The organism is Desulfovibrio aminophilus DSM 12254 (assembly GCF_000422565.1).
Lineage (GTDB): Bacteria > Desulfobacterota > Desulfovibrionia > Desulfovibrionales > Desulfovibrionaceae > Aminidesulfovibrio > Aminidesulfovibrio aminophilus.
This window is the reverse complement of record NZ_AUMA01000006.1, coordinates 221,503-278,852: the sequence shown is the minus strand read 5'-3', so window position 1 is coordinate 278,852 and position 57,350 is coordinate 221,503. Positions and strand designations below refer to the sequence as shown.

General features: G+C 65.3%; 52 protein-coding genes (2 of these 52 only partly in view). 19 read left to right on the top strand and 33 right to left on the bottom strand.

What is annotated here, in order from left to right; genetic code table 11:
* The 7 genes from H587_RS0103330 to H587_RS17060 all read left to right on the top strand — a co-directional run.
* Positions 1-2,166: the 3' portion of an endonuclease MutS2 gene (locus H587_RS0103330; protein WP_027175061.1), read on the top strand. Its footprint begins 132 nt before the window's first position; only the last 2,166 of its 2,298 coding nucleotides appear in the window; its start codon lies beyond the left edge, outside the window; the stop codon is at positions 2,164-2,166.
* 10 nt (positions 2,167-2,176) lie between these two features.
* Positions 2,177-3,913, top strand: a complete 1,737-nt coding sequence (gene dnaG / locus H587_RS0103325; protein WP_027175060.1) for a DNA primase — start codon at positions 2,177-2,179, stop codon at positions 3,911-3,913.
* Positions 3,900-5,669 (top strand): RNA polymerase sigma factor RpoD, encoded by a 1,770-nt coding sequence (gene rpoD, locus H587_RS0103320; RefSeq protein ID WP_027175059.1) that lies wholly within the window; start codon positions 3,900-3,902, stop codon positions 5,667-5,669. The genes dnaG and rpoD overlap by 14 nt, the downstream gene beginning before the upstream one ends.
* A gap of 54 nt (positions 5,670-5,723) precedes the next feature.
* The gene (gene cbiB, locus H587_RS0103315; RefSeq protein WP_027175058.1) at positions 5,724-6,674 is read left to right on the top strand and encodes an adenosylcobinamide-phosphate synthase CbiB; all 951 of its coding nucleotides are present in this window, start codon (positions 5,724-5,726) and stop codon (positions 6,672-6,674) included.
* A gap of 11 nt (positions 6,675-6,685) precedes the next feature.
* Positions 6,686-7,168 (top strand): GNAT family N-acetyltransferase, encoded by a 483-nt coding sequence (locus H587_RS0103310; protein WP_027175057.1) that lies wholly within the window; start codon positions 6,686-6,688, stop codon positions 7,166-7,168.
* 312 nt (positions 7,169-7,480) lie between these two features.
* Complete coding sequence (locus tag H587_RS0103305) at positions 7,481-9,781, top strand: Orn/Lys/Arg family decarboxylase (RefSeq protein WP_027175056.1); 2,301 nt, start codon at positions 7,481-7,483, stop codon at positions 9,779-9,781.
* A 54-nt stretch (positions 9,782-9,835) separates the two neighbouring features.
* On the top strand, positions 9,836-11,191 hold the full coding sequence (locus H587_RS17060) for an amino acid permease (protein ID WP_051202399.1): 1,356 nt from the start codon (positions 9,836-9,838) through the stop codon (positions 11,189-11,191).
* Between the two features lie 74 nt (positions 11,192-11,265).
* Here the strand turns inward: H587_RS17060 and proC are convergent, their stop codons facing one another.
* The 15 genes from proC to dut form a co-directional block, all read right to left on the bottom strand.
* Positions 11,266-12,066, bottom strand: coding sequence for a pyrroline-5-carboxylate reductase (gene proC / locus H587_RS0103295; RefSeq protein WP_027175055.1), 801 nt, complete (start codon positions 12,064-12,066; stop codon positions 11,266-11,268).
* 1 nt (position 12,067) lies between these two features.
* Positions 12,068-12,487: a nucleoside-diphosphate kinase gene (gene ndk / locus H587_RS0103290; protein WP_027175054.1), complete on the bottom strand. Its 420-nt coding sequence runs from the start codon at positions 12,485-12,487 to the stop codon at positions 12,068-12,070.
* 65 nt (positions 12,488-12,552) lie between these two features.
* Positions 12,553-13,347 carry an ABC transporter ATP-binding protein gene (locus H587_RS0103285; RefSeq protein WP_027175053.1) on the bottom strand — a complete coding sequence of 265 codons (795 nt, stop codon included), beginning with the start codon at positions 13,345-13,347 and terminating at the stop codon, positions 12,553-12,555.
* Positions 13,347-14,234 (bottom strand): ABC transporter permease, encoded by an 888-nt coding sequence (locus H587_RS0103280; protein WP_027175052.1) that lies wholly within the window; start codon positions 14,232-14,234, stop codon positions 13,347-13,349. The genes H587_RS0103285 and H587_RS0103280 overlap by 1 nt, the downstream gene beginning before the upstream one ends.
* A 94-nt stretch (positions 14,235-14,328) precedes the next feature.
* Positions 14,329-15,279 carry an ABC transporter substrate-binding protein gene (locus H587_RS0103275; protein WP_027175051.1) on the bottom strand — a complete coding sequence of 317 codons (951 nt, stop codon included), beginning with the start codon at positions 15,277-15,279 and terminating at the stop codon, positions 14,329-14,331.
* Positions 15,280-15,379: 100 nt separating this feature from the next.
* Positions 15,380-16,357, bottom strand: coding sequence for a flagellar motor switch protein FliM (gene fliM, locus H587_RS0103270; protein ID WP_027175050.1), 978 nt, complete (start codon positions 16,355-16,357; stop codon positions 15,380-15,382).
* Positions 16,358-16,527: 170 nt separating this feature from the next.
* Entirely contained in the window at positions 16,528-17,751 is a 1,224-nt protein-coding gene (locus H587_RS0103265; protein WP_027175049.1) for a divergent polysaccharide deacetylase family protein, read from the bottom strand.
* A gap of 15 nt (positions 17,752-17,766) precedes the next feature.
* Positions 17,767-19,044, bottom strand: a complete 1,278-nt coding sequence (locus tag H587_RS0103260) for a S41 family peptidase (RefSeq protein WP_027175048.1) — start codon at positions 19,042-19,044, stop codon at positions 17,767-17,769.
* Positions 19,045-19,087: 43 nt separating this feature from the next.
* Positions 19,088-20,182, bottom strand: coding sequence for a murein hydrolase activator EnvC family protein (locus H587_RS0103255; RefSeq protein ID WP_027175047.1), 1,095 nt, complete (start codon positions 20,180-20,182; stop codon positions 19,088-19,090).
* Entirely contained in the window at positions 20,182-20,841 is a 660-nt protein-coding gene (locus H587_RS0103250) for an endonuclease III domain-containing protein (protein WP_027175046.1), read from the bottom strand. The genes H587_RS0103255 and H587_RS0103250 overlap by 1 nt, the downstream gene beginning before the upstream one ends.
* On the bottom strand, positions 20,838-21,701 hold the full coding sequence (locus H587_RS0103245; protein WP_027175045.1) for a 50S ribosomal protein L11 methyltransferase: 864 nt from the start codon (positions 21,699-21,701) through the stop codon (positions 20,838-20,840). Before H587_RS0103245 ends, H587_RS0103250 begins: the two co-directional genes overlap by 4 nt.
* Before the next feature lie 84 nt (positions 21,702-21,785).
* Positions 21,786-21,992, bottom strand: a complete 207-nt coding sequence (locus H587_RS0103240) for a hypothetical protein (RefSeq protein ID WP_027175044.1) — start codon at positions 21,990-21,992, stop codon at positions 21,786-21,788.
* A 43-nt stretch (positions 21,993-22,035) separates the two neighbouring features.
* Entirely contained in the window at positions 22,036-23,394 is a 1,359-nt protein-coding gene (locus H587_RS19485; RefSeq protein ID WP_051202398.1) for a class I SAM-dependent methyltransferase, read from the bottom strand.
* Positions 23,395-23,398: 4 nt separating this feature from the next.
* Positions 23,399-24,610, bottom strand: coding sequence for an aspartate aminotransferase family protein (locus H587_RS0103230; protein WP_027175043.1), 1,212 nt, complete (start codon positions 24,608-24,610; stop codon positions 23,399-23,401).
* An 8-nt stretch (positions 24,611-24,618) separates the two neighbouring features.
* The gene (dut, locus tag H587_RS0103225; RefSeq protein WP_027175042.1) at positions 24,619-25,089 is read right to left on the bottom strand and encodes a dUTP diphosphatase; all 471 of its coding nucleotides are present in this window, start codon (positions 25,087-25,089) and stop codon (positions 24,619-24,621) included.
* A 174-nt stretch (positions 25,090-25,263) separates the two neighbouring features.
* On the opposite strand from dut, the gene glgP reads away from it, so the two are divergent.
* From glgP to secF, 9 genes are all read left to right on the top strand, one after another.
* The gene (gene glgP / locus H587_RS0103220) at positions 25,264-27,837 is read left to right on the top strand and encodes an alpha-glucan family phosphorylase (RefSeq protein WP_027175041.1); all 2,574 of its coding nucleotides are present in this window, start codon (positions 25,264-25,266) and stop codon (positions 27,835-27,837) included.
* Positions 27,838-28,114: 277 nt separating this feature from the next.
* Positions 28,115-29,650, top strand: a complete 1,536-nt coding sequence (locus H587_RS0103215; protein ID WP_027175040.1) for a glutamate synthase-related protein — start codon at positions 28,115-28,117, stop codon at positions 29,648-29,650.
* A gap of 10 nt (positions 29,651-29,660) precedes the next feature.
* Positions 29,661-30,107: a 4Fe-4S dicluster domain-containing protein gene (locus H587_RS0103210; protein ID WP_027175039.1), complete on the top strand. Its 447-nt coding sequence runs from the start codon at positions 29,661-29,663 to the stop codon at positions 30,105-30,107.
* Positions 30,108-30,126: 19 nt separating this feature from the next.
* The gene (locus H587_RS0103205) at positions 30,127-31,407 is read left to right on the top strand and encodes an NAD(P)/FAD-dependent oxidoreductase (RefSeq protein ID WP_027175038.1); all 1,281 of its coding nucleotides are present in this window, start codon (positions 30,127-30,129) and stop codon (positions 31,405-31,407) included.
* Between the two features lie 17 nt (positions 31,408-31,424).
* Positions 31,425-32,525 carry a class II glutamine amidotransferase gene (locus H587_RS0103200; RefSeq protein ID WP_027175037.1) on the top strand — a complete coding sequence of 367 codons (1,101 nt, stop codon included), beginning with the start codon at positions 31,425-31,427 and terminating at the stop codon, positions 32,523-32,525.
* A 4-nt stretch (positions 32,526-32,529) separates the two neighbouring features.
* Complete coding sequence (locus H587_RS0103195) at positions 32,530-33,294, top strand: GltB/FmdC/FwdC-like GXGXG domain-containing protein (protein WP_027175036.1); 765 nt, start codon at positions 32,530-32,532, stop codon at positions 33,292-33,294.
* A gap of 27 nt (positions 33,295-33,321) precedes the next feature.
* On the top strand, positions 33,322-33,669 hold the full coding sequence (gene yajC, locus H587_RS0103190) for a preprotein translocase subunit YajC (protein ID WP_027175035.1): 348 nt from the start codon (positions 33,322-33,324) through the stop codon (positions 33,667-33,669).
* Between the two features lie 139 nt (positions 33,670-33,808).
* Positions 33,809-35,407: a protein translocase subunit SecD gene (gene secD, locus H587_RS0103185; protein WP_027175034.1), complete on the top strand. Its 1,599-nt coding sequence runs from the start codon at positions 33,809-33,811 to the stop codon at positions 35,405-35,407.
* A gap of 11 nt (positions 35,408-35,418) precedes the next feature.
* Complete coding sequence (secF, locus tag H587_RS0103180) at positions 35,419-36,489, top strand: protein translocase subunit SecF (RefSeq protein WP_027175033.1); 1,071 nt, start codon at positions 35,419-35,421, stop codon at positions 36,487-36,489.
* Between the two features lie 57 nt (positions 36,490-36,546).
* Here the strand turns inward: secF and H587_RS0103175 are convergent, their stop codons facing one another.
* Entirely contained in the window at positions 36,547-37,317 is a 771-nt protein-coding gene (locus H587_RS0103175) for a hypothetical protein (protein WP_027175032.1), read from the bottom strand.
* Positions 37,318-37,424: 107 nt separating this feature from the next.
* Here H587_RS0103175 and H587_RS0103170 point away from each other — a divergent pair, with 107 nt between their 5' ends.
* On the top strand, positions 37,425-38,318 hold the full coding sequence (locus H587_RS0103170) for a LysR family transcriptional regulator (RefSeq protein ID WP_027175031.1): 894 nt from the start codon (positions 37,425-37,427) through the stop codon (positions 38,316-38,318).
* Between the two features lie 53 nt (positions 38,319-38,371).
* Here H587_RS0103170 and H587_RS0103165 read toward each other — a convergent pair whose 3' ends face one another.
* The 6 genes from H587_RS0103165 to H587_RS0103140 form a co-directional block, all read right to left on the bottom strand.
* Positions 38,372-39,043, bottom strand: a complete 672-nt coding sequence (locus H587_RS0103165; protein WP_027175030.1) for an adenylate kinase — start codon at positions 39,041-39,043, stop codon at positions 38,372-38,374.
* Positions 39,044-39,270: 227 nt separating this feature from the next.
* Positions 39,271-40,302 (bottom strand): tRNA lysidine(34) synthetase TilS, encoded by a 1,032-nt coding sequence (gene tilS / locus H587_RS0103160; protein ID WP_051202412.1) that lies wholly within the window; start codon positions 40,300-40,302, stop codon positions 39,271-39,273.
* Positions 40,303-40,317: 15 nt separating this feature from the next.
* Positions 40,318-40,656: a hypothetical protein gene (locus H587_RS0103155; RefSeq protein ID WP_027175028.1), complete on the bottom strand. Its 339-nt coding sequence runs from the start codon at positions 40,654-40,656 to the stop codon at positions 40,318-40,320.
* An 8-nt stretch (positions 40,657-40,664) separates the two neighbouring features.
* On the bottom strand, positions 40,665-42,026 hold the full coding sequence (gene hemA / locus H587_RS0103150; protein ID WP_027175027.1) for a glutamyl-tRNA reductase: 1,362 nt from the start codon (positions 42,024-42,026) through the stop codon (positions 40,665-40,667).
* A gap of 3 nt (positions 42,027-42,029) precedes the next feature.
* Positions 42,030-42,836 (bottom strand): cytochrome c biogenesis protein CcsA, encoded by an 807-nt coding sequence (ccsA, locus tag H587_RS0103145; RefSeq protein WP_027175026.1) that lies wholly within the window; start codon positions 42,834-42,836, stop codon positions 42,030-42,032.
* Complete coding sequence (locus tag H587_RS0103140) at positions 42,823-43,500, bottom strand: precorrin-2 dehydrogenase/sirohydrochlorin ferrochelatase family protein (RefSeq protein WP_027175025.1); 678 nt, start codon at positions 43,498-43,500, stop codon at positions 42,823-42,825. Before H587_RS0103140 ends, ccsA begins: the two co-directional genes overlap by 14 nt.
* A 102-nt stretch (positions 43,501-43,602) precedes the next feature.
* Here H587_RS0103140 and H587_RS0103135 point away from each other — a divergent pair, with 102 nt between their 5' ends.
* The gene (locus H587_RS0103135) at positions 43,603-44,862 is read left to right on the top strand and encodes a glycosyltransferase family 9 protein (protein ID WP_027175024.1); all 1,260 of its coding nucleotides are present in this window, start codon (positions 43,603-43,605) and stop codon (positions 44,860-44,862) included.
* A 98-nt stretch (positions 44,863-44,960) separates the two neighbouring features.
* Complete coding sequence (locus H587_RS0103130; RefSeq protein WP_027175023.1) at positions 44,961-46,235, top strand: CgeB family protein; 1,275 nt, start codon at positions 44,961-44,963, stop codon at positions 46,233-46,235.
* A 23-nt stretch (positions 46,236-46,258) separates the two neighbouring features.
* Here H587_RS0103130 and H587_RS0103125 read toward each other — a convergent pair whose 3' ends face one another.
* The 11 genes from H587_RS0103125 to H587_RS17050 all read right to left on the bottom strand — a co-directional run.
* Complete coding sequence (locus H587_RS0103125; RefSeq protein ID WP_027175022.1) at positions 46,259-46,864, bottom strand: hypothetical protein; 606 nt, start codon at positions 46,862-46,864, stop codon at positions 46,259-46,261.
* Positions 46,865-47,065: 201 nt separating this feature from the next.
* On the bottom strand, positions 47,066-47,548 hold the full coding sequence (locus H587_RS0103120; RefSeq protein WP_027175021.1) for a hypothetical protein: 483 nt from the start codon (positions 47,546-47,548) through the stop codon (positions 47,066-47,068).
* Between the two features lie 47 nt (positions 47,549-47,595).
* Complete coding sequence (locus tag H587_RS0103115) at positions 47,596-48,822, bottom strand: replication-associated recombination protein A (protein WP_027175020.1); 1,227 nt, start codon at positions 48,820-48,822, stop codon at positions 47,596-47,598.
* Entirely contained in the window at positions 48,819-49,562 is a 744-nt protein-coding gene (locus H587_RS0103110; protein WP_027175019.1) for an RsmE family RNA methyltransferase, read from the bottom strand. The genes H587_RS0103115 and H587_RS0103110 overlap by 4 nt, the downstream gene beginning before the upstream one ends.
* 10 nt (positions 49,563-49,572) lie before the next feature.
* Entirely contained in the window at positions 49,573-50,811 is a 1,239-nt protein-coding gene (gene lysA, locus H587_RS0103105; RefSeq protein ID WP_027175018.1) for a diaminopimelate decarboxylase, read from the bottom strand.
* A 29-nt stretch (positions 50,812-50,840) separates the two neighbouring features.
* Positions 50,841-51,284 carry a hypothetical protein gene (locus H587_RS0103100; protein WP_027175017.1) on the bottom strand — a complete coding sequence of 148 codons (444 nt, stop codon included), beginning with the start codon at positions 51,282-51,284 and terminating at the stop codon, positions 50,841-50,843.
* Positions 51,281-53,881: a DNA mismatch repair protein MutS gene (gene mutS, locus H587_RS0103095; RefSeq protein ID WP_027175016.1), complete on the bottom strand. Its 2,601-nt coding sequence runs from the start codon at positions 53,879-53,881 to the stop codon at positions 51,281-51,283. The genes H587_RS0103100 and mutS overlap by 4 nt, the downstream gene beginning before the upstream one ends.
* A 40-nt stretch (positions 53,882-53,921) precedes the next feature.
* Complete coding sequence (locus tag H587_RS0103090) at positions 53,922-55,043, bottom strand: tetratricopeptide repeat protein (RefSeq protein ID WP_027175015.1); 1,122 nt, start codon at positions 55,041-55,043, stop codon at positions 53,922-53,924.
* A 10-nt stretch (positions 55,044-55,053) separates the two neighbouring features.
* Positions 55,054-55,404 carry a LapA family protein gene (locus H587_RS0103085; RefSeq protein WP_027175014.1) on the bottom strand — a complete coding sequence of 117 codons (351 nt, stop codon included), beginning with the start codon at positions 55,402-55,404 and terminating at the stop codon, positions 55,054-55,056.
* 13 nt (positions 55,405-55,417) lie between these two features.
* A complete protein-coding gene (locus H587_RS0103080) occupies positions 55,418-55,903 on the bottom strand; it encodes an HIT family protein (protein ID WP_027175013.1) in 486 nt (161 codons plus the stop codon).
* Between the two features lie 95 nt (positions 55,904-55,998).
* Positions 55,999-57,350: the final stretch of a CBS domain-containing protein gene (locus H587_RS17050; protein WP_051202411.1), read on the bottom strand. The gene runs 1,384 nt beyond the window's last position; 1,352 of the gene's 2,736 nt are visible here — the last part of the coding sequence; the start codon falls outside the window, past its right edge; its stop codon occupies positions 55,999-56,001.

The window sequence follows — 57,350 nt, the reverse complement described above, 5'->3', positions numbered from 1 at the left end:
CTGCAGAACCGCCTGCTGGAGCAGGCCATGTCCTGGCGCGCCGAAACCGGCTTCCGGCTGAATACCTTCGAACCCCTCGACGGCCTGGCGGCCATCCTTGAACGTCCTACGGCCATTCTGGATCAGGACGATCTGTTCGCCCTGCTGAAGACCCTGGAGCAGGCCAAGTCCGCCCGCGAAGCGCTGCAATCCTGCGGCGAACGGGAATGGGAGGAACTGCTCGACGCCGTGGCCCGAGCCCCCTGGCCCGCCACGGTCTGGTCCGCCGTCCGGCGCTGCCTGGACGACGAGGGCCGCCTGCGCGACGAAAGCTCTCCCGGCCTCTTGGCCGTGCGCGGCGAAATCCGCTCCATCCACCAGCGCTGCACCAAGAGGGTCAAAGACTTCATCCTGGGCGAGGATCTGTCCCGTTTTCTCCAGGACGAGTTCATGACCATCTCCTCGGACCGCTATGTCCTGCCGCTCAAGGCGAATTTCAAGGGCCGCTTCCCGGGCATCATTCACGACTATTCGCAGACCGGCGAAACCTGCTACTTCGAGCCCATGTTCCTGGTGGAGATGAACAATCAACTCCAGGAACTGAAGCAGGAAGAGCGCCGCGAGGAACGCAAGGTTCTGGAATTCCTCACCGGCATCGTGCGCCAGGAGCGAGACGCCGTCATCGGCTGTTACCGGGCCCTGGTGCGCCTGGACGTGCTTCTGGCCAAGGTGGGCCTGGGCTTGGCCCTGGGTGGCCGGACCCTGGACATCGAGCCGGATCTGCCGCCCCGCCTGCTGGAGGCCCGTCATCCGCTCCTGGCTCTGGACAGGGACCGGGCCGTCCCCCTGGACATCAAGCTGCAGCCCGGTCAGCACGCCCTGGTCATCAGCGGCGGCAACGCGGGCGGCAAGACCGTCTGCCTGAAGACCCTGGGGCTCATCGCGCTCATGGGACTCTCCGGCCTGCCCGTGCCCGTGGGCGTGGGCAGCAGCATCCCGGTCTGGCGCGACATCTTCGTGGTTCTGGGCGACGAACAGAGTCTGGAAGATCACGTGAGCACCTTCACGGCCCAGGTGCGCTACCTCTCCCGGGTCTGGGACCAAGTGGACGCGGAAACGCTCTTCCTTCTAGACGAATTCGGCGCCGGCACGGACCCCACCCAGGGCGCGGCGCTGGCTCAAGCGGTACTGGACAGCTTGCTGGAACGCCGCGCCACCGTGATGGTGGCCACCCATTTCCCGGCCCTCAAGGCGCACGCGCTGGCCGCCGAGGGCGTACGCGCGGCCAGTGTGCTCTTCGACCCGGACACCAAGCGGCCGCTGTTCCGCCTGGCCTACGACCAGGTCGGCGCGAGCATCGCTTTGGAGGTGGCCAGGGAGCACGGCCTGCCCGGCGCCATCCTGGACCGTGCGGCGCAGTATCTTCTGCTGGACGGCTCGGACACCACGGCGGTCCTGGACCGGCTCAACTCCCAGGCCGTGGCCCGGGACAAGGAACTCCGGTCCCTGGCCGATGAGCGGGAACGGCTGCGCCGCAAGCGCGCCACACTGGAGGCCGAGTTCGCCCGCGAACGCTCCGGCCTCATGGATGAGATCAAGGCCCAGGCGCAGGCAGTGCTGCACGAGTGGAAGAGCGGCAAGCTCGGTCGCAAGCAGGCCTTGAAGAAGCTCTCCGACGCGCGCGAACGGCTGGTGGACACCGGAACCCTCGCCGCGGAGACAGCGACTCCAGCCCTCGGCTGGGACGATCTGCGCTCCGGTCTGACCGTCCGCTATCTCCCCTGGGATCGTCAGGGCTCGGTGCAGGAGAAGGACGAACGCAAGCGCCAGGTCAAGGTGGACTTGGACGGCCTGTCCCTTTGGGTCAAGGAATCCGACCTGGGCCCGGCGGCTCAGACCGGCGCTTCCCAAAGCTTCACCGCAGCCGTGCCGTCGGCCTCCGGCCCCACACAGGTTCTGGACCTTCGCGGGCAACGCGCCGACGAGGCCCTGCGCCTTCTGGAACGCTTCCTGGACGACGCGCTGTTGCGCGGAACCGGCAGCGTGGAAATCATCCACGGCCGGGGCACCGGAGCGCTGCGCCGCGAAGTGCATGAATTTCTGCGGCAATCCCCCGCCGTGAACGCCTTTGCCCTGGCCCCCGAGGACCGGGGCGGCGACGGCATGACCGAAGCGACGCTCAAGTAGGGACGGACGCATGAATCCACAGGCCATCCAGGCCGTCAAATCCCGGCTCGTCCTTTCGGACGTGGTGCGGCGCTACGTGGATCTGCGGCCCGTTTCGGGGCGGTTCATGGGAGCCTGCCCCTTCCATCAGGAAACCAAGCCGTCCATGTCGGTGAACGATGAGGAGGGCTTCTTCTACTGTTTCGGCTGCCAAGCTTCCGGCGACGTGATCGACTTTTACAAGCGCATCAACGGGTTGGAGTTCCGCGAGGCCCTGGAGCAGTTGGCCGCCGAGGCCGGGGTCGATCTGGGCGACCAGCGCGAGGATCCCGAGGCCCAGGAGCGGCAACGGCGCAAGAAGATCCTCCTGGACATGCACGAACAGGCCCGGGATTTTTTCCGCGCCTTCCTGCGCAAGAACGAGGGCCGGGCCGCCCGCGCCTACCTCTCCCAGCGGGGCATCGAGCCGCGCATCGTGGAATCCTTCGGTCTGGGCTACTCTCCGGACGACTGGCACGCCCTGGACCAATTCCTCCAATCCAAACACCACACGCCGGAGCTGGGGGTCGAGGCCGGACTCCTGTCGAAAAATGATAAAGGCAACATTTACGATAGGTTCCGTGCAAGACTCATCTTTCCCATCCAGAATTTATCAGGTCGGGTTATTGCCTTTGGCGGCAGAATCATTAGTGAAGGGGAACCAAAGTATCTCAACAGCAGCGATACCCCCATCTATAAAAAGGGAGAGCATCTCTACGGATTGTACCAAGCCCGCCCGACCATGACCCGCAGCAAGCGGGCCCTGCTCACCGAAGGCTACATGGACGTGCTTTCCCTGCACCAGTTCGGTTACACCGACGCTTGCGGGGTTCTCGGCACGGCCCTCACCGGTGATCAGGTGCGCCGCCTTGCGGGCTTTTGTTCGCGCGTGGATCTGGTCTTCGACGGCGACAACGCGGGCCGCAAGGCCGCCCTGAAGTCCAGCGAAATGATCCTCCTGCAAGGGGTGGCCTGCAGGGTGATCCTGCTGCCTGAGGGCGAGGACGTGGACAGCGTGCTCCAGAAGGAGGGCCCCGAAGGTTTTGAAAAATGTCTCAAGGCCGCCAAGGATGGATTGACCTTCGCCCTGGACACCCTGCGCGACCAGTTCGCGCCCCGGGAGACCATGGCCTGGGCCAAGGATTTTTTTGAAAAGCTCGCGGACGACGGTCTGCGGGCCTATTATCTGCCTCGGCTGGTGTCGGGGCTGGGCGTCTCCGAGGTGGAGCTGCGCCAGGCGCTGGGAACCTCCCGGGCCGGACGCGATGCCCCCAGGGAGCGCGCGCCGCTGGCCGCCGTGCGGCCCGTGGGCAAGGACGACAAGAACGACCGCGAGTACCTGCGGTTCCCCATCCAGTACCCCGAATACGTTCGGGACTTGGCCGACCGGGGATTTGAACGCGTCCTGATCACGGACTGGGCCCGGGGCCTGTGGGAGAAGATCCGCTTGCACGATGGCCAGGAACTGGTGTCCTGGCTCGACGAAAGCGAGAAGAAATTTTGGGCTCGCTGCCGTCAGGAACGTGCGGAGCACACGCTCACCGGCGAGATGTTGAAGGACGAGTGGCTGTACATCTGCGACCGGGTGGCCGAGAGCCATGAAAAGCACGCCAGAAGGCAGCTGACGGAAGCCCTGCGGGAGGCTCTCAAGGAGGGCGATTCCCGCCAGGCCCAGGAGCATTTGCAGGCCCTGAACGTGTTCCTAGGGAGGGACGATGAACAACATTAAGGACATCCAGCAGATCAAGTCCCTGATCGCCAAGGGAAAAAAGAACGGCTTCCTGACCTTCGAAGAGGTCAGCAAGGCGCTGCCCTCGGAGATCAGTTCGCCCGATCAGCTGGAAGAGGTCCATAGCATTTTCGACCAGATGAACATCGTCATCGTGGACACGGAGGAAAGCGGCAAGAAGCTTTCCGCCGAGCCCTCCGAGTCCGAGTCCGACGAGTTGGACATCGAGCTCGTCAGCGACGGGGACGACGACGTTTCCGACTATTCCTCGCGCAGTACCGATCCGGTGCGCATGTACCTGCGCGAGATGGGCGCGGTGCCGTTGCTCGACCGCGAGGGCGAGGTGGTCATCGCCAAGAAGATCGAGAACGGCGAGATGGAGGTTCTGTACTCACTCGTCGAAGTGCCCGTCGCTCTTGAGGAACTCATCCAGGTGGGCGAGGATCTCAAGAACGGCAAAATCAAGCTCAAGGACGTGGTCAAGACCATCGAGGAGGACGACCCTTCCGAGGACGAGATGAACCAGCGCCAGCGGGTCATCTTCCTCCTGGACGAGATCAAGGGCATCTTCAAGAAAAAGAAGAAGGTCTACGACAAGCTGGACGCCTGCGCCGAGCTGAACCGCCGGGTCACGGGCGTGCAGAAGGAGATCCTGGGCTTCAAGGAAGAGGTGGTCCAGCGCCTGCGCGATATCAAGCTGGAGAAGACCCTCATCGACCGGATCATCGAGACCGTGGGCGACTACGTGCGGCAGATGCACAACTGCCAGCGCGACCTCTCGGCCTACGTGCTCTCCGTGGGCAAGACCAAGGCCGAGATCGAGACCCTGTTCCGCCAGGTGGACGCCCGGGACGTGAACCCCGTGGTGGCCGCCGACGTGCTCAACATGACCGTGGAGGAGTTCTTCTCCTTCAAGGAAATGCTGGCGGGCAAGCTGGAGATCATGAAGCGGCTCCAGGACAAGTGCTGCCACACGGTGAACGACCTGGAAGAGGTGCTCTGGCGCATCACCCGGGGCAACCAGGCGGCCATGCGGGCCAAGCAGGAACTCATCCGGGCCAACCTGCGCCTGGTGGTCTCCATCGCCAAAAAATACACGAACCGCGGCCTGCAATTCCTGGACCTGATCCAGGAAGGCAACATCGGCCTGATGAAGGCCGTGGACAAGTTCGAGTACCAGCGGGGCTACAAGTTCTCGACCTACGCCACCTGGTGGATTCGCCAGGCCATCACCCGGGCCATCGCGGACCAGGCGCGGACCATCCGCATTCCGGTGCACATGATCGAGACCATCAACAAACTCATCCGCACCTCCCGCTATCTGGTCCAGGAGCTGGGCCGCGACCCCTCGCCGGAGGAGATCGCCGAGCGCATGGACTACCCGGTGGAGAAGGTCAAGAAGGTTCTCAAGATCGCCAAGGAGCCCATCTCGCTGGAGACGCCCATCGGCGACGAGGAAGACTCGAGCCTGGGCGATTTCATCGAGGACAAGAAGGCCGCCGCTCCCGCCGAGGAGGTGGTGTCCACCAAGCTCCAGGAGCAGATCGCCAAGGTTCTCTCGGACCTCACTCCACGCGAGGAGCAGGTGCTCCGCAAGCGTTTCGGCATCGGCGAGAAGAGCGACCACACCCTGGAAGAGGTCGGCAAGCTCTTCAACGTCACCCGTGAGCGCATCCGCCAGATCGAGGCCAAGGCCCTGCGCAAGCTGCGCCATCCCATCCGCAGCGCCTTGCTCCGATCCTACTTCGAGAGCTAGACACCGGGAAGGGCGGCCTCGGCCGCCCTCCCTTTTCGTCCCCGGAGCCGCCACGTGACCACCGTTTTCCTTACGCTCCTGCCGTTGCTGGCCTTGGCCTTGGATCTGCTTTGGGGCGATCCGGCCCGCCTGCCTCATCCCGTGCGTGGACTCGGCTTGGTGGCCGACCGCCTGGAAATTTGGGGGCGGCGGCTCATGCCCGGCGGCCTGTTCTTCTGGGGCGGTCTGAGCACCCTGATCCTGGCCGGAGGCGCGGCCGCCCTGGCCCACGATCTTTCCCGCCTGCCCTGGGTCGGCTGGCTCGTCGCCCTCTATCTCGCCTGGAGCGGCTTGGCCCTGAGAGGACTTCTGGACTCCGGCCGCGCCGTGGCCCGTCAGCTGGAAAAGGGCGATCTGCCTGGGGCGCGCGTGACCCTTTCCGGACTGGTCAGCCGTGAGACGGCGCATCTCGACGCCGACGGCGTACGCCGGGCACTGGCCGAGACCGTGAGCGAAAACCTGAACGACGCCTTCGTCGCTCCATTCTTCTGGCTCTGCCTGCTAGGCCCTGGCGGCCTCTGGTTCCACAAAACCGTGAGCACTCTGGACTCCATGTGGGGCTACCGCGATGAGCGCTACGAGCGCCTGGGCAAGTTCCCGGCCCGGCTGGACGACCTGCTGGCCTACATCCCGGCCCGGATCACGGCCTTGGTCATGATCCTCACCGGCGCGCTCATGGACCTGGACTGGCGCGCGGCGAAGGCCCATGTCGCCGCCGCCGCGAGCGAGAGCGAAAGCCCCAACGCAGGCTGGCCCATGAGCGCGGCTGCCTGGCTCTGCGGAGCACGCGTGGGCGGCCCGGCGATCTACTTCGGTAGGACGAAGGACAAGCCCTGGATCGGCCCGGAAGGGGGCTTCTGGGACGGGGACAAGCTGGAGACCCTGTTCCAGCTCTGCCTGCTCACGGCCGCGCTCACGGCTCTGTTCCTGTTCCTCGGGCTCGGCCTGTTGCGCCTGTTCATCTAGGAGACTTTCTCATGCGCCTGCGCCCCGTCACAGACAGCGACCTCCCCGCCCTGGACCGGCTCAACCGCGCCGCCGTGCCCAACGTCAACGACGTGGGGGTCGCCGGACTTCGGCGACTGACCGCCCAGGCCGCCTTCTTCCACTTGGCCGAAGATGATTCCGGCCCGTTGGGCTTCCTCCTGGCCATGACCCCGGAAGCGGATTACGCCAGTCCGAACTTCCTCTGGTTCAAGAAACGCTATCCCGGATTCTGCTACATCGACCGTGTGGTGGTGGCCGAAAGCGCCCGCCGATTGGGCGTGGGCTCGGCCCTCTACCGCGCCGTCATCGATTTCTCAACCGGCCGCGCCCCGGTCCTGACCTGCGAAGTGAACCTTCAGCCCGCCAACCCCGGCTCCCTGGCCTTCCACGAGCGCTTCGGCTTCCGCCAAGCGGGCACACAGGACACGGAAAACGGGAAAAAGACCGTCTCGCTCATGATCCGCCCGCTCTGATCCCGCATTTTCCCGCTCGGTATTTTTTTCACCCACTCCGCATTGTCCATTTGACGCGCGACGCGCGCAACGCGTATAGACTCCAGTATCATCCATGCGAGTCGGCTCCTGGCTCGTATCGGATTCCGATTCCACGCTCCGCACCCTGTTTTCTGGCCTCACGGCTTTTTCGGCGCGGCTGGACGCATGCAACGTCTCAGGAGAAGATCACGAACGCACTGTACAACGGATTCAGACCGTCCGTCCGGACGGATAACGCGTCCGCAACGGCATGCGACGGCACGGCGCGAAACCTCACCAAGGAGATGCTGGATGAAGATCACCAAGCACAGCTGGCCGGTCCTGATCGTTTCCAAACAGTTCGACGCGCCAACGGACGAGGGATTGCGGCTGCGCGCCCTGGAGGAAGAACTGGAGCAGGTGCAGGAGTGCTCCGTCCTGACCTCCCAAAGCTACGAGGACGCGCTGGAGATGTTCGCCTCGCGCGCCGACCTCGGGGTGGTGGTCATCGACTGGGACATCCAGAAGGAGGATATTGGAGAAAAAATGCCACCGGAGGAACTGCTGGACGGCATCCGCCGCCGCAACCGCGGCGTGCCGGTGGTTCTGCTCACCGAACGCCGGGAGATCGAGAACATCCCCACGGACGTGCTCGGCCGCATCGACGACTGCATCTGGAAGACCGCCGACACCATCGAATTCCTGGCCGGACGCATCGAAAAGCTCCTGGTTGACTACATCCTCAGCGTGTACCCGAGCTTCTTCGGCATGCTCGTGGAGTATTCCCGGGAATACAAGTACGCTTGGCACACCCCGGGCCACATGGGCGGGGAGGGCTTCCTGAAGAGCCCGGCCGGGGTGGCCATGCACAAGTTCTTCGGCGAGAACGTGTTCCGCTCCGATCTCTCCATCTCCGTGCCCGAGCTGGGCTCCCTGCTGGACCACAGTGGGGTGGTGGGCGACGCAGAGCGCAATTCCGCCCGGGTCTTCGGGGCGGACCTGACCTTCTACGTGCTCAACGGCACCTCCAACGTGAACCAGATCATCTGGCGCAGCCAGCTCATCCGGGACGACATCGCCTTTGTGGACCGCAACTGCCACAAGTCCCTGAACTACGCCATGGTCATCACCGAGGCCTATCCGGTCTACATGGTGCCCCGACGCAACAAGCGCGGCATCATCGGCCCCTGCCGACTCTCCGAGTTCTCGGCCAAGACCATCCGCAAGAAGATCCAGGACAACAAGCTCATCCCGGCCGGGCTGAAGAAGAACGCCGTGAAGATGTCGGCCCTGACCAACTCCACCTACGACGGCATCTGCTACAACGTCATCAACATCAAGAAGGAGCTCAAGAAGAGCGTAGAGAACCTGCACTTCGACGAGGCCTGGTACGCGTACGCCCGCTTCCATCCCATGTACAAGGACCACTACGGCATGGCTGACGACGAGGTGAACACGGAGCATCCGCCCATCTTCTGTTCCCAGTCCACACACAAGCTGCTCATGGCCTTTTCCCAGGCCTCCATGCTGCACGTGAAGAACGGCAGCCACGTCTCGGTCAACCGGGACGAACTGAACGAGTCCTACATGATGCACGGCTCGACCTCGCCGCAATACAGCATGATCGCCTCCCTGGACGTGGCCACCAAGATGATGGACGACAGCGGCGAGATCATCATCAGCGACACCATCCTGGAAGCCGTGCACATCCGCCGCAAGGTGGCCCGGATCGCCAAGGAGATGCGCAAGGCGGGCGAGTGGTTCTTCGACATGTGGCAGCCGCGCAAGGTCATCTACAACGGCAAGCCCTGCGACTTCGAGAACGTCCCGGCGGAGTACCTGGCCGGGAACCAGCAGCCCTGGATCTTCAGCCCCAAGGACGACTGGCACGGGTTCGAGGACATGGAGGAGAACTACGCCATGCTCGACCCCATCAAGCTCACCTTCACCACGCCCGGCCTGGATGAGAAGGGCGGCATGAGCGAGGAGGGCATTCCCGCGGCCATCGTCACCAACTATCTGATCCGCCACCGCATCGTCTGCGAAAAGACGGACTACTATTCCTTCCTGCTGCTGAACTCCATGGGCACCACCAAGGCCAAGCAGGGGGCCCTCCTATCTGGGTTGCTCAAGTTCAAGGACCTCTATGACGACAACGCCCCCCTGGAGCTGGTCCTGCCCGAGTTGACGCGCGACAATCCCTGCTACCGGGGCGTCGGGCTCAGGGACCACTGCAACGCCATCCACCGCCACATCCGCGACCACAATCTGCTGGACAAGATGCAGGCCGCCTTCCAGGTCATCCCGGACCAGGCCATGAAGCCCGCCGACGCCTACCACGCGGTGGTGCGCAAGAACGTGGAGTACGTGGAGCTCAAGGACATGCGTGACCGCGTCCCGGCGGTCATGACCGTGCCCTATCCCCCGGGCATCCCGGTCATGATGGGCGGCGAGATCATGAACAAGAAGGCCGCGCCCATCTTCGACTACCTCCTGGCCCGGCAGGACTTCGAGAACCTCTTCCCGGGATACGAGAGCGACATCCACGGGGTGGAACGGATCAAACGCGGCGGCAAGAAGTACTTCACCATCATGTGCGTGAAGCAGGGCTGATTCCCCGGATCGCCGGGCTTCTCAACATCCCAAGCGCTGAAAGGGGAGTGACGCATGGCCGCCGACAGCAGCCACAAGATGGGCCTCATCGCCTGTATCGCCGTGGTGGCGGGCAACATGATGGGTTCCGGCATCGCCTTGCTGCCCGCGAACCTCGCCGCCATCGGCAGCATCACCGTGGTCGGCTGGGCCGTCGCCCTGGTGGGGGCCCTGGCCCTGGCCTACGTGTTTTCCCGCCTGGGCATGGAGGATCCCCAGGAAGGCGGCCCCATCGCCTATTCCGGCGAGGTCTCGCCGGTGCTCGGCTACCAGGCGGGCCTGCTCTATTACCACGCCAACTGGATCGGCAACCTGGCCATCGCCATCACCGGGGTGGACTACCTTTCAGTGTTCTTCCCGGCCCTGGAGCATCCGCTGACGGCCGGAGTCACCTCCATCGCCCTCATCTGGCTCTTCACCGGCATCAACATCCTGGGCGCGGCCTGGATCGGCCGCCTCGTCTCCATCGGGGTGGTGCTGCTCCTCATCCCGGTGGTGCTCACCGGAACCCTGGGCTGGCTCTCCTTCGACCCGGCCCTGTTCCAGGCCAACTGGATCGTGGGCGGCAAGCCCCCGGGCGAGGCGGTCATGGCCGCTGTGCTGCTCTGCATCTGGAGCTTCATCGGCATCGAAAGCGCCTCGGTGAACACCGCCGTGGTGGACAACCCCAAGCGCAACATCCCGCTCTCGACCATGATCGGCGCGGCCCTGGCCGGGCTGGTCTACCTCCTCTCCTGCTCGGCCATCTCGGGCATGTTCCCGGCGGCGGAAATGGCTGCCTCGGGCGCGCCGTTCTCCCTGGCCATGGGCCACATCTGCGCCAAGTTGCCCTTCGCGGGTCTGATCTCCAAGGCCGTCTCGGCGGTCACGGCCTTCGCCTGCCTCGCCTCCCTGGGCTCCTGGATGATGCTCGTCTCCCAGGCGGGCTGCCGCGCGGCCCAGGACGGCACGCTCCCGGCGATCTTCGGCCGCCGGAACCACAAGAACGTGCCCGTGGCCGGGCTGATCCTGGCCTCGGTCATGATGACCATCCTGCTCGCGCTGCTCATGCTCGTGTCCAAGGACGGAGACACCCAGACCCTGTTCGGCGAGATCTGCGACATCGCGGTGCTCCTGACCCTGCCGCCATACTTCTACTCCTCCCTCAACCTGCTGCGGCGCTACGGCCTGGCCAACACCCGGGCTCTGCTCCAGGTGGGCTCGGCCCTGATCGCCTGCGTCTTCTGCCTCATCGCCCTGGCCGGGGCCGCCAAGGCGGCGCTCACCGGCTGCCTGCTGGTCATGCTCTGTTCCTTCATCTTCTACGTGGGCAAGGACCGCTCGGACTACGAGCGCAAGACCCTGGCCCAGCGCGGCGGCCCGGTCTCCTGACCCCGCGCGGCGCGCGAAAAAAAGCCCCGGTTCCAGGACGGAACCGGGGCTTTCGCATGATGTCCGGCGGGAAACTATTTCTTGCCCAGCTCCACGCTGCGCAGATAGGACTCGCGGGCCGCGTCGGCGATGTTGCCCTTCACGCCCGTGCGGTCCATGTGCAGCACGCCCCGGATGGTCGTGCCCGCGGGTGAACAGACCATGTCCGTGAGCTCGCCCAGGTGCCGCCCGTCCTCGCCGGCCAGCTTGGCCGAACCGGCGAACAGGCCCTGGACCATCTGTACGGCCTGGGCCCGGGGCAAGCCGAGGTTCACGGCCGCGTCGGCCAGGGCCTGCATGAAGTAGAAGACATAGGCCGGACCGGAGCCGATCACCGCCGTGAAGGCGTCGAAGAGCTTCTCGGCCAGGACATGCACCTGTCCCAGGCTGGTGAACAGCCCGGACAAGAACTCCCGCTGGGCCTTCTTCAGGCCCGGGTCGTCCAGGCAGAGGGCGAAGACGCCTTCGCCCACCAGGGCGGGTGTGTTCGGCATGACCCGCGCCACGGGACATTTGGCGCCGCTCAGCTCCTTGAGCCGGGCCACGGTGAGCCCGGCGGCGATGGAGACGAGGCAGCGGGTCTTGCCCAGGGCCGAACCGGCCTCCTGGAGCACTTCCGGGGCCTGCTGCGGCTTCACGGCCAGGACCACGTAGTCGCTGGCCTGCACCAGCTCCTTCACCGAGGCGGCGGCCTTCAGGCCGCACTCCTTGCCCAGGGCCTTGAGCCGGGCCGCGTCCAGGTCCAGGCCCAGGAGCTGTATGTCCTTGCGCCGGGCCAGACCACGGATGATGGCCGTGCCCATGTTGCCCACGCCGATGAAGCCGACAGTGGCCATGTCAGCCCACCATCTCCAGGCGGCTGAAGAAATAGGCCACCTCGGTCTTGGCCGTGTCCGGGCCGTCGGAGCCGTGGCAGGCGTTGGCCTCGATGCTCTTGCCGAAACGCTTGCGGATGGTGCCCTCGGCGGCCTTGGCCGGATCCGTGGCGCCCATGAGCTCGCGGTAACGAGCGATGGCGTTGTCGCCCTCCAGCACGGAGACGACCACCGGGCCGGAAATCATGTAATTCACCAGGTCCTTGAAGAAGGGACGCTCGCGGTGCACGGCGTAGAAGCCCTCGGCCTGCTCACGGGTGAGCCGGATCATCTTCATGGCCTTGATCTTGAGGCCCGCGTCGATGATCATCTGGAGGACGGAGCCGGCCTGTCCGGCCTCGACGGCGTCGGGCTTGACGATGGAAAAGGTCAGTTCGCTCATGAAAGTCTCCTTCGTGTTCGATTGGTGTACATGGTTTCCCGTTCGCCGCCAACGCCTTCCGGCGTTCAGACCAGCAGCGCCCGATCCGAGGTGAACTCCTCCCCGCGCGCCTCGGCGAAGCGTGTGAGCAGGTTCTCCACCCGCAGATTCCGTTTTTCCTCGCCCCGGATGTCCAGAACGATCTCGCCGCGATGAAACATGACCAGCCGATGGCCGAGCCCGATGGCCTGGCGCATGTTGTGCGTGACCATGAGCGTGCTCAGGCCCAGTTCCTCCACCAGCCGCGCGGTGAGCCCCAGGATCTTCTCGGCGGTCTTGGGGTCCAGGGCGGCGGTGTGCTCGTCCAGGAGGAGCAGCCGGGGCCGGACCAGCACGGACATGAGCATGGTAAGGGCTTGGCGCTGGCCGCCGGAGAGCAGTCCGGCCGGGTCGCGCAGGCGGTTCTCCAGGCCCAGGCCGAGCCGCGACAACCGCTCCCGGAACAGCTCTCGGTCGCGACGGCGCACACCGGGCCCCAGGCCGCGCGGTTGCCCGCGCTTGAGCGCCAGGGCGAGATTTTGTTCGATGGTGGCCCCGGGGCAGGTGCCCTGGGAGGGATCCTGGAAAACCCGGCCGATGAGCACGGCGCGCCGCCACTCGGGCCAGGCCGTCACGTCCGTGTCGCCGATGACCACGCGGCCCTCGTCCACGGGAAAGACCCCGGCCACGGCGTTGAGAAAGGTGGACTTGCCCGCGCCGTTGGAGCCGATGACCGTGACGAATTCGCCCTCGTCCAGGCGCAGGTTCACGCCGTTCAGGGCCCGGACCTCGTTGGCCCCGCCCTTGAAGAAGGTCTTGGCGATGCCCTCGGCGCGCAACATCAGGAGAACACCTTGGCCTTCATGCGCGGCGCGGTCAGGGCCAGGACCACGAGCAGGGCGGTGATCAGGTTCAGGTCGCTCGGGGTGATGGAGAAGGAACCGAGTTTGAGCCCCAGGGCCAGGGCGATGGCCAGGCGATAGAGCAGGGAGCCCAAGATGGCCGCCAGCACGGCCCAGGCCACGGAACGCCGCCCGAAGACGGTTTCGCCGAGAATCACCGAGGCCAGTCCGGCCACGATGGTGCCCACGCCCATGTTCACGTCCGCGCCGCCCTGATTCTGGGCCACCAAGGCCCCGGACATGGCGGTCAGGGCGTTGGACAGGCCCAGGCCGAGGATGATGGTGCCGCCGGTGTTCACGCCCAAGGCGCGGATCATGCGTGGATTGTCGCCCGTGGCCAGCAGGGCCAAGCCCAACTCGGTGCGCAGGAACCAGATCAGGACCACGGCCGCGAAGGCGGTCGCGAGGCCGAAGAGCAGGGGGGTGGACAGATACTGTGGCAGGCCGCTGGCCGTGGTGAAGAGGTCCACCAGGGTGGGCTTGCCGAGCAGGGTCAGATTCGGTCGGCCCATGATCCGCAGATTTACGGAGTAGAGCGCGATCATGGTCAGGATAGAGGCCAGCAGGTGCAGGATGCGCAGGCGGGTATTCAGGAAGCCGGTCACGGCCCCGGCCAGGAAGCCCGCGCCGCAGGCCAGGACCAGGGACAGGGCCGGGTGCATCCCGGCGTCGATGGCCACGGCTGAGACGGCCGCGCCCAGGGGCAGGCTGCCGTCCACGGTGAGGTCGGGGAAGTCCAGGACCCGGAAGGTCAGATAGACGCCCAGGACCATGAGCCCGAAGGCGAAGCCCTGTTCCAGGGCGCCGAAGAAAGCATACGAGGTCATGGGCGGATGCGGTTCCTGAATAGAGTGCGTCGGCGTTGACGGCGGCTGTACACCGAAACGCGGCGCAAGGCAAATTCCAAGGCCGGAGCCCGGCTCAGGGGATGACCTTGTCCGCCCGCTTGAGCACGCTCTCGGGCAGAGTCAGCCCCATGCGCGCCGCCGCGCCCGTGTTCACGTGCAGGGCGAGGTCGCGGATGCTCTCCACGGGCATCTCGCCGGGTTTCCGGCCGTCCTTGAGAATGCGCGCGGCCATGTCCGCGGTCTGCTCGCCCATCTTGCGGTAGTCCACGGCCAGGGCCGCCACGGTGCCCCGGGCCACGGAGTCCGTGTCCCCTGAGAAGAAGGGCAGCCGGTTCTGCTCGCAGACCTTGATGGCCGCCTCCAGGGCCGAGACCACCGTGTTGTCCACGGGCACGTAGACCGCGTCCACCCGGCCCGCGAGGCTCTTGGCCGCCTGATACACGGCGGCGGAGTTGGCGGCCGTGGCCTCCTCCAGGGCGACCCCGGCCTTGGCGCACTCGTCCTTGAGCAGGTTCACCAGGACCACGGAGTTGGGCTCGCCCGCGTTGTAGAGCACACCCAGGCGCTTGAGTCCGGGCAGGCACTCCCGGATCAGAGCCAAGTGGCGGTCCATGGGGCTCTTGTCGGTCATGCCGGTGACGTTCCCCCCAGGGGCGGCCAGGCTCTTCACCAGACCGGCGGCCAGGGGATCGGTGACGCCGGTGAAGACGACGGGCTTGTCCTTGATCTTCTGGACCACGGCCTGGGCCGAGGGCGTGGTGATGGCCAGGATGAGGTCGGGGTTCTCGCCCTGGATCTGGCTGGCGATCTGGACGTTGGCAGCCATGTTGCCCTGGGCGATGTGCACCGAGGGTTCGACCTTGAGGCCCAGGGCCTTGAGACGGTCCAGGAAGCCCAGACGCATGGCGTCCAGGGACGGATGTTCCACGATCTGGGTCACGGAGACGTGGAAGACCTTGTCCTGGGCCAGGCACGGCGCGACCCAGAGCAGGACGGCCAGGGTGACGAAAAGAAGACGGCGCATGAGAGCCCTCCGGTTGGATTCGGTCGGCGCATGAAGCCGCATTTGCGACCCGACGTCAAGAGGCGGCGGGAACCGGATGGCTCCCACCCGGTCAGGCGGCCTAGAAACGGATGGGTTCTTCCTTGATGACCTGGAAGGCCTTGTTGCCCTTGACCCGGCCCGGGATGCCGTAGAACTTGCGCACGCTCTCGATCTCGGCCTCCAGGAGGTCGTCCTCGTCCGTGTCCAGGAGGAGGATGTCGCCCACTTGAAGCTGGAGGAGCTGGCGGCCGGTGATCTTGGTCCGGCCCAGGCGCACGAGCATGTCCACCGGGGTTTCCATGAGCCGCTCCTTGAAACGGCTGATCCAGGCGTGGTCCACTTCCAGGCGCTCGGACTGGAAGGAGGCGTGCAGCTTGGCCCGGATGGGCTCCATGGTCGCGTAGGGCAGGCAGCAGATGAGCGAACCGATGGCGTTCTCCAGCTCCACCTCGAAGGTGATCACGATGACCACGTCGCTGGGCGGGACGATGGCCGCGAACTGGGGGTTGACCTCCGAGCGGATCATCTCGATGTGCACTTCATGCACCGGCTTCCAGGAGTCCTCCATGTTGGAGAGGGCGATCTTGACCACCCGGTCCACGATGGCCTGCTCGATGGGCGTGAAATCGCGACCCTCGACCTTGGGCTGGCTGCCCGCGCCGCCGAAGAAGTTCTCCACCAAGGCGAAGACTAGGCGCGAGTCCACCACGAGGAGCGCGTTGCCGCGCAGGGGCTCCATCTTGAAGATGGAGATGCTCGTGGGCACGGGCAGGGAGCGCATGAAGTCCCCGAACTTGGACATGTCGATGGAGATGGGGTTGATGTCCACGCGCTTGCGCATGGTGTTGGCCAGGGCGTTGGTGTAGAGGCGGGCGAAGCGGTCATTGACGATCTCAAGGACCGGCATGCGGCCGCGGATGATGCGATCCTGGTTGGCGAGGTCGAAGGAAACGACGCCGGAGTCGTCCTCCGGCAGGTCGGACTCCGTTTCGACGTCACCTCCGGAGAGGCCCCGCAGCAACGCATCTACTTCATCCTGTTCGAGAATCTTGCTCATGGTTCGGCTTCGATCCTTGCGGGTTGCAGTCCGTATCCCGCCGACGCGTCAAAAAAACCGGCCGCGCCGACCCCTTGGCGCGGAAATCAAGCAAGAAGCGGGCCAGGAAAGCCGGGAGTGCGAACCTTTCTTTACATGTAGCCCGGCGAAGCCGGGAAGGCAAGCGCGCCCTAGCGCAAGCCCGAGAGTGGAACCACGGCGATGCGGCCGTCGCGGTCCTTGGCCCACTGGGCAAGGGCTTCCAGGGTCTCAGGGTGGGGATGGCCGATGGCGATGGCCCGGCCGTTGCGTCGGGCGAGGGATTCCGTCAGCCGGAGCTGGTGGATGATGGCCTGCACGTTGCGTTCGTTGTCCAGGAACACATCGCGCTTGAAGGCCCGCAACCCGGCCTGGCGGGCCTCGGCGGCGCCCACGCTGCGAGGCGAGGTCACGCTGTCGAGGTAGAAGAGCCCACGCTCAGCCAGCACGTCCATGACCGCACCCATACCGGGGGCGGACTCGGTGAAACGTGAGCCCATGTGATTGTTGATGCCAACGGCCTCGGGCAGGCGATCCAGGTTGCGGCGCAGGGTCTGGCGGATCTCGTCGGCGTCCATGCTCACGTAAAGGGCCTGCGGGCCGGGGTTGATGCCGGGCCAGCCTTTGGGCTGCATGGGCACGTGCGCCAGCACCTCGCGGCCGGCCTTGCGGGCCACGGCCGCCGTCTCGCGGCTCTGCCCGGCGTTGGGCCAGATGGAAAAGGTCACGGGGAAGGACAGTCGCGCCAGGGCTCGGGCGAATTCCGCGTGCTCCCCCATGTCGTCGATGACGATGGTCAGCTTGGGCCCGGGCACGCTGGGGGGCGGCAGCTCCTTTTCCTTCTCCTTGACGCCGTCCACGTGCAGCTCATGCGTCAGCACGCCGTCGATGCTCACCGTCACGAGTCCGGCCGAGCCTTCGCCCAGCTGAGCCTCGGGCAGACGGGCCGCCAGAATCGAGCGGAAGGAGTCGAGGAACTCGGCACCCTTGCGGCCCACGCCCAGACGCAGGGACTGGAAGTGGTAGTCTTCCTCGCCGTGGTGACGGACCTGGGCGTCCAGCAGACGCATGGACACGTTGCCGCCTCCCAGGGAGCGCATCGTCTCCAGTAGGGCCAGGTCGGCCTGCTTGACCTTGTCCTCCAGATCCCAGGCGGCGGTCTCCTCATAGAGAACGACCGGGGGATGCCGGTCCTCGGAGGGTGCGACAGCTGGTTCCGGCTCGGGCGAACGGAAAAAGAACAGCCAAAGGAGAAGCGACAGCAGCGCCGCCGCGCTCACCGCCGCGAGTGCAAAAGGAATCGGGCGCGTCAGCCGGGAAAGTATCCCGGCCCGCGCCCGTTCCTGTTCGTCCAGTTCCGGGGTCGGTTCGTCCATGCGGAAGCGTTTCGCCTAGCGGATCTGCCTGATGGTCGGCAATTTCTTGACCAGTTCGAGGGCCAGACGCAACTGATTGTCGCGGCCCAGCATCTCGCCGGCCTCCTTGCTCGTCTCGTTGTCCTTGGACTTGCCGCCGCCGTTGTTCTGCAGATGGCGGGACAGATCCTGTTCGCGCAGGGTGAAGCGGTTGTCGCCGTCTTTGTCCTCTTCGGCCGGGACGAAAGGCACTTCCAGATCGGGCACGATGCCCTCGGCCTGGATGGAGCGGCCGTTGGGCGTGTAGTAAAGCGCCGTGGTCAGCTTGATGCCCGTGCCGTCGGAGAGCGGGATCACGGTCTGCACCGAGCCCTTGCCGAAGGAACGCTCGCCCAGAAGCAGCGCGCGCTTGTGATCCTGCAGGGCTCCGGCCACGATCTCCGAGGCCGATGCCGAGCCGGGGTTGATGAGCGTGACCATGGGGGCGGCCACGTCCTCGGGTCCGCGGGTGGCCGGGAAGTCCTTGCGCTGACCGGCGTCGCGGCCCTGGATGTAGACCACGAGACCCTCGGACAGGAAGGCGTCGGCCACGGACACGGCCTGATCCAACAAGCCGCCGGGATTGTTGCGCAGGTCGAGAACCAAGCCCTTGATCTGCTTCTTGGCCTTGTAGTCCTTGAGCCTGTCAAGCAGGTCGCGGGTGGTGTTCTCGTTGAAGCGGGTCAGACGCACATAAAGATAGCCGGATTCCAGCTCCTGGGTCTTCACGCTGTGGATCGGAATGGTGCCGCGCACGATGGGCACGGTAGTCGGCTTGTTGGAGCCCTTATGCAGGATGACCAGCTTGACCGTGGAGCCCTTGGCGCCGCGGATGCGCTTCACGGCCTCGGTGAGAGTGATGTCCTGGGTGGACTGACCGTCGATTTCCAGGATGATGTCGCCGCTCTTCAGTCCGGCCTTGTCCGCCGGGGTGTCCTCGATGGGCGAGATGACCGTCAGGCGGCCCTGCTCCAGGGAAATCTCGATGCCGATGCCGGAGAATTCCCCGCTGGTGCTGACCTGGATGTCCTTGAAGTCATCCTTGTTCAGATAGGTGGAATGCGGGTCCAACTGCTCCAACATGCCCTTGATGGCGTCCTCAATGAGCGTGGAGCGGGGAATCTCCTGGACATAATGGTTCTCCACGATGTCCATGACCTGGCTGAAACGCTTCAGCGCCTCGAAGGAGTTGTCGCCCACGGCCTGGCTGGAAAGAGGCGCGACGGCCAGGACGAACAGGAGCAGCAGAGTGCCGATCCAAAGAAAAACGCGCATAATGAGGTATCCTCCCGGGAGGCCGGAGATCAGGCCGGCGGCGTTACGGCGCGGCGTTCAGCCACGCGTCCGGATTAATGGGTTTCTGGTGAAAACGCAATTCAAAATAAAGTCCTGGACCCTTGGCGTCCGGGTAATAACCGGCCGAGCCCACGGTCTCGTCCTTCTCCACCTCCTGCCCCGGGCGCAGGTCGGAATCGGCCAGAAAGGCATAGAGGCTGTAATAGTCGCCGCCGTGATAGAGAATGACCACCCGGCCGAATCCGCGCAGAACATCGTTGTGCATCACCTTGCCCCAGAACACGGCGCGCACCGGCGCGCCCTCCGGTAGGCTCAAGCCTAATCCGTTGCGCGGAGGCCGGGCCGAGGCGTCGAAGCGGGCCACTGTCGCGCCCTTGGCGGGCCAGGGCAGCCTGCCCTTGAAGCCCTCGATGCGCCGTCCGCCCACCGGCCCTTCCTGGTAGCGCAACTCCTTGATGGTCTGAAGGATGGCCGCCAGCTCGGTTTCCAGATCCCGGCGCTCGTCGCGCACCTGGGCCAGAACCCGCCGCAATTCCAGGCGTTCGCGCAGGAGCGCGTCCTTGGCCTTGTTCACCTGGGCCAGTTGGGCCTCGGCCTCGGAGGCGAGGCGCTTCTGCCGCTCAAGGTTGGCTGCGATGCGCAATTGGGCCTGCCGGGCCTCCTCCAGCTTGTCGCGAGTGGCGGCGTAGACGTGGCTCATCCAGGTGAAGCGGCGGTCCAAGGCTTCCCAGGAAGACAGGCCTTGGAAGCGGCTCTGGAGGTTCTTCACGTGCACCGGCCAAACGCCCTGCAGCAAACGTTTCAGGTCGGCCACGATGGCGGCCTTGCGGGCGCTCAGCATGGCGTGCTCCTCCCGGGTCTTGCGCTCCTCGGCGCGGATCGCCTCCAGCTTGCGTTCCCGCGCGGCGATCTCCTTTTCGGCCGAGCGCACACGTCCCTCGATGGCCGCGATCCTGCCGCTCAAATCCTTTTCCCGGGCGGCCAGACGGGCCACCTCCTCCCGCGTCCGGGCGGCCTGTTCCTCCCGGCCGCGCAGATCCTCGTTCACCTCCTGGGCCAAGGCGGGCTGAAGGGACAAAAACAGGCAGAGCAGGGCGAGCAGAGCCCGGCGCGACATCAACGGGCCTCCAGGAAGGGAGCCAGGGGGCAGCCGCTGTCGCAGCGGGGCGTCTTCTTCACGCACCACTGCTTGGCCGTGCGCACGATGAGGGCGTGATACTCATTGAACAGGGCGGCGTCCCGGGGCAGGGCGTCCATGAACAGAGACTGAATTTCATGGTAGTCGCTGTCCTCGGGAAGCAGGCCGTGGCGGGAGAAGATGCGCTGGGTGTAGGCGTCGATCACGAAGACTGGGGCGTCCAGGGCGTAGAGCAAAATGGAGTCGGCGGTTTCCGGACCGATGCCCTTGACCGCCAGGAGACGCTCCCGCAGGCCGGGAAGGTCGCGGCCGACCAGGGCCTCCATGCTGAGGCCCGCCTCGTCCTTGAGAAATTCGAGAAAGTTGCGCAACCTGGTGGCCTTGAGCCGAAAGTACCCGGCGGGACGCAGGCATTCCTCCAGGCGCTCACGCGGCAGACGGTAGAGCGTCTTGGGCTCCAGGGCTCCTTCGTTCTTGAGGTTGGCGATGGCCTTCTCCACGTTCCCCCAGTTCGTGTTCTGGGTCAGGATGGCGCCCACGGCCACCTCGAACGGCGTCTCGCCGGGCCACCAGTTGCTCGGACCCAGGGTCGCGAGCATGGCGTGATGGATGTTCAGAAGCAGGTTGAGACGCTTCACCGGCATGCCCCGGCGTAGGTCAGGGCTGCCCACTCGCCGGAAATCTTCCGCTCGGCCGGGCCCAGGCCCTGAGCCTCGTAAGCCGCGGCCACAGCGTCGGCCTGTTCCTCGAGAATGCCTGAGAGGACCAGAGCCCCGCCCGGAGCCAGTCGGGACACGATGAGCGGGGCCATGCCGATGAGCGGGCCGGAGAGGATGTTGGCCACGATGAGGTCGAAACGCACCCCCGGCTCCACGGCGTCGATGCTGCCCACGGCCAGGGAGAGCCTATCCCCCACGCCGTTGCGGGCCGCGTTCTCCTCGGCGCATTCCACGGCCAGGGGGTCGATGTCCAACCCCACACCGGTCATGCCCAGGCGGCACAAGGCGATGGCCAAGATGCCCGAGCCGGTGCCGAGGTCCAGGAAGTGTTTGTCCTCCCAGCTGGCACCATCGCCCAGGATGGTGGAGAGGCCCTCCAGGCAGAGCGCCGTGGTGGGGTGGTGGCCCGTACCGAAGGCCATCTTGGGCTCGATGATCACCGGGGTCAGTTCGGGATTGGCCTTGTCCGCCAGCCAGGGCGGCAGAATCTCGAAGCGCTGCCCGCATTCCAGGGGCACGAAGAACTCCATCCAGGCGCGGCCCCAGTCTTCCTTCTCCCGGCCCTGGACCTGGACCCCGGCCTGGGGCCAGCGGCTGGAGACGACCTCGGCCACGGCGCGACCGGCGGGGCTGTCCTCCACATAGAGACTGAAGGCCGTTCCATCCGGGCCATCCTGGTCCTCCTGCCAGCCATGCGGCACGTTCTCGGCCAGAAAGGCCTGGCAGGCATCGACTTCGTGCGCGGGGAGGGAGAAGCGTATCTGGAGAAGATCGGTCATGGTCGGTATACCTCGTCGTCGGACCTGAAAAAACCGGGGGCCGGTCGTCCCGGCCCCGGTGGGTTTACGCTGCCGACCCGATCCTCAGACCTGGTCGTCGATGACGGAGCCCTTGCCGCTATACATGAACTGCTGCACCGTGGTGGTGAAACGCTGCTGCTCATCCCGGGCGTGAAGCTCGGAAATCGTCGGATGTTCCGGCGCTGTCGGCTTGCCCGCCGGCTCCCGCGCGGCCTGGGAGCCGAGGGGAAAGGGGAGCTCCTTGTCGAGCCCGGCCACGGTCATGCTCATGGCGTCCTCATTTGAATGATCTTACGATCTGGGCCTTGCACGGTCAAGGACGGCCAGGCTTCGGTCCAAGCCGGTCCATGAGTTCCGGAGGAATGTCAGGATATCGGGCACGCAACGCGTGGGCATCGCGGAGGGAACCCGCGGCCGCCGACGGACGAAAGTCCGCGGCCCAATGCATGGGGGCGTCGAGCACCAGCGGTCCCTGTCCCCGCCGCCCCATTTCCAGGCAAAGCCCAACAGCCCAATGACGGCCCAGGCTGAGGTCGGGCACGGGCACCTCCCCCCGGCGAAGGGCCAGAAGCGGTCCGTCCAGAGCCAGCGCGCGGCAGGGCAAAACCGTCGTCCCGGCGCAGAGCCGCAAACCATCCACAAAACGACCAGCTTCTTCCAGGCCGTTTTCGCCCACGAACCAGCCATGCACACCGGCTAAGGGCCGAGAACCCAAGCGCTGTTCCGCCGCGTTCCACCCGCCCAGGAAACGCTCCAGAAAACCGACGGGGAGATAGGCGTTCTGATCGAGAACCAGCACGAGAGAATGCCGGGCGCATTCCAGGGCTCGACGCGCAGCCTCGGCGAACGGCATGGACTCGGGGAATACGAGAAGCTCGTGGGGAGTTCCAGGACCAAGGCATGGTGAGCGCCCAAGATTGGCCATGAGCAGGGCGGGCTCGCTGGAGCGAGTGACCAGGGTCAGGGGCGGCACGACGCAGACAGGAGCCGCGGACGGCAACATGGCGCGCACGATCCACTGGGCCACGTCCAGGAACGGCTTGAGGCGCTCCGAGTCCAATCCCAGGTGCTCCAGCAGGGGCCGCGCCGCGGCATGGAACCCCTCCGCCGCCGGGACATTGAAGGCCGCCGCCACCTCGGGCAGAAATCCGGCGTCCAGAAACATGCGCAGCAGACTCAGATGGGAGAAGAAACGCAGATGTCCGCGATCCAGGAGCCCGGCGGCCTCGGGCTGCCAATCGCCTCGGAGCAGGGAAGAGGCCAGGGTGTGGTGCTGCACGTTGGGCACGCAGCACAGAACCGTTCCCCCGGGCGCGAGTAGGGCGCGGTGCCGGAGCAGTACGTTCAGAGGATCACGAAAATGCTCCAGCACGTCGCCGTAGAGGATGCAGTCCAGGCTCCCGGGTTCCAGGTCAGCAAGTGAAGCTTCGGCGTCCTGGACCAAGACCCGGTCCAGACGCTTGGCGGCCTCGGCGGCCGGGCCGGGCTCCAGTTCCAGGCCGATGACCGTGCGGGAGGGATCAAGCGATTTGAGATGGGCGCCCAGGCGGCCTTCGGCGCACCCCACTTCCAGGATGCGCCGGACGGCTTGGGGCACCGCCCCGGCCAGGAGCAGATTGAGGCCGCGGAAGTATTCGTCCGGGCGCGCGCCGTCCTGGCCGGGGCCGCTCATGTGGTTACGCCGTCGGCCGGTTTGCGAGAATCGTATCCAGCGTCGTCAGGAAGGCGCTCAAATCCTCGCGGGCGATGGTCAGGGGCGGCAACAGACGCAGCACCCGCTCGTGGGTCAAATTACAAACGAACCCGGCGTCCAACAGGGCCCGCCAGATATCCTGGCCGGGAGCGGCCAGTTCGATGCCGAGCATGAGCCCCAGACCGCGCACGTGGGCGATCTTGTCCGGATGTTTGGCCTGAAGCTTGCCGGCCTCGCCCAGGAAGAACGCGCCCAGTTCGGCGGCGCGCTCCACCAGCCGTTCCTCACGCATGATGTCGATGACCTTGGAGGCAACGGCCGAAAGCACGCCGCCGCCGCCGAAGGTCGTGGCGTGGGTGCCGGGTTCGAAACCCCGGGCCACCTCGTCCGTGGCCAGAACCGCGCCCATGGGCAGACCGTTGGCCAGCCCCTTGGCCACGGTGAAGATGTCCGGCGTGATCCCGTAGTGCTCGTGAGCCCAGAAGCGGCCGGTCCGGCCCATGCCGGTCTGGACCTCGTCCACGATGATCAGGAAACCTTTTTCCCGGCGCAAGGCCAGCAGGGCCTCCACGAACTCGGGAGGCAGCGGCCGCACACCACCCTCGCCCTGAACCGTCTCGACCATCACGGCGGCGGTGTTCTCGTTCACGGCCGCACGCAGGGCGCAGGCGTCGGCGAAGGGGACGCTGCGGAAGCCCCCGGGCAGGGGTTCGAAGCCATCCTTGATCTTGCCCGTCTGGGCCGTGGCCGTCAGCGTGGCCAGGGTACGGCCGTGAAACGAACCCTCCAGGGTCAGTATCTCGCGGGCCGCCGAACCCCGGACCTTGGCCATGTAGCGGCGGGCCAGCTTGATGGCGCCCTCGTTGGCCTCGGCCCCGGAGTTGCAAAAGAAGACCTTGTCGGCCTGACAAGTGGAAAGCAGCTTCTCGGCCAGCACGATCTGCTCTTCCTGGTAGAAGAGGTTGCTCACATGCACGAGCTTATCGGCCTGCTCGGCCATGACCTTGGCCAGTTCGGGACGGCAATGCCCCAGGCCGCAGACGGCGATTCCCGCCAGCAGGTCGACATATTCCTTGCCGTCGGAGTCATAAAGCCGCGCGCCCTTGGCCCTGGCCAGGGCCAGGGGGTAGCGGCCGTAGGTCCGCATGATGACTTTTTCGTTCCGTTGCTTGATCGTATCGAATGTGGCGTTCATGGTATTCCTCATTTGTGTCCGGTGTGTCCGAATCCTCCGGCCCCGCGATCCGTTTCCGAAAGGTCCCGCGCGGGCAGGATGCGGGCCTGGAAGCAGGGCAGGAAGACGAGCTGGGCGATGCGCTGCCCGCGCTCGATTCGTCGGACCTCGCCGGAGGTATTGAGGAGCCAGACCACGATTTCGCCCCGGTAGTCCGGGTCGATGACGCCCACGCCCTGGGCCACGGTCAAACCGTCCTTGGCGCCCAGGCCGCTGCGGGAAAAGACGAAGCCGGCCACGTTCGGCTCGACGATTTCAATGGCGATGCCCGTGGGCACGGCCAGACGGCCGCCCGGCTCCACGAGAGCCTCGGGCGCGTCCAGACAGGCGCGCAGATCCAGGCCGACGGAGGAGGGCGTGGCGTAGGCCAGGCCCGCTTCCTCGGCCAACGGACGGAGATACTTCACCTTCACGTTCAGATCGACAGGACTCGGTTGCATGGGGCTCCCGTATTCGGTTTCGAATTTATTTACATGCTCCCGATGCCCCCGGTCTGTCAATGAGACCAACCGCTTCCTTTATTATGAACGGCTCGCGACTTGCCATTCCAGACCCGAGCCGCTATGACTCAAGAATCGGTGTTCCCCCGACGCCTTTTACCGCAAGGAGCCCCCATGCAACCGTTGCGCATATACAGCGTCGTTTCGAAATTGCCGCCCAAGCTCGAGGCCATGTGGGATCTCGCCTACAACCTCTTCTTTTCCTGGAACGACCGCATCCTGAACCTGTTCGCCTCCATCGACCACGAGCTTTGGCGGCGCTGCCAGGAAAATCCCGTGACCTTCCTGAACAACATCCCCCAGAAGACTCTGGAGGAATTGTCCCGGGACGACTTCTTCCTCTCCCGCCTGGAGGACGCCAAGAAGGCCCTGGACCAGTACATGTCCCGCAAGCCCACGGCCTTCACCTTCCCGGAAAACAAGAACCACGCCCCGGTGGTGGCCTATTTCAGCCTCGAATACGGCATCACCTTGAGCCTGCCGATCTATTCCGGCGGTCTGGGCATCCTGGCGGGCGACCACCTGAAATCCGCCAGCGACCTGAACATCCCGCTGGTGGGCATGGGCCTGCTTTATCGCGAAGGCTACTTCCGCCAGTACATGACCCCGGACGGCTGGCAGCAGGAACGCTACCCCGAGAACGATTTCAATCAGATGCCGGTCCATCCGGTCCGCACCAAGGACGGCGAACCGGTCAGCATCATCGTGGACCTGGCCGGGCAGCCGCTCACGGCGCGCATCTGGGAGGCCAGGGTGGGCCGCATCCGGCTCTTCCTCCTGGACACCTACGTGCCCGAGAATCCGGAACACTTCCGCCAGATCACCTCCAGTCTCTACGGCGGCAACCTGGAAATGCGCCTCTGGCAGGAGATCCTGCTCGGCATCGGCGGGGTCAAGGCGCTCACGGCCCTGGGCCTGGAGCCCAAGGTCATCCACATGAACGAGGGTCACTCGGCCTTCGCCGGACTGGAACGCATCCGGGTCTTCATGCAGGAAAAGAATCTGCCCTTCGAGGCGGCCGGAGAGCTGGCGGCCTCGTCCTCGGTCTTCACCACCCACACTCCCGTCCCCGCCGGAAACGACCGGTTCCCACCGGACCTCATGCGGCCCTATTTCGAAGGTTACGTCCGGAGCCTCGGGCTGGCCTACAAGGTCTTCCTGGCCCTTGGCCGCGAAGACCCACGCGACGACAACGAGCCGTTCTGCATGACCGTCCTGGCCCTCAAGCTCTCGCGCTTCAACAATGGCGTGAGCAAGCTCCACGGCAAGGTCTCGCGCAACATGTGGAAAAAAGTCTGGCCGCAGTACCCCGAGGAGGATGTGCCCATCGGGGCCATCACCAACGGCGTGCATATGCCCACCTGGGTGGCCAAGGACATGGCCCTTCTCTTCGACCGCTACCTGGGCGTGAACTGGCGCGAAGATCCTGACTGCGCCCGCTTCTGGGCCAACGCCGAGAACATCCCCGACGCGGAGTTGTGGCGCACTCACGAACGCCTGCGCGAACGCCTGGTGGACTTCGTGCGCAAGCGCCTGCGCAAGCAGCTCCTGGCCAAGGGCGCGCGGCGCAAGGAACTCCAGATGGCCGAGGAGGTTCTCGACCCCCAGGCCCTGACCATCGGTTTCGCCCGGCGCTTCGCCACCTACAAGCGGGCCCACCTCCTGCTCCAGGACAAGGAGCGCCTCCTGCGCCTGATCCAGGACGCCAAGAGGCCGCTGCAGTTCATCTTCGCGGGCAAGGCCCACCCCCAGGACAACGAAGGCAAGAAGATCATCCAGGAACTCATCCAATTCTGCCGCCGCGAGGAATGCCGCTACAACATGGTCTTCCTGGAAGACTACGACATGAAGATCGCCAGCCGCATGGTCCAGGGCTGCGACGTCTGGCTGAACAACCCGCGCCGCCCCCTGGAGGCCTGCGGCACCAGCGGCATGAAGGCCATGGCCAACGGCGTGATGCAGTGCAGCACCCTGGACGGCTGGTGGGACGAGGCCTATCGGTCGGACAACCGCCTGGGCTGGGCCATAGGCACGGGCGAGGAATACGAGGACTTGGCCTACCAGGATTTCGTGGAAAGCCAGACCCTCTACAACCTGCTGGAGAACGAGATCATCCCGGAGTTCTACGACCGGGGTCACGGCAATTTGCCTCGCTCCTGGATCCGGGGCATGAAGGAGGCCCTCAAGGAGCTGGGGCCGGTGTTCAACGCCCACCGCATGGTCGAGGACTATGTGGAGAAGGCCTATCTCCCGGCCTACACGAACTTCCTGAACCTCATGCGCGACAGTTTCGAGCCCGCCAAGGCGCTGGCCTCCTGGCGCATGGAAATGATGACCAAGTGGGGTACGCTCAACGCGCGCAACGTGCGGGTCGAGACTCCGGGCCAGATATACGTGCGCGAGCCCGTCATCGTGGAATGCGAGGTCTACCTCGGCGGCGGGCTGCGTCCCGAGGACATCCTCGTGCAGATCTACCACGGTCCCGTGGGTCAGGACGACCGTTTTTCCTCCCGCCAGACCACGCCCATGACCCCGGAAGGAGTCCTGAGCGACGGTTGGCATCTCTTCCGCGGCGACCTGATTCCCTCGGAAGCCGGGCGTTTCGGCTTCACGGTGCGCATTCTGCCGCACCATCCCCTGCTTTTGGATCCACATTCCCTCGGTTTGATTTTTTGGGCCAAATCCTGACCGAATCGGGGTCCGAACCCGGCTGCTTGCCAGGTTCGGACCCTGAAAAACAAATTTTCCACTTTCGAAATTGGCAAAAACCGTCTCTGACGGAAAAAATAGCCACCAAGCCTTGTCGGAACGTCATTGGCCCACTTCTTGACAGGGTAGGGCTCTTGTGATTTTCTGACTCCCCTTTTGCGCATCTCCTGGTCGCCCCCATCTTTGACGGCCGCGAACCGGCCCGGCCGACAGCGGGGGAAGATGTGTCAACTCTTCATGGAGCGAGGTGGCGGACTTGCTGTTCCAACCAATCAACAAGAACTACCACGACTACCGAATCGTGCGGGACAGAGACCTGTGCATCAACTGCAAGGTCTGCATCCGACAATGCGCCTATGAGGCCCATTACTGGGACGAGGCGCGGCAAATGGTTCGCCACGACAACACCAAGTGCGTCGGCTGCCATCGCTGCGAAGCCCTTTGTCCCACCGGAGCCCTCTGCATCCGGCTCAACCAGTCCGAGTTCCGCCCCAATGCCTGCTGGCGACCTGTCTTCCTCAAAAATATCTACAAGCAAGCCGACACCGGCGGCGTCCTGCTGGCGGGCATGGGCTCGCCCGTGGACATCCCGGTCTACTGGGACAAGCTCCTCCTGGACGCAAGCCAGGTCACGAACCCCTCCATCGACCCCCTGCGCGAGCCCATGGAGCTGAAGACCTTCCTCGGCTCCAAGCCGGATCGGGTGGAGTTCACCACCACGGGCAAAGGCAAAAAGGCCAAACCCAAGCTGTCCACCAAGCTCGGGCCGCAGATCGAACTGAACTACCCGATCATGTTCTCGGCCATGAGCTTCGGCTCGATCAACTTCAACCTGCACGTGGCCATGGCCCGGGCCGCCACGGAACTGGGCATCTGTTACAACACCGGCGAGGGCGGACTGCACAAGTCGCTCTATCAGTATGGAAAGAACACCATCGTCCAGGTGGCCTCGGGCCGCTTCGGCGTGGACCCCGACTACCTGAACGCCGGAGCGGGCATCGAGATCAAGATCGGCCAGGGAGCCAAACCGGGCATCGGCGGCCATCTGCCGGGCGAAAAAATCAACGAGAAGGTCTCCGAGACGCGCATGATCCCGGTGGGTTCGGACGCCATCTCGCCCGCCCCGCACCACGACATCTACTCCATCGAGGATCTGCATCAACTCATCTTCGCCCTCAAGGAAGCCTCACGCTACCGGGTGCCGGTTTCGGTGAAGATCGCGGCCGTGCACAACGTGGCCGCCATCGCCTCGGGCATCGTGCGCGCCGGGGCCGACATCGTGGCCATCGACGGCATACGGGGCGGCACGGGCGCGGCTCCGGCCATGATCCGCGACAACGTCGGCATCCCCATCGAACTGGCCATCGCCGCCGTGGATCAGCGCCTGCGCGACGAAGGCATCCGCAACCGGGCCTCCATCGTAGCCGCGGGCGGCACACGCTGCAGCGCCGACGTGGTCAAGGCCATCGCCCTGGGCGCGGACGCCTGCTACATCGCCACCGCCGCGCTGCTGGCCGTGGGCTGCACGCTCTGCGGCAAGTGCTACACCGGCAAGTGTCCCTGGGGCATCGCCACCAACGACGCCAAACTCTCCAAGCGCCAGAACCCGGACATCGCGGCCAAAAAGATGGCCAATCTGGTCCGGGCCTGGGGCCACGAGATCGAGGAGATGCTTGGCGGCATGGGCCTGAACTCCATCGAGAGCCTGCGCGGCAACCGCGACAAGCTCCGAGCCGTGGGTCTTTCCTCCACGGAGATGGACATCCTGGGCGTGAAGCACGCTGGTCGCTAGGGGGAACGTCATGAAACGCGTCTATCCGAACAAGGAATTCTGCATCGGCTGCCACCTCTGCGAGCTGGCCTGCATCACCGTGCATTCCAAGAGCAAGGATCTGATCATCGCCTACACCAAGGAACGCCTGGAGGACGGTCTCAAGAGCTGCAAGCGCTTCCAGGAAAACGGCCCGACCTGCGTGGCCCTGTCCTGCCGCCACTGCGACGACCCCTCCTGCGTGGCCGCCTGCATCTCCGGGGCCCTGCAAAAGGATCCCGAGACCGGAACCACCACCTACGACATGGACAAATGCGTGGGCTGCTGGTCCTGCCTCATGGCCTGCCCCTACGGAGCGATCCAGCGACATCCCACCCTGAACAAGATCGTCAAGTGCGACCTCTGCAAGGACCGCGAGGGCGGTCCCGCTTGCGTGGCCGCCTGTCCGAACCGGGCCCTCATCTTCGAGGAACGCTGAACCCCCAAGGAGCACGACCATGACCTACGTCATCATCGGCAACGGCGTGGCCTCCATCGGGGCCATTGAGGGAATCCGCAGGCTGGACCAGGAGGGGACCATCGTGGTTCTGGGCTCGGAACACGTTCCGGCCTACGGTCGCCCGCTCATCTCCTATCTTCTGGCGGGCAAGATCGGACCCGAGCGCCTGAATCTGCGCAGCGAAGACTTCTACCGCCGCATGTGCGTCGATCTGCGCCTGAACACCACGGCCACGGGCATCGACGCCAAGAAAAAAACCGTGACCACCAACAAGGGCGAAGTCATTCCCTACGACCGGCTGCTCCTGGCCACCGGCGGGGTGCCCTTCAATCCGCCCATCCCCGGCTCCGAAGGCCCGGACATCTATAACTTCACCAACCTGGACCACGCCCAGGCGCTCATCGCCGCGTCCAAAAAACTCAAGCGCGCCGTGGTCATCGGCGGCGGACTCATCGGCCTCAAGGCGGCCGAGAGCCTCTTCGACCGGGGCGTGGACGTGACCATCCTGGAGCTCTCCTCGCGGGTGCTTTCGGCGGCCTTCGACGAGAACGCCGGCCGCCTGGCCGCCCGCCGTCTGGCCGAAACCGGCATCGGCGTACGCTGCGGCGTCACGGCCAAGGAGATCCACCGCGACGACAAGGGCCATGTCATGGGCGTGCTCACCACGGACGGCATGTTCGTGCCCTGCGAGGCGGTCATCGTAGCCATCGGCGTGGTGCCCAACGCGGCGCTGGCCAAGGAGGCCGGAATCAAGACCGACCGGGGCGTTCTGGTGGACGATCAGCTTCAGACCGGGACCAAGGGCGTGTACGCCGCCGGCGACGTGGCCCAGGCCCGGGACATGATCACCGAGGACAACCGCGTGGTTCCCATCTGGCCCAACGCCTACAACCAGGGATACTACGCCGGGCGCAACATGGCCGGGGCGGGGGAGAAATACGAGGGCGGCCTGGCCATGAACTCCATCAGCTTCTACGGTCTGCCTACCGTCTCCGTGGGCCAGGTGAATCCGCCCAAGCCCGAGGAGTACGAGATATCCTTCCACCTGGACGAGAAACGCCAGACCTACCGCAAGCTCGTCTTCAAGGACGACCGGCTGGTGGGCTACGTGCTCGTGGGCGACATCGACAACGCCGGCATGTACACGTCCTTCATCAAATTCCGCATGCCCCTGCCCGGGGACGCCAAGCGCACGCTCATGCACGGCGAGCCGGGCGTCTTCCTGTGGCCCGAGCAGGTCTTCGAGAAGACCTGGAACCCGGACGGCGGCGGCAAGTAGGCCGAAGCGAGGAACCGATGAAAGCACCTGAAAGATACTACGACTTCCAGAAGGACATCGCCGGTTGCGGCATCTTCGGCGTCATCCACAAGAAAAAAGGCCTGATCAACGGCGAAGTGCCCATCAAGGCCATGGCCTGCATGCACGACCGGGGCAACGGCCTGGGCGGCGGCTTCGCGGCCTACGGCATCTATCCGGACCGCGCGGACCTCTATGCCTTCCACCTCATGTGCGACAACCAGGCCGGGCTGGACGCCGCCGAGGAAGTCCTCAAGCAATACTTCACCATTCACGCCTCGGAGCCCATTCCCACCCGACGCGTGCTCTCGGTGAAGAACCCGCCCGTGGTCTGGCGCTTCTTCCTCAAGCCCCTGAAGGACCGCCCCCAGGACATGAAGGAAGTGCTGGACGAGAAGGACTACGTGGTTTCCGTGGTCATGAAGATCAACTCCGGCGTGCCCGGGGCCTTCGTCTTCTCCAGCGGCAAGAACATGGGAGCGTTCAAGGGAGTGGGCTTCCCCGAGGACATGGCCGACTTCTTCCGCCTGGAGGAATACAGCGCCTACATCTGGACCGGACACAACCGCTTTCCCACCAACACCCCGGGCTGGTGGGGCGGGGCGCACCCCTTCACGCTGCTGGACTGGTCCATCGTGCATAACGGCGAGATCAGCTCGTACGGCATCAACCGTCGTTTCCTCTGCGAACACAACTACATCTGCACCCTGATGACCGACACCGAGGTGGTCGCCTACCTTCTGGATCTGCTCATCCGCAAGCACGGACTGTCCAAGGAGATGGCGGCCAAGGTCTTCGCCCCGCCGTTCTGGGACGAGATCGCGCGCATGCCCGAGGAGGACAGGGAACTCTACACCACGCTGCGGGCCGTCTACGGTCCGGCCCTGCTCAACGGTCCCTTCGCCATCCTGGTGGCCGACAACACGGGGCTCATGGGCCTCAACGACCGCATCAAGTTGCGCCCCCTCCTGGTGGCCGAGAAGGACGACATGGTCTTCATGTCCAGCGAGGAAAGCGCGGTGCGGCTTGTCTGCCCGGAGCTGGACTCGGTCTGGATGCCCAAGGCCGGGGAACCCGTCATCGTGAATCTGGAGGCCTGAACCGATGGCAACGAAAGCGCGCAAGAAGATGACCCTGAACGCGGGCGAGACGTATTATCGCCAGTTCAATGAAAAAATCCGCGAGGCCGTGGACGCGGGCTACACCGACTTCGTCCTGGAAGACGTCAACAGCCAGCGCTATATCGCCACCGGCCTCATCGGCGACCTGCGCTTCCTGGTCAAGGGTGTGCCCGGTCAGGACATGGGCGCGTTCATGCGCGGTCCGGCGATCCGCGTGGCCGCCAACGCCCAGGACGGCGTGGGCAACACCATGGATGACGGTCTTGTGGTGGTCGAGGGCATGGCCGGAGACGTCATCGGCTACGCCATGCGCGGCGGCCGCATCTTCATCAAGGGCGACGTGGGCTACCGCGTGGGAATCCACATGAAGGCCTACATGGACAAGCTTCCGATCATCGTTGTCGGTGGCAAGGCCGGTGATTTCCTGGGCGAATATATGGCCGGCGGAATCATTTTGCTTCTCGGAATGTTTTCTGGTAAGCCTGACGCGCCGATAGCGGGAAGGAGCCTGGGCACCGGCATGCACGGCGGCGTCATCTACGTCCGGGGCGATGTTCCCCCGGAGCAGCTTGGCCCCCATCTGCACACCCAGCCTTGCGACGCCGACGATCTGAAGGTCATCGCGGGTGTCGTCAAGGACTACGCCAAGGAGCTCCAGGTGGACGCGAAGAAGATCATGGCCGAAAAATTCGTCAAGGTCCGCCCCTTCTCGCATCGTCCGTACGGCAACTTGTACGTCCCGGCCTGATCCGGGCAAACGAACCGAGGAGGTCTCATGTTTTTTGATTCCATCGCCCACGCCATGGGCTCCACCGGCGGCGCCGGCGCAGAAGGCGGCAACCCGATCACCGCGTTCCTGCCGCTCATTCTCATGTTCGCCATCTTCTACTTCCTGCTCATCCGCCCGCAGCAGAAGAAGGCCAAACAGCACAAGGAAATGTTGGCGGGCATCCGCAAGGGCGACAAGGTTCTCACCGCCGGCGGCCTCGAAGGCGCCGTCCTGGACGTGGATGGAGACTCCCTGACCGTGGAGATCGCCCAGGGCGTGACCGTGAAAGTGAACCGGAATTACGTTGCCGGATTGATGAATCCGGTGCGCAAGGCCGACAAGGAAGAGAAGTAGCAGGCTTTCGCAACCCGTCCGGCCCTGGGCCGCGGCGAGGCAGTGAGGCGGACCGCTCCCGGAGCTTTTTCGGAGGGTTCGCCCCTGTCTTTCTGGCGCGCCCGCCGGTTTTCGTCCAAGGACCCGTTCGGGAGAATCCATGAAAAACATGACTTGGAGAGTGGCCCTCACCCTGGTGGTGATCATCCTCGGGGCCGCCTACGTCCTGCCCTCCATTCCGGCCGTGCAGGACTCGCCCCTGGCCAAGTTCTTGCCCAACCGCCGCATCAATCTCGGTCTCGACCTCAAGGGCGGCATCCATCTGACCTTGGGCGTGGACATGAAGAAGGCCTTGGAAAACAGCCTGTCCATCGCCGGAGACGACCTGCGCAACTCCGCCCGCGAGGACGACATCGTGGTCCTCAAGCCCGCGCTTCTGCCGGGCGGGAAGATCGAGACCCAGTTGCTCACGCTGGAGAAGCAGGACGCCTTCGAAGGCATCCTCAAAAAACAGTTCGGCAATCTCCGGGTGGACAACAAGGAGGTCCGCGAGGGCCGCGCCGTCTATACCCTGGCCTTCACGCCCGAGTATGTGAAGCAGTTGACCAAGATGACCTTGGATCAGGCCGTGAAGACCATCCGCAACCGCATCGATGAGTTCGGTGTGGCCGAGCCGGACATTCGCAAACAGCAGGATGAGAACCGCATCCAGGTCCAGCTGCCCGGCCTGCAGGATCCCGAGCGGGCCATCAAGATCATCGGCAAGACCGCCCACCTGGAGTTCAAGATGGTCGACGACAGCGCCGACCCGGCCCAGGCGGTCAAGGGCATCGTGCCGCCCGGCACCGAGCTTTCCATGCTCATGCACCGCAACAAGGCCGGCGGCTATTCCGAGCAACCCATCGTGCTCCGCAAGGAGGCCGTGCTCACCGGCGAGGCCATCAGCGACGCCCAGGTACACTTCGGCAACTACGGCGAACCCTACGTGGGTATCGCCTTCAACCCGCGCGGGGCCAAGACCTTCGAGCGCCTCACGGGCGAAAACGTGAAGAAGCGCATGGCCATCGTCCTGGACGGCAAGGTCTATTCGGCCCCGGTCATCCAGGAGAAGATCTCCGGGGGCCGCGCCAGCATCACCGGCAGCTTCACTCCCGAGGAGGCCGCCGACCTGGCCGTCGTCCTGCGCGCCGGTTCTCTGCCCGCGCCCGTGACCGTGCTTGAACAGCGCACCGTCGGTCCCTCCCTGGGACAGGAATCCATCGACAAGGGCGTGATCTCCACCCTGGTCGGCGGCGCGGCCATCATCCTCTTCATGATCGCCTACTACGGCCTCTCCGGGCTGGTGGCCGACGTGGTCCTGCTGCTGAACATCGTCCTGACCATGGCCGGGCTGGCCGCCTTCGGCGCCACCCTGACCCTGCCGGGCATCGCGGGCATCATCCTGACCATCGGCATGGCGGTGGACGCCAACGTGCTCATCTACGAACGCATACGCGAGGAAATCCGCCTGGGCCTGAGCGCGGCGGCGGCGGTGGATCTGGGCTTCAGCCGGGCCACTCTGACCATCGTCGACGCCAACCTGACCAGCGTGCTCACGGCGGTGATCCTCTACCAGTTCGGCACCGGGCCCGTGCGCGGGTTCGCCGTGACCCTGATCCTGGGCATCCTGACCTCCATGTTCACGGCCATCTTCGTGTCGCGCATCTTCTTCGACTGGTACGTGAAGCGGCGCCCCGAAGCCGCCACCCTCAGCATTTAAGGAGAGACGAGATGGGCCTGCAATTCATCCGACCGGATACCAAAATCGACTTCGTCGGCTTCCGTTATGTCGCCTACTGCGTCTCAGCCGCCCTCATCCTCCTGGGACTCGTGTCCCTGGTGATCAAGGGCGGCCCCCGCTACGGCATCGACTTCGCCGGCGGCATCATCGTCCAGGTGAAGTTCGAGGAAAAAACCGACATGAACCAGGTGCGCGGGGCCCTGGAGGGCTTGAAGCTGCCGGGCATGGTCATCCAGCAGATGGGCGCCGCCGAGGAATCGGAATATCTGGTGCGCACCTCCAGCTCGGAGGTTTCCTCCGAGGAGGTGCGGTCCATGATCGGCCAGTCCCTGGCCAAGGATCTGCCCCAGGCCAAGGGCGAAATCCGCCGCCTGGAGATGGTCGGCCCCAAGGTCGGCGCGGACCTCCGCTCCAAGGCCCTGGAAGCCATGTATTACGCCATCCTGCTCATCGCCATCTACATCTCCGGCCGTTTCGAGCAACGCTGGACCGCGGCCGGAATCATGGCCGCGGGCCTGTTCGTGGGCATCTCGGCCTTGCAGTTCCTGGGTTTGTCCACGTCCTGGCTCATCGTCGGGGCCATGGTCATCACCCTGGGTCTCTGCCTCTGGCTGAACCTGACCTACGCATTGGGGGCAGTGCTGGCGCTCATCCATGACGTGATCATAACAGTGGGAGCATTCTCGTTGATGAACAAGGAGTTCGACCTCACGGTCATCGCCGCGCTCCTGACCATCATCGGCTACTCCCTCAACGACACGATCATCGTCTTCGACCGCATCCGGGAGACGTTGCGCTACGGCAAGGGCGGGACGTTCGCCGAGGTCATCAACACCTCCATCAACCAAACCCTGTCGCGGACCATCCTGACCTCGGGCCTGACCCTGATCGTGGTGGTCTGTCTCTATCTCCTGGGCGGCGCGGTGATCCACGACTTCGCCCTGGCCCTGCTCATCGGCATCTTCGTGGGCACCTACTCGTCGATCTTCGTGGCCAGCCCCATCCTGCTGCACTTCGGCAAGCGCCGCATGGCCCAGGATTCCGCTCCGGCCAAGGCGTAAGCCCACAACCGACGACCACTTTGAGAGCCCTCCGCCCCGGCGGGGGGCTCTTTTCTTTCAACGTGCCAACAGCCCCACGGTGAGGCGGTGGATGCGCCTCCCATCCCGACGCAGACGGACCGGCAGCACCAACCCGTTCTCGAAGCAGACCTGGCAAGCCTTCCGGTCCGTGGCGGCCAGCGTCAAACTGGCCGCCGCCCCGGCGGCCAGGGGGGATGGGGCCTCCCGTCCGTCCCCAAGCCAGGAGCGGACGAGAACCCGTCCGCCCGCCGCATGGCAGAGCAGCAGACAACAACACCCCGCGTCTTCCAGCACCTTCTTCACGGGCGAGGCGGGCTTCCAGGTGTGCAGTTCCTTGGCGTCGCGCAGCGCGGCAGCCAAAACCACCCCGTCCAGATCCAGGAAGCAGGGCGCGGGACACTCCATCGACGCGCACGGCTCCAGGCCGAGCCTCCGCAGCGCGTCCAGAGCCGTTCCACGTCGCTCGTCCACCCGCCAGACCAAAGGAGCGGGATACTCCACATGCACGAACCGTCCCCGGCGGCGCACCTCCCTGGGACCGGCAGTGGTCCGGAAGGTCGCCGGAGTAGTGAGCAGCGGCAAGGACTCTTGGGTGCGAAAAACTGCGGCCAGGCCCAACCCGCGCCACGCGGGCGGCAGGGAAGGGGAGCTGCGCAGCACACCGTCCACGTCGAACGCAACCTCGACGCCGACTGCTGCCCTGAGGGATTCGGCCACGCAATCCGACCGGACCCGGATGCCGACCTCGCCGCCCTTGCCAAGTGAGAAACGCACGAGTTTCCCGTTGTCATCTGCGTGTGTCGTCATGGCTCCTCCCGGTGTTGACTCCGGCAGGATGACTCGGATAGCCTATCGGATCAAACGAATCATTCCGCCATGATGATTCGGATTTTCCGAACTATAGAGGAGGGGGTGTGGACATCCGTCAGCTCAGGACCTTTCTCGAAGCCGCTCGACGCGCCAGTTTCAAACGCGCTGCCCAGGCCGTGCATCTGGCCCAGTCCTCGGTCTCGGCGCAGCTTCGAGCCCTGGAGGAAGAATTGGGGTCGCCGCTGTTCGAGCGCCGCCCACGGCGTGTGACGCTGACCGCCACGGGGGAGGCGTTGCTGCCCTATGCGGAGCGCATCGTGGCCCTGGCCGAGGAGGCCCTGGCCGCACTGAGCCCGGCTGCGGAACCGCGCGGCAAGTTGACCATCTGTTCTTCGGAGTCCCTGGCCGGACATCGGCTGCCCGAAATCCTGCGCCGCTACCGCCTGCGCCATCCCCAGGTGCGCCTCGTGCTCAAACCGGCCAGCTACGAGGAGATCAAGACCTACCTAGACGAGGACCGGGCGGACCTCGCCTTCGTCATCGGCGGGCCGGTGCGGGAGGAGCGCTTCCAAAGCGAGACACTCCTACTCGAACACATGGTCCTTGCCCTGCCGCCTGGACACCGGCTGGCCGGACGCGCCGCACTGCGGGCCCGAGACCTGAACGACGAGACCATCATCTTCACCGGGCCGCGTTGCAGCTACCGGCTGGCCTTTGAACGCAGCCTGGCCGCCTGCGGCAACCAACCCGCTTCCTGGATGGAGTTCTCCAACGTGGAGGCCATCAAACGCTGCGTGGCCTCCGGGCTGGGCGTGGCCCTGCTTCCGGCCATCTGCCTGGAGAACGAACGACGCACTGGAGACATCACGACCGTGCCGTGGAAGGAAAAGGACTTCTCCGTCCTGACGCAAATGGTCCGGCGCAAGGAACGCTGGGTCTCCCCGGCCCTGGCCGCGTTCATGGATACGGCCAGGGAAGTGCTCGGTCCGACGGAATGAAAAGGCCCCCTTCCCGGAAGGGAAGGGGGCCCGATGCGCAAGGTGGATTCCGTCTAGGCCAGCTGAGCCAGGAGGGTGTCCTTGATGGAGCCGATGGAACCCTCGCCGTTCAGCTCAATATACTTGGTCTTGCCGGCCTTGGCCAGATCCTTGTAGAAGTAGGCTGCGGCCAGTGTGCCGGTCGTGGTGTCGTAGTAGATGTCGTGACGCTTGTCGATGGCCTTCTCGTCCTGGTCGTCGCCGCGGGCCGTGAGGGCGCCGCCGCAGACCCGGCACGTATCGCCGTTGGGCTTGATGGCGTCGATGAAGATGTTGTTCGGATGGTTGTTGTCATTGGCGCACAGGCGGCGGCCCATGATCCGGTTCTTGGCCACCTGGCGGGGCAGCAGAATCTCGATCACGTAGTCCAGCTTCACACCGGCGGCCTGCAGCGCGTCCCACAGCTTCTGGGCCTGCACGATGGAGCGGGGGAAGCCGTCCAGAAGCCAGCCTTTGGCGCCGGAGCCCTTGAGCACGTCGAGAACCATGGGGATGGTGATGTCGTCGGGCACCAGCTCACCGCGGTCGATGTACTCCTTGGCCTTCTTGCCAAGCTCGGTGCCGCCGCCGATGTGCTTGCGGAAGATGGCGCCGGACTCGATGTGGTCGAGCTTGTATTTTTCTTTCACGAGGGCGCCCTGGGTGCCCTTGCCGCTGCCGTTGGGGCCAAAAATGAGAATGTTCACGGAATACTCCTCCTTGCCCTTGTGCAAAAGTTTCACAAGCTTTTAGCCGGTCGTTCCGATGCTGTCAATGACCGTTCCCGCTTTCAAGGGTCGATGGCCCGGCAAACGGGGCCCGTGGGCTCCATTTCGGCTCCATCGGCATCAAAATCACGCAAAAAGAAACGCATCCATGTAGCTGGATAAAAGAATATAGACAGAAATCCGAGCTATTGCGATGGCGCAATCGGTTATTTTTCAAGACTTTTTCTTAAGAAAAAAATCCCTTCCCGCGTCACTTGGGCCTGTTTGTTCCCGGGAAACTGGAACACGCTTCCCAGACGATTCTCCCGCCAGGCGTCATCCAGCTGGAACAGGCTCTCGGCCAGAGCTTGGCCGGGCCCGAGGGAGTCCAAGGCCCGCTTGCACAGCCGGGAGCGCAGGGCCGACGGCGCAGTTTCCAGAATCGCGTCCGGCAACAGAAGAGCCGCTTCGCGGACATCCGGCAGCACGGCCCGAACCTGCCCCTCCCAGAACGCCTCGTCCTGACGCCCCACCCTCCAGAGCCGGGCCACGGAGTCCAGAAAGGACGGGTTCTCCTCCAGCAGCAGGGGCAGCACGGAATGGCGCATGCGGTTGCGCCGGAACAGGGGCTCCTGATTGCTGGAGTCCTCGCGCCAGGACGCCGACAGGTCGGTGAGGAAATCCCGTAGCGTGGACTTGGGCGTGAGGAGCAGGGGCCGGAGCAGACGGCGGCCGTCGTCCCGGCCGGGCATGCCGGACAGCCCGGGCCAGCCCGTGCCGCGCACCAGGCGCAGGAGCACATCCTCGGCCAGGTCGTCCAGGTGATGGCCCAAGAGAATCCAGTCGGCCCCGGCCTCGACCCGGGCCTGCTCCAGGAACTCCAGGCGCGCCTCGCGTCCGGCGTCCTCCAGGCCCGTGCCCATCTTGTCGGCCAACGCGGCCACGTCCACGCGCTGGACGGAGCAGGGCACACCCAGGGCCGCGCAGAAATCGAGGGCCGCGCTGGCGTCCTCGCCGGACTCAGGACGCAGCCCATGATCCAAGTGCGCCGCCCGCACCGATCCGCCGTTCCGGGCGGTCAGACAGACGGCGACCAGCAACAGAGCCGTGGAGTCCAGGCCGCCGGAAAAGGCCACCAGAACCCTGGAAGCCCAAGGGGACACGCCCAGGTCCGTGGCGGTGAAGCGCTCAATCCCCAGGCAGAAATGCGCCCAACGGGGCGGCATTTCCTGAAGGGTTCGGGGCAGGGGAGCGGCCATCATTCCCCCGAGCGGTCAAACCGCGATATCCATATCCCTGATGAGTTGATCCAAAAAATCAATCATACGTTCGCGCTGAGCGGGTGTGGCGTAGGCGATGCACGAACAGCGCAGGGGGCCCCGGCCGCGGACCAGGAGTTCCAGTTTGAGGCGGCCGCCGTCGATGACCTCCAGGGCCATGATGTGCGGGCCGCAGGTCTCGACGTGGGCCTTCTGCTCCGTGTCGAGCAGTTCGGCGGGTACAGGAAGATAGTAGATGCCGTCCAGGGAGCCACGCAATCCCAGCTCCGTGAGCCGGGCCTCGATCCTGCGGACGCTTTCCTCGGTCAAATCCTCGATCTGGTAGCTGCGCATGGTTCGTCCTAATGTTGAGGGTGGCAGACCGGTTCTCCGCCATCCTCGTCTTCGGGATCCGCGTCCGGCCTCTTGCGGTCGGAGTGGGCGTCCTGCGGCACGTCTTCCCGGTCCAGGTTGAACATTCGCCGCGCCTGGTCGATGAAGCGCTCGGCGGTCTCTTCCTGAGCCCGGCGCTTGAGGTAGACCACCGGCTCGTGCAGGAGCTTGTGCCCCACGGAGAGGACCAGGGTTTCCAGTGCGTTGCGCGTCTCCTCGTCCACCGGGCCGATGCGGCGCAGGGTCCGGGCCAGCTCACGACGGCCGATGTCCTCGGCGCGGCCCATGAGGTCCACGATGGTCGGCTGAAGGTCCAGGGACTTAAGCCAGCGGCCGAAGGTCTCGGTTTCGGCGACCACGATGTCCTGGGCCTTGACCGCCTCCTCCCGACGCTGGGCCAGGTTGCCCTCGACCACTTCCTTGAGATCGTCGATGTCGTAGAGGTAGACGTTGTCCAGACTGTTCACGTCCGGATCGATGTCCCGGGGCACGGCGATGTCGATGAAGAACATGGCCGCGTGCTTGCGGGCCTTGAGCACGGCCTTCATGTCCCGGGAGTGGATGATGGCCGTGGGCGAACCCGTGGAGCTGATGACGATGTCGGCCTCGGGCAGGCGGGCGAACAGATCTTCGAAGGCCACGGCCTCGCCGCGCATGGTCTTGGCCAGTTCCTTGGCCCGGGCCAGGGTGCGGTTGGCGATGAGCAGGCGGGAGATGCCGTTGGTCAGCAGATGCGTGGCCGCCAGTTCGGCCATCTCGCCCGCGCCGATGAGCATGGCCGTCTTGCCCGCCAGATCGCCGAAGATCTTGCGGGCCAGTTCCACGGCCGCGAAGCTGATGGATACCGCGCTGGAGGCTATGGCCGTCTCGGTGCGCACCCGCTTGGCCACGGAAAAGGACTTGTGCAGCAGGCGGTTGACGATGACCCGGGCCGCGCCCTTGGTCACGGCCTTGCGGTAGGAGGCCTTGAGCTGGCCCAGGATCTGGGGCTCGCCCATGATCATGGAGTCCAGGCTCGCGGCGACCCGGAAGACGTGCTCCACGGCCGCCAGACCCTCGTGGGCGTAGACGTGCGGGGAGAGCACGCCCACGTCGCCGCCGCAGACCCGGGCCCAGTAGGACAGGACCGCCCCGGAGGCGTCCTCGTCCGTGTCGGTGACGGCCAGGATCTCCACCCGGTTGCAGGTGGACAGGGCCAGACACTCGCTCACCGGGCAGTCGCGGAGCAGCCCCTCCTCGAATCCCTCGACGTTCGTCAGCGCGTATTGTTCGCGGACCTCCACCGGCGCGGTACGGTGATTGAGCCCGAGCAGGATGATCTTCTTGTCCATGGCCTAGGGTCGGAAGGTGATGGAGTGATGGAGGAAGGCCACGACGACGAAGGCGAAGACCGCGATGGCCATGAGCGCGGGCTTGCGGCCGCGCCAGCCCAGCACCGTGCGCTGGTAGAAGAGCGCGGTGAACAGGAACCAGACGGCCAGGGCCGTGATGTTCATGGGGTCCCAGCCGAACTTCTTCAGCGGGTCCATCCAGCGCCAGAGAAAACCGGAAAAAAGGCCCACCGTGTAGAGCGGAAAGCCGTAGAGCGTGGCCCAGCGGTTCACCCGGTCGAAGTTGTCCAGGGAGGGCAGATCCTTGCCTAGGGCCGCCGGTCCGGCCTTGCTTTTGATCTTCTTGTTCAGGTTCAAAAAGGCCAAGCCCGAGCCGAAGGCCAAGGTGAGCAGGGCCATGCAGGCCACCAGGGCCGCGATGTGCATGCCGAAGAAGACCAGGGTCAGTTCGCGCGGGATCGTCACCCGGATGCCCGAGGCGGCCAGCGAGGCCACGAACAAGAGCAAGGTCAGCGGCAGCACGGCCAGGGCCAGAAAACGTGACTTGAGCCGCTTCCAGACCACGAGCCCGGCCAGGAGCACGCAGAAGGCGATGAGGTTCAGGTAGAAATCCCCGCCGCTGGGGAACTGACCGCGCTCCAGGATCTGGATGAAGAGGTCCGCGCCGTGGAAGGCCAGACCGGCCACGGCGAAGAGCGCGGCGGCACGCTTGAGGTTCTCCCTGGCTCGGGCGGCCCCGGCCAGGAAGAGCAGGGTGCCCGCCAGATAAACCGCGATGACGATGAGTTGCAGCAGTTCAAACGAGCCCATGCAGCAGCTCCGGGATGCGCGGACGCAACGGTTCCGGCAGGTGTTCGTCGAGTACGGCGGCGGCCTGGCCGAAATCCTTGGCCGCCAAGGACTCCATGAGCCGTGAGCCGACCACGGCTCGGAACACGGCGGTGTTCTCGCCGGTGGGCCGGTCCAGCTCCAGGAGCATGGGGCGCAGGCGGCCCATGACCACGAGGAAGGCCCCGTATTCCGCGCCGAAGGACTCCTGCAGGTGCTTGCGCAGATGCTTGGCCAGGGCCGGGCTCTGGCCGCCGGTGGAGATGGCCAGGGTCAGATCGCCCTGAGTCACCAGGGCCGGCACGATAAAACTGCATTTCTCCGGCTGGTCCACGATGTTGCAAAGCAGGTTGCGCTTACGGCAGAGGTCGCTGATGCGCCAGTTGAGGGCCTCGTTGCTGGTGGAGGCGATGACCAGAAAACGCCCGTCCAGGTCCGCGTCGCGGAACTCACGGCGCTCGAAGGCCACGCCGGGCTGTTCCAAGAGGGCGTTCAGGCCTTCGTCGGGCTCGCGGGTGTCCAGGACCAGGATGGAACGGGCTCCGCAAGAGAGCAGGGTGGCGATCTTGCGCGCCCCCACCTCGCCCGCGCCCACCACGAGGCAGCTCTTGTTCTCCAGATTCACGAACATGGGATAATAGCGCATGGCCCGATCCATATACCACGGCCCCGGGCTCTGTAAACGCAAAGTGCGCGTCTTGCCAGGAACTGTGCATCCGGGTTAGGCAGGGAACACGGACAGTTGCCCATGAAACACGTGCTCGTCGTCCAGCTGGCCCGCTTCGGGGACCTCGTCCAGACCAAGCGTCTCATCCTCTCCCTGTGCGCCCAGCCCGGAACACAGGTCCACCTCTGCCTGGATGCCTCCCTGGGGCCCCTGGCCCGGCTGGTCTTTCCCCAGGTCGTCACGCATCCCGTGACCGCCCACGGCGCCGGCCTGGCCCAGGCCGGGCCCGAGGCCCTGTTCACGGCCATGCTAGAGCGCAACCGCCACGCCTTCGCCGGGCTCGTCGCCCAACGGTTCGAGACGGTATACAACCTGAACCGCTCGCCCCTGAACCTCGCCCTGGCCTCGCTCTTCGACCCCGAGCAGGTGTACGGCTACACCTGGAGGCAGGGCCAGCCCCTGCAGGCGCCCTGGCCCGAGTTGGCCATGCGCTGGTCCGGCCAGCGCCGCCTGGGCATCAATCTCGTAGACTTCTGGGCTCATTTCGCGGACGCGCCCGTGCCGCCCGAGGCGGTCAATCCCGAGGCCAAGGCCGGAGGGGCAGGCATGGGCGTGGTCCTGGCCGGGCGCGAGTCGCGGCGCTCCCTGCCGCCCGAAATCCTGGCCCGGTTCGCGGCCGCCGCCTTCGAGCGCGCGGGCCGGGGCCGCATCCTCCTGCTGGGCTCCAAGGCCGAGATTCCGGCGGCCAAGGCCGTGCTGCGGGCCCTGCCGGGTCGACTGGCGGACAAGGTCACGGACCTCTCCGGCAAAACCGACTGGGCCGGACTGGCCGAGGCCGTCGGCGGGCTGGACCTCGTCCTGACCCCGGACACCGGAACCATGCACTTGGCAGCACACCTGGGCGTGCCCGTGACCGCCTTCTTCCTCTCCTCGGCATGGTGCTTCGAGACCGGCCCCTACGGCCTAGGCCACACGGTCCACCAGGCCGTTTTCGACTGCCTGCCCTGCCTGGAGAGCCGTCCCTGCCACCAGGAGCACCGCTGCCTGGCCCCCTTCGCGGACCCGGGATTCGTCCGCTTCCTCTCCACCGGCAAGCCCGGGCATGCTCCCGAGGGCATCCTCTCCCTGCGGGCCGAATTCGACTCCCTGGGCCAGACCTATGCCCCTGCGGCGGGGAAGGACGCGGACCAGAAGCAGCGGCTCCGCTTCCGGGCCTTCCTGGCCCGGCACCTGGGCCTGCCGGACGCGGAGAAGGGCGTCCCGGACAGCGGACTGGCCGAACGCTTCTACCAGGAACGGGATTGGTTCCTGCGGAATAACATCATTGATTTTAAATATTAGAAAAAGTCTAGACTTTTTCTAGATCATTATTCTCCGCCTTTGGAGGCGGGGGAGGGACGCGGAAGCGCCGCTCCTGGTCGAACAAGCAAGGACGGGACATGGACAAGCATCTGCGCGTTCTCGTGGTACTCCCCATGTACGGCGGCTCGTTGCCAGTGGGACGCTTCTGCGCCCGGGCCCTGCGTCGTCTCGGCCACACGGTCGAGGTGCTGGAGTCCCCGGATTTCCATTCCGCCTACAAGGCCCTGGAAGGCCTGCGCGTGACCTCGGACCGACTGCAATACCTGGAAAACAGCTTCCTCCAGGTGGTCTCCCAGGCCGTGCTGGCCAAAGTGGAGACCTTCGAGCCGGACCTGGTCCTGGCCCTGGCCCAGGCCCCGCTGAGCATCCAGGCCCTCAAGCGCCTGCGCCGGGACAAGGTGGCCACGGCCATGTGGTTCGTGGAGGACTTCCGCCTGTTCACCTACTGGCAGGCCTTCGCCCCGCACTACGACCTCTTCGCCGTGATCCAGAAGGAGCCTTTTTTCGAGCAGTTGCAGGGTATCGGCCAGCCCAACGCCTTGTACCTGCCCCTGGCCGCGGACCCGGAATTCCACCGGCCCCTGGAGCTGACTCCGGCCGAGCGCAAGGAATACGACGCGGACCTCGCCTTCATGGGCGCAGGCTATCCCAACCGCCGCCTGGCCTTCCGCAAGCTCTTGCGCGAAGGGTTCAAGATTTGGGGCACGGAATGGGAGGGCGACCCGGTGCTCAAACCCTATGTGCAGCGGAACGGGGCGCGCGTCTCCTCCGAGGACTGCGTGAAAATCTTCAACGCCACCGCCGTGAACCTCAACCTTCACTCGAGCATCCAGGCCGAGCATCTCGTCACCTGCGGGGACTTCATCAACCCCAGGACGTTCGAGATCGCGGCCTGCGGGGCCTTCCAACTGGTCGACCTGCGCGGCCTCATGTCCGGGGCCTTCGCCCAGGACGAGTTGGCGACCTTCACCACGATGGCGGAACTTCCTGAAAAAATAGACTATTTCATCAAGAACCCAGAGGAACGCGAGGCCTTCTCCCGACGCGGCCGCGCCCGAGTCCTGGCCGAGCACACCTATGACCGCCGCATGGACGCGCTCCTCGACTTCGCGGCCGAACGCCTTCCCGGCTGGCCCCGGGAGCGGAGCAGGGCGGCGGCCCTGGACGCCGGGCTGCCCGAGCACCTGCGCGCCGAGGTGGCCGCGCTCCTGGAGCGGCTCGGCCTGCCCGCCGACGTGTCCTTCGACGACCTCGTCTGGGCCGTGCGGCAACAACAGGGCGCGCTCTCGGACCTGGACGCGGCGGTGCTCTTCCTGGACGAGTGGCGGAAGCTCTATGTGGAGCGCCGGTAGCAGCCGGGCTCCCGCGCTGGCGGCTAGCTCAGCAGGCGGGAGAGGATCAGGACCACCACGCCGGCGGCCACCGCGACGAGCAGGTCGCGCAGTTCACGGGACTTGCAGAGCTTCTTGCCGGGCGCACCGCCTTTTTCCTGTGAGATGATGCGCTCAATACGGATCTCTTCCGTGTGGGCGCTCAGGGCCTTCTTGAGGAGCCAGTGCCCGGAGTTTTCCTCCACCAGCCGGAACTGGTCGTCGCTGAGCAGGACGAGGCCCCGCTGCGTATACATCACGATGGGCAGCTCGTCCGAGGCGTATTTTCCACGCAACTGCTTCAGGATGTCGAGGCCGCGGGGTTCCCAGGCTTTCAGCACGGCCTCCCTGGTCTTGTCCACCTGCTGGTCGAGCTTTTCCAGTTCGACCTCGGCGGCGAGCCGCCGCTCTTCGTAGTCGGATACGTCCTCGCGCGGATGGTAGAGGTCCAGCAGGACGATGTCCGGCAACCGTTTCATGTCGGAGAGGGTTCCGAGCAACTGGCAGGAATCGTCGACGGGAATGATGTCATAGCGCTGGCCGTGCCGCGCCGTGAATTCGTCGATGAACCGCTTCTGGTCGTCGCAATAGACGACAGTGGTCTTCTTCATGATCCCCCCGATGCGCGCGTTCCCCAGGGTGAGAGTACCCGCTGGAGTATACGCAAACGAGGTCTGGCGCAATGGGAGGAATGGATGGGGATCATTCCGCAGATGAAAAAGGCCGGGGCGAGCCCGGCCTTTTTCATCTGCCTCACGACGGGAACGCTCGGAAAAAAACCGCGCCCCCCGTCGGCTTTCAAGAGCGTCGAACTATTTTACGGTCTTGCTGAAGAGCATGATGCCCACGACCTTCTGGGCCTTGCCCGCGCTCAGGTAGCGCACCAGGAGGTTATTCAGCGGCTCGGGCTTGTCATCATCTGTCTTCTTTTTCTTCACCTTCTTGCCCGCTTCGGTATCGGTCATCAGGGTGCAGATGTAGATGCCCTTGTCGTCCACCATGTAGATGGTCTTGCCGTCGGGATCGATGACCCCGGCCAGGGCGTCGTTGGTCTGAGGGGTGGCGCGCTCGCCATAGAACAGCGCGCCCTCCTGCTTGGTGATGGTCAGCGTGGCCTCCACGCCTCGGTAGAAGTCGGCCGAACGGTCACCGGCCTGCTGGCCGTCCTTCTGGAACGGTTCGGCGCTGGGGGCCGTCTTCCAGACGCCCACAAGGTTGGGGATGCTCCCGGCATGGGCCATACCGGCGCAGACGAGAAGACCCAAGAGCAGGGACATGAAGAACACTTTCCGCATACGAACCTCCGAATCGGCAATGGTTGGGGCGGAATATCCCGCCGAAATCACTCTCCCACCTTGCGGCGACGCTTGAGCCAGGCCAAAAGCCGCGGCTCCTGGCCCTCGTCCTTGGCGAAATAGAACGTCCTGCCCTTGAGTTCGGAGGGCAGGTAGTCCTGCTCCGTCCAGGCTCCAGGGAAGGAGTGCGGATACTTGTATCCTCGGCCGTAGCCCCATTCCTTCTGCATGCTGGTGGAGGCGTTGCGCAGATGCAGGGGCACGGGCTTCATGCCGTTGGTGCGGATCTCCTTCTGGGCGTTGAGATAGCCCGAGTAGGAGGCGTTGCTCTTCGGCGCCAGGGCCAGATACACCGCCGTTTCGGCCAGCGGGATGAAGCCTTCGGGCATACCCACGAACTCCACGGCCTGCTGGCAGGCCACAGCCAGTTGCAGGGCCTGCGGGTCGGCCAGGCCCACGTCCTCGGAGGCCGAGAGCACAAGCCGACGGCAGACGAAACGGGGGTCTTCGCCGGACTCCAGCAGGCAGGCCAGGTAGTAGAGGGCCGCGTCCGGGTCGCTGCCACGGATGGACTTGATCATGGCCGAAGCCAATTCGTAGTGCGAGTCGCCGTCGCGGTCGCCCCGGATGACCACCTCGGGCAGGGACTGTTTCAGGCTTTCCGGGCTGCGGCGCTCCGGCGGCAGGCCCGACGTATATTCCAGGAGGTTGAGCAAAGTTCGGCCGTCGCCGCCGGAGAGCGAGGCGAGGATATCCAGGCTCTCGTCGACGATCTCGGTTTCCAGCACCTCGGCCCCGCGCCGGGCGATGCGCGCCAGCTCCTGCCGGGTCAGCGCTCGGCAGCGCAGTACGTGCAGCCGCGACAGGAGTTGGCGAGTCACGCTGAAAGAGGGGTTCTCCGTGGTGGTGGCCAGGAGCACGATCTCGCCGGTCTCCAGCAGGGGCAGAAAGAAGTCCTGCTGGGCCTTGGAAAAGCGGTGCAGTTCATCCAGAATGAGTATCTCGATGCCCGAGAGCTGCTTGCGCAGGGCGGTCAGTCCGGCCTCGGGCGCGCTCACGCGCAGGTATGGCAGGCCCTTGGCCCGGGCCAGGAGCAAGGCGAGGGTGGACTTGCCGCAGCCGGGAGGGCCGAAGAACAGCAGACTCGGCAGGCGCTTGGCCTCAAGAAAGGCGTTCAACCGTTCGCGCAGATGATCCTGGCCGGCGAAGTCTTCCAGCTTCTTGGGCCGGATGCGGTCGGCCAGGGGTTGTTTCTCGGCGATCTCGATCTTCATGGCTCGTTCCGGCGCCCCAGGTGGGCCAAGCCCATGCAGAGCAGGGCGGCGGTTTCCCAGCGCAGGATGCTGTCGCCCAAGCTGGCTGGCTTGAATCCGGCCTCCAGAAGGCGGGCGGCCTCCTCGGGCTCCAGGCCTCCCTCGGGGCCCAGCACGGCCAGCACACGCCCACGCCCGAGATCCTCGGGCCGGGGGATGAGCGAGGCTTCGGCGTTCTCCCAGAACAGATAGCACCGCTCAAAGGTCCGCGCAAACTCGATGAGCCCCGGAACGCCTCCGGTGAGCACATGCACCTCCGGCAGCCGGGAATTGCCGCACTGCTTGGCCGCCTGGATCATCTTCTCGGTCCAGGTTTCCTTCGGGGCGGCCGGGGGATCGCCCTGGCTGCGGGCGGCCCGCCAGAAGGCCAGCCCCAGGGCCCGTAACTCCACGGCTTTTTCCAACAGCCAGTCCCGGCGGCCGGACTTGTTCCAACCCAGAGCCAGGACCAGCTGGTCCGCGGGTTCCGGCCGTTCGGTCAGGGATTCGGGGGCCAGCACCGCACGGCCGCCCTCCACACGCTCCAGCACGAAGAGGCCGTCCCGGCCGCGACCGTCAAACAGACGCACCCGTTCCCCCGGTGGCGTGCGCAGGACCTTCAGCAGATGACGGGCCTCGGCTCCCTCCAGAAGATATGGCAGTCCGGAGCCCGGCGTGGGCCAGGATTCCGGAGGGAGATGAAAGGAATTGAGTCGGGCCATGCGCCCCGCCTCACTTTTCCAGGGCCACCAGGTCGTCGTAGCTCTCGCGGCGGCGGATCACCCGGGCCGTGGAACCGTCCACCAGGATCTCGGCGGCGCGCGGACGGGAGTTGTAGTTGGAGGACATGGCGAAGCCGTAGGCGCCGGCGGAGTAAACAGCCAGGTATTCGCCCTGTTCCAGACCAGGCAGTTCGCGGTCGCGGGCCAGGAAGTCGCCGGACTCGCAGATGGGGCCGACCACGTCCACCTTGGCTTTCGGCCGGTCGTGGGCCGCGACCTCGCCGATGCGATGATAGGAGTTGTAGAGCGAGGGGCGGATGAGGTCGTTCATGGCCGCGTCCACGATGACGAAGCGCTTGCTCGGGGTCTCCTTGAGGTAGACCACCTGGGTCACGAGGATGCCCGCGTTGCCCACGATGACCCGCCCGGGCTCCAAGATCACCTTCAGATCCATGTCCTTGAGCCTGGAGGTGAGCGCCTCGCCGAACTCGCGCGGGTGCGGCGGCTCTTCCTCGTTGTAGGTGATGCCCAGGCCTCCGCCCAGGTCCAGATGGCGGATGCCCAGACCCATGTCGTCAAGACGGGCCTTGAAGGCCAGGATCTTGTCCAGGGCTTCCAGGAAGGGATTGATGCTCGTGAGCTGCGAGCCGATGTGGCAGTCGATGCCCACGGGTTCGATGGCCGGCAGATCCCGGGCCAGCTGATAGGCCTCCAGGGATTTTTCGATGTCCAGGCCGAACTTGTTCTTCTTCATGCCCGTGGAGATGTAGGGATGGGTCTTGGGGTCCACGTCCGGGTTGATGCGGAAGCTGATCCGGGCCTTCCTGCCCATATCCCCGGCGATGTCGTTGATACGCGCCAGCTCGGCCAGGGACTCCACGTTGAACATGAGGATGTCCGCCTCAAGCGCCGCGCGGATCTCCTCGGCACGTTTGCCCACGCCGGAATAGACGATGCGCCCGGAGGGAATCCCGGCCGTGAGCGCCCGATGCAGCTCGCCCCCGGAGACGATGTCCATGCCCGCTCCCTGTTCGCCCATGAGCCGCAGGACGTTCACGTTGGAGTTGGCCTTGACCGAGTAGCAGGTCAGGTGATCCAGACCGGAGAAGGCCGAATCGAAGGCGTCGAAGTGGCGGCGGATGGTGGCCGCCGAATAGACGTAGAGCGGAGTGCCGTGCGCCGCGGCCAAGTCCGCGACCTGGACCTCCTCGGCGAAGAGTTCTCCGTCGCGCATCTCGAAATGGTGCATATGAACGGCTCCTTGGAGGATGTGGTGTGTTACTTGGGCCAGGAGGAGAAGAGTTCGGAAAACACAGGCCCCAGCTCCGGGAACTGATTCTGGGCCATGACGCGCCAGAGGTAGATTCCGTCGGGATTCAAATCGCAGACCGACACGCGGAGAGCCGAGCCGATGCGGGTCAGGCCCGCCTGCCCGGGGACGTAAGTGTCGGCCCGGGTGGGCTTGAAGGGACAGCCCGGGCACCCCACGTCCTGACCGTCGCCTACTTCCAGGAGCTGCACACTGAGCGAGGAGAGGTTGTCCACCGCGCCCAACACGCGCACCTCGACCACGAGGCAGCCGCCCTTGCGTTCGGCCCGGATGGCCTTGAAGGTGAAACGGTCCTCGGAAAGCACGGGTTCGGGCCACTCCTTCTTGCCGCAGGCGGACAGGAGGGAGAGCGCGAAGAGGCAGAAAAGGAGGACAGCGTGGCGTCGGGTCATCGGCCGTCCTTGAACGTCTGTTTCCATTGATGGAGCAGGGTCAGGGCCTGGATGGGCGTCAGGCCGTCCACGTCCAGGTCGCGCAGGGCCTTGGCCAGCGGCGATTCCTCCCCCGGCCCTGGGACCACTTCCCGGTCCAGGCCGGGCAGGCTGGACTGACGGGAAAGGAGCGTTCCCCGCGTCCGGGCATCTTGCGATTTTTCCTCGAGGTTCGCAAGAATTTCCCGCGCCCTTTCCACCACCGGTCGAGGCACCCCGGCCAGCCGGGCGACCTCGATGCCATAACTCTTGTCCGCCGGGCCGGGCACCAGGCGGCGCAGAAAGACGATCTCGCCCTTCCATTCGCGCACCGCGATGTTCAGGTTGCGCAACCCAGGCAGTTTGCCCTCCAACGAGGTCAACTCGTGATAATGGGTGGCGAAGAGGGTGCGCACGCCGCCCGCCCGCCTGGCCAGATCCTCGGCCACGGCCCAGGCCAGGGCCAGGCCGTCGAACGTGCTCGTACCCCGGCCGATCTCGTCCAGGATGACTAGGCTGCGTCGTGTGGCCTGGCGCAGGATGCGCGCGGTCTCCATCATCTCGACCATGAACGTGCTCTGTCCCTGGGCCAGGTTGTCCGAGGCCCCCACCCGGGAGAAGATGCGGTCGGCCACGCCGATGCGCGCCCGGGCGGCGGGGACGAAGGAGCCGATCTGGGCCATGAGGGTGATCACGGCCGTCTGGCGCAGCACCGTGGACTTGCCCGCCATGTTCGGGCCGGTGATGAGCAGGATGCGCCGGGATTCGTCCAGGCGCACGTCGTTGGGCACGTAGTTGGCCGCGCCCTGGGCCGCCTCGACCACGGGGTGGCGTCCGCCCTCGATCTCGATCTCCAGTCCGTCGTGGATTTCCGGCCGGGTCCAGGCGTTGAGCCGCGCGGCCTCGGCCAGGCCCTGCCAATAGTCCAGCCCGGCCAGAGCTCCGGCCATGAAGACGAAGCGCGTCCGGGCCTGGGCCAGGGTTTCCCGCAGCTCAAGGAATAATTTGTACTCCAATGCCTTGCGTTCTTCGGATGCCGAGAGAAGACGATCTTCCAGTTCCTTGAGGCGGGGCGTCACATAGCGCTCGCAGTTGACCAGGGTCTGGCGACGGATGAAGGACTCCGGCACCGCGCCCTGGTGGGCCTTGGAGACCTCGAAATAATAGCCGAAGACCTTGTTGAAGCCGAGCTTGAGCTTGGGGATGCCCGAGGCCGTGCGTTCCTGCTCGAACAGTTCCCGGACCCGGGCCTCGCCGTGCTCGGTGAGCTGGATGAGGTCGTCCAACTCGGGATTGAAGCCGATCTTGAACAGCCCGCCCTCACTCGACGCCAGGGGCGGGTTGTCCACCAGTGCGACGTCCAGGTGCGCGGCCAGATCGCTCATGTCGTCCCAGGACTGCAGCAATCCGCGTAACTCGGCGGGGGTTTCCCCGGTCTCGGCGGCCAGGGGCTGGCGCACCCGGGGCAGGGCCAGGAGGCTCTGACGCAGGGCCGCGAAGTCCCGGGGCGTGGCCCGGCCGAGCTGGACGCGGGTGGACAGGCGCTCCAGGTCGTGCACCTCGTCCAGGGCCCGGCGCAATTCCGCGCGTGCGGCGTCCCGGCCAAAGAAAAACTCCACGCAATCCAGGCAGCGGCCGATGCCCGTCGGATCACGCCAAGGTTCGCGCAGGCGCCCGGCCAAGAGGCGGGCTCCCAGGGGCGTGACCGTGCGATCCAGAACATGCACCAGGGTGCCGGACCCGGAACGGCCGTCCAGACGGCGGAATATCTCCAGGTTGCGTTCCGTGACCTCGTCCAGGATGAGATGGTGCGAGAGGTCCAGGGGGCGGAAGTCCTCCAGGTGGGAGACGTCCTGCTTCTGGGTCTGGCGCAGGTAGAAAAGCAGCGCTCCACAGGCGCGGGTCAGCTCCGGCTTGCCGGAGAGCCCCAGGGCGTCCAGGTCGGCCACTCCCTGGGCCTCCAGCAGGTTGCGTCGGGCCGCGTCCAGGTCGAAGGCCCCGCGCTCGGGCAGAGGCGTGACCTGGGCCCCCATGTCCGCGAAGGCCGTGGGAACCCGGCGCCCCTGGGGCAGAAGCAACTCGCGCGCGCCGATCTTGACCAGCCATTGCCAGAGTTCCGGTTCGCGGGTGGAGGAAAGGCCGCTCCAGTGTCCGGTGGAGACATCCGCCCAGGCCGCGCCGCCAGCGCCGTGGACCTCGTCCCAATAGAGCGCGGCCAGATAGTTGCTGTCCCGGGCGGGAAGGTTGGCGTCCTCGATGACCGTGCCGGGGGTGAGCACCCGGGTCACCTCGCGGCGCACCAGCCCCTTGGCCTGCTTGGGGTCCTCCACCTGGTCGCAGATGGCCACGCGGTAGCCCTTGTCCAGGAGCTGGGCCAGATAGCCCTCGGCCGCGTGGTGCGGCACCCCGCACATAGGCACCTTGGCCTCGGCGTTGGGGTTGCGCGAGGTCAGAGTGATGGACAGTTCACGGGAGGCCACTTCGGCGTCGTCGAAGAACAGCTCGTAGAAGTCGCCCATACGGTAGAAAAGCAGGGCGTCCGGATACTCCTCCTTGATGCGGAGGTACTGTTCGAACATGGGGGTGAGCCGGGGCGCGGTCACGGCGAGCCTGGGCTCCTTATTGGCTGAAGTCGTAGCGGAAGGCGATGGAGTGCCAGCTGCGGCAACGCGGGCAGAGATAGAACACGGCGTCGCGCTTGAGTCCGCAGCTGCGGCAGACGAAGCGGCGCAGCCGCCGCGCCTTGTCCATGAAGAACTCCAGCTGTTCCTTGAAAAAAGGTGTGAAGCTCTGCTCGTCCTTGGTCAGTCGGAAGACTTCCAGGCGGGCCAGCCAGAAGTCCGGCCGCAGCACGAGCGTCTTCTCCAGCCAGGAGCGGGCCTCCAGACGCTGTCCGCATTGCAGCAGCAAACGCGCTCCGTAGAAGTAGAGAAGCACGTCCGGTTCCTGCTCGGCCAGGGTCGGGACCACGGCTTGGAGCAGGTCACTGTTGGACATGGGCGCGGCCTCGCCCCCGTCACGACGGGCTCCGGCGGCTGATTCGATCAAGCCCTCCAGAAAGACGAAGCGCATGGCCGGGTCCGCCTTGGCCAGGGCGTCCCGCAAGGAGGTCTTGAGCTGGGAGGCCGAACCATCGCGGTAGGCCATGGCGAGATGCTCGGCCCAGGCTTCCACCGAAGCGGGGTAGACCTTCACCGCCTTGCGCAGGAAGCTGCCCGCTTGGGGCGCATCCCCGCTTTCGGTCAATTCCTGGGCCCGGCGCACAAGGTAGTGGGCCTGGGGCAGGGGACGGCCCAGGCGGCCGTAGAGATCGGCGGCGCGTTCGAACTCGCCTCCGTCGGCGGCCAGCAGGGCCTGTTCCAGAAGAATGGCCGGACGGTCCCCCATGAGGTTTCGGGCCTGATCGAAGGCATGCGCCGCGCGGTCCAGGAATCCGCCGCGCCGGAAGTCCCGGCCCAGTTCGAACCAGGCCCGGGCCCGGAACTTCGAATCCAGGCCTTGACGCACGATGAGGTTGTTGCGGATCTGGATGGCCCGCTCAATCTCCCCTTGGGAACGGTAGAGGCTGCCCAGGGCGAGGTATATCTCCACCGCCTCCGGGTTGTTGCGCACCACCTGGGAGAGTTCGTCGATAGCCGCGCGGGTGTCCTGCACCGGCAGGGTTTCGCCCTCGCCCGGGCCAGGCGTGAACTCGAACCGCGTGGAATTTTTCCCGCGGCGCAGAAAGTCGAGCAAGGACAAGCCGACGCCCCTAGGCCTCCGGCTCGTCGGCCGGGGTCTGATAGGGTTGGTTCTCCAGAGGCAGATTGCGCAATTGGTTCAGCTCCCGCTCCAGATTGGAGGCCTTGGTGCGCAGTTCCTTGACCTGGCCCGCCAGACGAAAACGCTCGGAGAGGAAATAGCCGATGCAGACCAGTCCGCCGACCAGGAAGGAGGCCAGAACGATGAGGTAGAAGGGCAGCGGAATGGAACGCAGATCGAAGAGCAGGGGCACGGAGAGGACGAGCACGAAGCTCTGGGTCACGGTGTCCTTGTTCTGGACGAAGAAGAGCATGGACGCGGCGAAGAAGAGCACGAGCAGCAGAACCTTCACGTAGCGCATGGGTTTCTCCTTGTCAGTCCGCCGCGTCGAACAGCGGTTTGAGGCGGCGGTAGGTGGAGAGCAGGTGCTCGGGAATGACGTTGGTTTCGCCGAACACGGCCATGAAGGAGGCGTCCCCGTTCCAGCGGGGCACGATCTGAAAATGGAGATGAGCGGCGATGCCCGCCCCGGCGGCCTCGCCGAGGTTGAACCCGGCGTTGATGCCGTGGGGCCGGAAGGCGGTCTTCAGCACGGCCACGGAGCGGCGCATGGCCGCCATGCATTCCTGGGCCTCCTCTTCGGTCAAGTCCGTGAGGCAGGACACGTGGCGGTAGGGCGTGACCATGAGGTGGCCGTTGTTGTAAGGGAATTTGTTCATGATCACGAAACAGGTCCGGCCGCGCCAGAGCACGAGACGGCGTTCGTCCTCGTCCGGGTGGTCCGGGATGCAAAACACGCATTCGTCGGGCTTGGGGCCCAGGATATAATCAAGGCGCCAGGGCGCCCAGAGCACTTCCATTCACGCCGTCCGTTCGGTTGATGCGGAGCCGGTGCGGCTCCGGGGCGGGCCTCCCGCCCGTTCGGTTCATCGGAAGGGGCTCAAACCACTGATGCTTATCCTACACGCCCGGAGGAGGGAGGGCAAGCGTCCGCAGGCAGTCCCGCTTCCCCGGAATCCTCTTCAATGCCCCATTCCCGCTTCAGGCTCCGAACCAGTTGCAGTTGCTCCTTGCGCCCCTCGGCGCGGCCGTCGATCTTGGCCTGACGCACGGCGCGCAGAATACGGGCGTAGACCGGCCCCTCGGGAATGCGCAGCCGCTTCAGGTCGCGCCCCGTGACCTCGATGGCCTGGGCCGCCGGATTGGTCAGGAATTGCGAAATATGCTTGCGGATTTCCTCGCGCCGACTGCGGGCCATGAGAAACAGCACTCCCTCCAGGGGCAAGGTGGTCAGACAGAAGTAGAGTTCGGACAGGGGCGAGGATTCCTCCTTCCAGGCCATGAGACGCCCGAGAACCGCGCCGATGGACTCGCGCAGGGCCAGAAACTCGCGTTCGTCCCGCTGTGACAGCCCCAAGCGGCGGCAGATGTCCACGGCCTGGTCTCCGTCCACCCCTTGGGCCACCCCCAGCAGATAGAGTTTCCAGGGCACGGCCGAGGGTTTCTGGTAGAGGAGCTTGTACCAATTGTGGACCTTGGCGATCTCCATGACCAGCCGGGCCTTGGTGGGGTCCAAGGCCAGTTGTGGATGAATGGCTTCCAGCAGCCCCAGTTCCTGCATCCGCGAGAGGCAGTTCAAGGGCGCGTCCTCGTCCAGGATGAGTTGCAGCTCGTGGAAAACCCGGTTGCCGGACAGCCTGCTGAACAGGTTGAGCTGGAGGGCGTTCTTGATCAGACGTAAGGTCTGGGAGCCGATGCGGAAACCGAAGCGTTGCTCGAAGCGCACGGCCCGCAGGATGCGCGTGGGATCCTCCACGAAACTCAGGGAGTGGATGACCCGGATGGTCTTCTCCTTGATGTCGCGCTGCGCCCCGAAGAAGTCCACCAACCGGCCGAAGTGCTGCGGGTTGAGATGCACGGCCAGGGCGTTGATGGTGAAATCGCGGCGGTAGAGGTCCATCTTGATGGAGGACAGCTCTACCGTGGGCAGGGCCGCAGGATACTCGTAATACTCCAGGCGCGCGGTAGCCACGTCGATGCGCCTTCCACCCGGCAGGATGACCACCGCGGTCTTGAATTTCTTATGGGTCTTGGCCCGGCCGCCCATGCGCTGGACCAGTTCCCGGGCGAAGCGGATGCCGTCGCCCTCGACCACCAGGTCGATGTCCAGGTTCACCCGGGCCAGCAGGATGTCGCGCACGAACCCGCCCACGGTGAAGACCTCACAGCCCATGTCTTGCCCCAGTTCGCCGGCCTTCTTCAACAGTTCGAACACGGCGGCTGGCAAGCGGTTGAACATGAGTGTGC

Bases quoted from the DNA above. Each gene is read 5' to 3' on its own strand.
- dnaG (WP_027175060.1), top strand. From the start codon at position 2,177: ATGAATCCACAGGCCATCCAGGCCGTCAAATCCCGGCTCGTCCTTTCG.
- rpoD (WP_027175059.1), top strand. From the start codon at position 3,900: ATGAACAACATTAAGGACATCCAGCAGATCAAGTCCCTGATCGCCAAG.
- H587_RS0103310 (WP_027175057.1), top strand. From the start codon at position 6,686: ATGCGCCTGCGCCCCGTCACAGACAGCGACCTCCCCGCCCTGGACCGG.
- H587_RS0103305 (WP_027175056.1), top strand. From the start codon at position 7,481: ATGAAGATCACCAAGCACAGCTGGCCGGTCCTGATCGTTTCCAAACAG.
- H587_RS17060 (WP_051202399.1), top strand. From the start codon at position 9,836: ATGGCCGCCGACAGCAGCCACAAGATGGGCCTCATCGCCTGTATCGCC.
- proC (WP_027175055.1), bottom strand. From the start codon at position 12,066: ATGGCCACTGTCGGCTTCATCGGCGTGGGCAACATGGGCACGGCCATC.
- ndk (WP_027175054.1), bottom strand. From the start codon at position 12,487: ATGAGCGAACTGACCTTTTCCATCGTCAAGCCCGACGCCGTCGAGGCC.
- H587_RS0103285 (WP_027175053.1), bottom strand. From the start codon at position 13,347: ATGTTGCGCGCCGAGGGCATCGCCAAGACCTTCTTCAAGGGCGGGGCC.
- H587_RS0103280 (WP_027175052.1), bottom strand. From the start codon at position 14,234: ATGACCTCGTATGCTTTCTTCGGCGCCCTGGAACAGGGCTTCGCCTTC.
- H587_RS0103275 (WP_027175051.1), bottom strand. From the start codon at position 15,279: ATGCGCCGTCTTCTTTTCGTCACCCTGGCCGTCCTGCTCTGGGTCGCG.
- fliM (WP_027175050.1), bottom strand. From the start codon at position 16,357: ATGAGCAAGATTCTCGAACAGGATGAAGTAGATGCGTTGCTGCGGGGC.
- H587_RS0103265 (WP_027175049.1), bottom strand. From the start codon at position 17,751: ATGGACGAACCGACCCCGGAACTGGACGAACAGGAACGGGCGCGGGCC.
- H587_RS0103260 (WP_027175048.1), bottom strand. From the start codon at position 19,044: ATGCGCGTTTTTCTTTGGATCGGCACTCTGCTGCTCCTGTTCGTCCTG.
- H587_RS0103255 (WP_027175047.1), bottom strand. From the start codon at position 20,182: ATGTCGCGCCGGGCTCTGCTCGCCCTGCTCTGCCTGTTTTTGTCCCTT.
- H587_RS0103245 (WP_027175045.1), bottom strand. From the start codon at position 21,701: ATGACCGATCTTCTCCAGATACGCTTCTCCCTCCCCGCGCACGAAGTC.
- H587_RS0103240 (WP_027175044.1), bottom strand. From the start codon at position 21,992: ATGAGCATGACCGTGGCCGGGCTCGACAAGGAGCTCCCCTTTCCCCTC.
- H587_RS19485 (WP_051202398.1), bottom strand. From the start codon at position 23,394: ATGAGCGGCCCCGGCCAGGACGGCGCGCGCCCGGACGAATACTTCCGC.
- H587_RS0103230 (WP_027175043.1), bottom strand. From the start codon at position 24,610: ATGAACGCCACATTCGATACGATCAAGCAACGGAACGAAAAAGTCATC.
- dut (WP_027175042.1), bottom strand. From the start codon at position 25,089: ATGCAACCGAGTCCTGTCGATCTGAACGTGAAGGTGAAGTATCTCCGT.
- glgP (WP_027175041.1), top strand. From the start codon at position 25,264: ATGCAACCGTTGCGCATATACAGCGTCGTTTCGAAATTGCCGCCCAAG.
- H587_RS0103210 (WP_027175039.1), top strand. From the start codon at position 29,661: ATGAAACGCGTCTATCCGAACAAGGAATTCTGCATCGGCTGCCACCTC.
- H587_RS0103205 (WP_027175038.1), top strand. From the start codon at position 30,127: ATGACCTACGTCATCATCGGCAACGGCGTGGCCTCCATCGGGGCCATT.
- H587_RS0103200 (WP_027175037.1), top strand. From the start codon at position 31,425: ATGAAAGCACCTGAAAGATACTACGACTTCCAGAAGGACATCGCCGGT.
- H587_RS0103195 (WP_027175036.1), top strand. From the start codon at position 32,530: ATGGCAACGAAAGCGCGCAAGAAGATGACCCTGAACGCGGGCGAGACG.
- yajC (WP_027175035.1), top strand. From the start codon at position 33,322: ATGTTTTTTGATTCCATCGCCCACGCCATGGGCTCCACCGGCGGCGCC.
- secD (WP_027175034.1), top strand. From the start codon at position 33,809: ATGAAAAACATGACTTGGAGAGTGGCCCTCACCCTGGTGGTGATCATC.
- secF (WP_027175033.1), top strand. From the start codon at position 35,419: ATGGGCCTGCAATTCATCCGACCGGATACCAAAATCGACTTCGTCGGC.
- H587_RS0103175 (WP_027175032.1), bottom strand. From the start codon at position 37,317: ATGACGACACACGCAGATGACAACGGGAAACTCGTGCGTTTCTCACTT.
- tilS (WP_051202412.1), bottom strand. From the start codon at position 40,302: ATGGCCGCTCCCCTGCCCCGAACCCTTCAGGAAATGCCGCCCCGTTGG.
- H587_RS0103155 (WP_027175028.1), bottom strand. From the start codon at position 40,656: ATGCGCAGCTACCAGATCGAGGATTTGACCGAGGAAAGCGTCCGCAGG.
- hemA (WP_027175027.1), bottom strand. From the start codon at position 42,026: ATGGACAAGAAGATCATCCTGCTCGGGCTCAATCACCGTACCGCGCCG.
- ccsA (WP_027175026.1), bottom strand. From the start codon at position 42,836: ATGGGCTCGTTTGAACTGCTGCAACTCATCGTCATCGCGGTTTATCTG.
- H587_RS0103140 (WP_027175025.1), bottom strand. From the start codon at position 43,500: ATGCGCTATTATCCCATGTTCGTGAATCTGGAGAACAAGAGCTGCCTC.
- H587_RS0103135 (WP_027175024.1), top strand. From the start codon at position 43,603: ATGAAACACGTGCTCGTCGTCCAGCTGGCCCGCTTCGGGGACCTCGTC.
- H587_RS0103130 (WP_027175023.1), top strand. From the start codon at position 44,961: ATGGACAAGCATCTGCGCGTTCTCGTGGTACTCCCCATGTACGGCGGC.
- H587_RS0103125 (WP_027175022.1), bottom strand. From the start codon at position 46,864: ATGAAGAAGACCACTGTCGTCTATTGCGACGACCAGAAGCGGTTCATC.
- H587_RS0103120 (WP_027175021.1), bottom strand. From the start codon at position 47,548: ATGCGGAAAGTGTTCTTCATGTCCCTGCTCTTGGGTCTTCTCGTCTGC.
- H587_RS0103115 (WP_027175020.1), bottom strand. From the start codon at position 48,822: ATGAAGATCGAGATCGCCGAGAAACAACCCCTGGCCGACCGCATCCGG.
- H587_RS0103110 (WP_027175019.1), bottom strand. From the start codon at position 49,562: ATGGCCCGACTCAATTCCTTTCATCTCCCTCCGGAATCCTGGCCCACG.
- lysA (WP_027175018.1), bottom strand. From the start codon at position 50,811: ATGCACCATTTCGAGATGCGCGACGGAGAACTCTTCGCCGAGGAGGTC.
- H587_RS0103100 (WP_027175017.1), bottom strand. From the start codon at position 51,284: ATGACCCGACGCCACGCTGTCCTCCTTTTCTGCCTCTTCGCGCTCTCC.
- mutS (WP_027175016.1), bottom strand. From the start codon at position 53,881: ATGTTCGAACAGTACCTCCGCATCAAGGAGGAGTATCCGGACGCCCTG.
- H587_RS0103085 (WP_027175014.1), bottom strand. From the start codon at position 55,404: ATGCGCTACGTGAAGGTTCTGCTGCTCGTGCTCTTCTTCGCCGCGTCC.
- H587_RS0103080 (WP_027175013.1), bottom strand. From the start codon at position 55,903: ATGGAAGTGCTCTGGGCGCCCTGGCGCCTTGATTATATCCTGGGCCCC.